The organism is Butyrivibrio sp. INlla18, assembly GCF_900103635.1.
Taxonomy (GTDB): domain Bacteria; phylum Bacillota; class Clostridia; order Lachnospirales; family Lachnospiraceae; genus Butyrivibrio.
This window is the reverse complement of the sequence record NZ_FMXK01000014.1, coordinates 57,672-113,188: the sequence shown is the minus strand read 5'-3', so window position 1 is coordinate 113,188 and position 55,517 is coordinate 57,672. Positions and strand designations below refer to the sequence as shown.

Below are 55,517 nucleotides of genomic sequence, written 5' to 3'. Positions count from 1 at the left end.
AACCTGGATTCTCGGAAACGTGACGATGAAAACCTCGTCACAGATTTCTGAAATCCGCTAAAATACTGAATTTATTGCTATTTCTCTCTTGATTTTTGCATCGTCATGTTTTATAATATTTATAGAAAACATGACGAGGTGGGGCGATGGCAATCATTACACAAACTGACAAAAGATCCGGTATTACCTACGCTTACGAGACAACCTATTACTGGGACAAGGAGAAACAGCAGTCGAGGTCCAAGCGTGTCTGCATTGGAAAGGTTGACCCAGTCTCTGGGGAGATAATCCCTACCAGAGGACGCGCAAAGAAAGGCGAGTCCAAGACTCCTAAAGCTTTGCCTGCCAGAACAGGCCCGGTCACATATACTGAGACAAAGCACCTTTATTTTGGCGCCACATATCTTCTGGAGCAGTTTGCTGATCAGATAGGACTTACAGCTGATCTTAAGCAGTGCTTTCCGGATATGTACAAAAAGCTTTTGTCAGTAGCTTTTTACCTTGTACTTGAGGATAACAATCCTCTATACAGGTTTGAAAAATGGAATCTTACCCATAAGCATCCTTATGGACAAGATATAGCTTCACCCAGAAGCAGTGAGATGTTCGCATCCATCACTGATGATCAGATAGCCAAGTTCTTGCGGTTACAGGCCAAGAGACGTGTCGAGGATGAGTACTGGGCTTATGACAGCTCCAGCTTCTCAAGCTACTCAGAAACTCTTAAGCAGGCTCAGTGGGGCAAGAACAAGGAAAACGACAGGCTTCCTCAGATAAATCTCCTTCTTGTGTTCGGAGAGAAATCCGGTCTTCCGTTCTATTACCGCAAGCTTGCCGGCAACATCCCTGATTCAAAGACGGTCAAGCACCTTCTTGAGGATCTGGATATCCTGGGCTTTGGCAAGACCAAGTTTGTCATGGACAGAGGCTTTTACTCTGAGGACAACATCAATGGTCTGTACAGGGAGCACGTTAAATTCCTTGTAGGAGTAAAGCTCTCCCTTAAGTTCATCAAGAAGAATCTTGATGATGTATATGATGATATCCGTATGTTCAACAACTTCGACGAAGGCCTTAATACTTATGGACTTACAGTCAGCGCTGAGTGGAATTATACTCAGGACAGGCCATACAAGGGCGACACCCTCGAAGAGAAACGCCGGATCTACATCCACTATTTCTACAGCATCGAAAGAGGTGCTGATGAAGAGCAGGCTTTTGACAAGCGTATCATGGACTACTGCAATGAGCTTCTTTCTGGCAAACCGGTTGAGGATCACAAGAAAGCTTACGCCCGTTTCTTTGAAGTAAAGGATACCCCTGTCCGAGGAAGGCAGGTCTACTACAAAGAAGATGAGATCAAAGCTGCTCGCAAGCACATAGGATACTTTGCCATCATCACCAACGAGAAGATGGACGCATTCACCGCCCTTCATCTATACAGAATGAAGGATGTCGTAGAGAAAGCGTTTGGCAATCTCAAGGAAAGACTCAATATGAGAAGGCTTCTCGCCAAGTCCGAGAAGAATCTCGATGGCAAAATATTCAACGAGTTTATAGCACTAATTCTGATTTCCCACCTTGATCACAAGATGAAGGAAACAGATTTATATAAAACTTACACAATGCAACAGCTGCTTGATAAGCTTGATGTCCTTGAGTGTTATGAGGACGAAAAGCGTGCGCTCAGGATTGGTGAGCTTCTGGACAAGCAGGCAGATATTTACAGGACTCTCGGAGTGGCATTGCCAACCTCGTCATGTTAATCCGAGAATCCAGGTTCATAATGCTCATTTGTATTTTCTTTGTTTTATCGCAGAAACTTGTTGTAAGATCTTGGGACGATATGACAGAATGGGCTACTGTTGTTCAGGGAATGTGGCAGTTTGGTAAAATGCCACAACATGAATTTTACTCTGGATATAATTATAGATATCCACCTGTATATTCACTTTATCAACTCTTTGTGATTTATATTAATTCAGCATATGATGAGCATTTACTGTTTCTAGCTAAATATATCTTGGAGACGATATTTGCTTTGGCATGTTTTTCGAATATTAAGTCAAAACGAACAGGAATATATTATTTAATGGCAATGACAGTAATATGTTTTTTGCCTGTTCTTACTCTAGGAAAGAGTGATTTGCCATACGCTCTGTACGCTGATGTGTTATTTGGAGTGCTTGCTGGGTATTTTTTTGTTTCGTTTTCTAGGTGGGCAAGTAAGAAGGGAAAAGTTGAATTAGTAGAATTAGCGCTTGCTACATTTATGATCACTTTGGTGAAGGAAGCGGGAATGATTGTTGTTGCTGCTCTTTGGGCATCAGTTATTACAATTGATGTCGTGATGATGATTTGTAAATCACAAAAAAGAAAAGGCATTAACGACTTTATTCCATTTTTTATATCTATAGGAACTTTTATTGTTTCTAAACTTAGTTGGAGCTTTTTTTTAAAATCAAGAATTGATGATATTGGCGATGTTGCTGTTGATACACAGACTGGAGTTTCGTATGTGGGAATCGTAGCTCAAATATATAATTTTTTTATTGGAAAGGGTGAAAGTTATCAGTATGAAACAGTAAAACTATACCTAAAATCATTGTTTACTAGAAATGATTTTAGATTTATTGTATGGGAGCAGCCATGGGCAACGTTGTTTTTAGTTGGTGTAGTTATATTTATCATTTATTTTAGAGTATTAAATTTAAGGATAGTTAATAATATAAAAGCCATTATACGTGGCATTCTAACAGCTATTTACATTTTGATTGGATATTGGATGACTTATGCGTTTTTTCTCCCATCGAATGAAGCTGTGAAATTGAAAAGCATGGATAGATACCTAGGTAGCTTTGTACTTGGATGCTATTTATGGATGTTTTATGAAACATTAAATCAGTTGGAACTGTTCGAAGATATAAAATTATCAATATCTATGGTAATAATTTCTCTAATCATTGTAGTGACAGCTGGCGGTTTAGATGCGTTACAATATGCATTGTTTAGCCAAGATGTAATAGAATATCAAAAAGATGATAGATTAAACTTTAGAAAAGCGCTGAACGAGAAGGATAAAGTGTACTATATAAATGCTTATGATAATGGATATGATTACATTACGTATATGTATCTTGCGTCGCCGATAAGACTGAATTCATTATTTTCTATTGATCAATATGGGCAGACCATTGTTTCGTATGTGCCCAGAATACATAAACAAAAAGACTTTGAACGAGAAATGACATATGATGAGTTTCTGCTTGATATATCAAAGTATGATTATGTATATATATGCGTGGTAGACTCTGAATTTCGAGTAGATTATGGCGAGGCATTCAGTGACATGATCGAAAATAAAACACTATATAAAGTGAATAATGATGATGGAGTTTATTTAACTAAATTTAAAAACGTAAAAGAGAAATGAGGTAGGAATATGATTCTTACTATTGGGATTCCTGTGCATAATGCAGAAAAGTATATTTCAAGGTGTTTGGAATCCATTATTCAATCAGATGGATTTGAGGATTATGAGATTATTTGTATTGATGATGGATCAACCGATGGTAGCTTAGAAATATTGAGAGAATATGAAAGGCAATATGATAATATAAGGGTTATTTCTAGCCTAAATCAAGGTGCTTTTTTGGCAAGGGCTCTTATAATTGAAAATGCACATGGCGAATGGGTAGGATTTGTAGATGCCGATGATACAATAGAGAGAGCGATGTATTCTACTATGCTAGCTAAAGCAAATGGTAGTAGTGTGGTAGATATGGTTGTATGTGCATTTAATAAAGTTGATGACATGGGCAATGTAATAGGAGATGTCCAGATGAATTTCATGAAGCAGGATTATTTGGATTTTGTAAAAAATCCAAAGGAAAGAGGTCAACTTATTGCAGTTAATCCGGCATATTGGAATAAAATATTTAGATTAAAAAAAATAGAACAGAGGATAAAATTGCAGGAGTCACCAAGAGTTATGGAAGATGCTATTTTTTTTGCTAGTGTTATTCCTAACATTGATGGTGTGGCATTTGTTCAGACTGCAGAGTATAACTATCACGACGTGGCGGGGTCTGTTACCAAGAAGATTGGAAGTAAAGAACTAGAGGAAGCAAAATTAGCAGTTATTAAATTAAAAAAGTATTTTGAAGAACAAGATGTTATTACTAATAAGTATTGTTGGGATGTGATAGCGTTATTAGCTTATATTCATGTCGGCCTAGCATTTTCTATAAATTATAATGATTATAGGGCAGGTGAAAACGCAAAAACAGTTTATGAGAACACATTATTATTTTTGAAAGAGGAATTTTCGGCGCTTGGTGAAAACAGCTATTTATCACTGGATTATGTGGTTAAAAGAAAATGTTTAGTCAAGGCATATGTGGCATGTAAATTGTACCAAACACCTGTTTGGCCTTACGCGGTTTATGGATATAGATTACTTAGCAGATTGCTGAAAAAAGATTTAAAATGGTAAGTTTTTTTGATTTTGATTCGTGTTTGAAAATGTGATAATATATCTTGGTTGCTTAAATGTATTTTTGGGTGAAGTGGATGCCACTTTCATAAAAATGGACATAGAAGGTGCTGAGAAAAATGCGATTTTGGGAGCTGCACATATAATTAAGAAAAATAAGCCAAAGTTAGTGATTTGTATTTATCATAGTGATGGTGATATGATGAATATCCAATTAGTAATTCATGAAATGGTGCCAGAATATAAACTATATGTTAGACATCATAGTAATAGCTATCCGGAGACAGTGTTGTATGTAACAACTTGATCTAAATAAAGAATGGAGAATTAGTAAAATGAATCACGTACAGATAGAAATGAGTGATAGATGTAATTTTCAATGCAAATTTTGTGAGATTAAAAATCATAGAAATTATAATGATTTCCCTATTGATAAGTTTTATGACATTATTGACCAGTTAGAAAGGGATGAATTACCTGGTGGCAAGATTTTTATGGTGTCATTAAGTGGTGTTGGCGAGCCTTTGATGCATAAGGATATTGTAAAAGCAGTAGCCTATGCTAAGTCTAAATTTCCTTTTGTTGGTTTTATTACAAATGGATTTTTCTTAACTCCAGATAAAGTTGATCAGTTACTTGAATGTGATATTAGTTATATCACGATCAGCTTAAATGGCGTAGATGCAAAGGTATATGAAAAATTCCAAGGATATGGTTTAGCAGATCCCGAAGGAACTATGAACCGAGTTATAGAAAATATTAAATATCTTCTTAAGAGAAGAGATGAACTAGGAAAGAAAACAGAAGTACGCATACCATATATTGTTACAGAAGACTCTGAAGAGCATGTGAGTGAGTTTATTAAGTATTGGAAGGATAATGGTCATGAAGTACTTATTCATTTAAAGAGACTTTTGGAGTGGCACGATGTTACTAAAAACAAGCTTGGCAGATGTGAGAGACTGATGGAAGACTTTATGATTTATGCTAATGGTGATGTAACTATATGTGCAGTTGATCAGTCTAGAGGATGCATTCTTGGAAATGCCTTTGAGAAGAGTATTAAAGAGATTCTTGAGGGTGAAAAGTACCAGAGTATTATTAAAGCCAATAGAGAACGTAGATTTCAGGATTTACCAGAAATCTGTAAAAGATGCGAATATATCATTGATGATGGCTTCCTGAAGAACAATTGCGATGCAATAAAAGTGTTGTATCTAAATAATCCATTAAAGAATTTCAAATGGAAATTTTATACAACAGGACAGAATATTTTTTCTGAATTTAAAAAGCATGACTTAACATGGGAATTTTATAAGAGAGTTAAGAATCGTGTGATGAGAAGAGAATATACCAAGAAGTAAGGTGGGAATATGTTGAAATTTCGAGATATTGTCTTTTTGGCAGTATATTTAGCGTTTACTTTGGTTGGCATGACATTGATTAAAATGGGAGCAAATGGTAAAGGCAGAGTATTGTTAGAACTTGGTTTTATGAAAGTAACTCCTACTCTCATATTGGGTATACTATGCTATGGAATATCTTTTTTAATGTATACAGTGGTTATTTCCCAAATGCAAATTAGTCTCGCAATGCCAATTGTAGCAGCTGCTAACAGTATTGCGATAGTTTTGATTGGCCTAGTTATTTTTAAGGAAGTGTTAAATTTCGGTCAATTGTTTGGTATTGGAGTTGTTACTATTGGTGTATTTATTATAGGAGTTTTTAGCAAGTGATGTATAGGATAATTCCGTGTAGCTATGGTATTATTTATGTAAGTAGTATATTACTTGGTTAGTTTCAGAGGTAAAAATGACAAAATATAAGCTACTGGATCATTAGATGAATGGTTTAGTAGCTTGTTTTACTGTAGATGGTCTAGATTAATAGTACTATTATGGGGAACAAACAATGCAAAAGGTAGAAAAAAGATTTTGGATGTTTGCAGCTATTTTATCACTTTTTGTTGCAATCATATATATATTTAATTTCTTTCAGCAGGCAAGATATGGATCAACCATGCAGGCTGATACGTATTGGCACATTGAATATGTAAAGTCTTTATATTATGACGGTCATTTACCTAAAGGACAGCAGGGGTATCCTTTGTTCTTTTATATTATTTTAGGCTTGTTTTTGATTTTTAGACATCATACTGTTGCTGTTTTGATTTTCTGTGCGGTATGGGCTTCTGTTACTAATTTGCTACAGATATACTTTATTAAGTCTTTGGTCAAAGATGTCTCAAACAGATATGCATTATTGGCAGGGACAGCTTTAAGTTTTATTTGGCCAATGACAAGTAATGTGCTGAGTATTTTTAAACTTCGTATATTAAGTGGCGAAAATGTTTTTTGGAAATCTATGATAGGAGTGTACTTATCGTCTGGTGCAACTGCTCCTTATCAAAGTATGACCTACTTGTGTTCTAAGCCTTTTGCACTTTTGTCGGTTTTATTCTTTTATAGAGTATTTACTTCAAAGTTTGATAAAGAATGTATTAAAAATATAGTATGGTTTTCAATATGTTTATTCTTATCGGTCATTTCAAAACCAAACTTTTATCAAGCTTTTGCACCAGCGGGAGTTATAGCTGCTATTTACTTTTTCTTCAAGAAGAATTGCAAGGAACTTAAAAGATGCATCTTGGTAGCTGTGGCGTATCTGCCCGCTACGTTATGGGTACTATATTCCATGACTACAAAGATTCAGCCAATTGCACTTTCTCCATTTGAGGGAATACAGTATTTTGATAAGGAAACGAATATTCTTGTTATCTTAGGAAGAGCAATTATTTTTATACTTTTTGTTGGAGCTTATATGATAATCAAAAAGTATAGGAGTGCAATATTTGAGTTAGCAGCATTAACTTATGTTTTTGGCACTCTAGAATGGATCTTACTAATTTTTCCACTAGAAAAGGGCGCATTGGATATGATGTGGGGATACAATGTGGCCATGTACATATTTTTTGCTGCAGCTATAGTTGCTCTTTATGAGATGTACCTACTTTATAAAAATAAGATTATTTATGTTGTAGCTAATGTTTTATTGGGAATACATGCTATTACGGGTGTGTTGATGTTTTTGTTCACTTGTATCATTGACTGGGCATATTATTTAGGAATACTTTGAGAAATATTGAGGTGTTGTTTTGAAAGAAAAATATAAGATATATGGAATAAATTTGTTTTGGTTTATACTGATTGCATTTCTTTCTTACAAAATGCCATATTATGTTGATGATTATCAGCATAGATTATCCTTTTTGAGTGGAGAAAAAATAGAACATATCTCACAGATATTTCCTTCGATATTTGCTTATTATATGACTTGGGGCGGCAGAATAGTTTCAATGTTTTTTATTCAACTTATGCTTATGCTACCAAGAATGGTTTACGCTATATGTAATGGTATAGTTTATGTGATAGTAGCCAATATTCTCTTATCTTATTCAAAAATAGACAAGAAAGATTATGAGCAATATGGAATGGCATTGGCTTTACTTTATTTGTTTTTATGGTTTTTTATGCCAGATTTCGCAGAGGTAATAACATGGCCAACTGGTACGATAACCTATTTGTGGACTAATTGTGTGATTTTGTTTTTTGGTCTTCAATATTACAAAGAATGTTTCTTTGAAGGAGAAGCACAAAAATGTAATAACTTATTTGTATCTAGCTTGTTTTATGTGTTTATGGGTTCATTAGCTGGTCAATCTAATGAGGCTGGAGCTAGTACATTACTTTTTTCATTGTTTCTATATTGTATATGGAAAATTAGGAATAAGTCCAAATTTAGTATAGATAAGATTCTTGGAATATTGTTTACATTTATTGGATTTACTACTCTGATCTTGGCACCAGGTAATAGAGTGAGAACTAATGCAGTTGCTGATGCTTCACAGAATACTAATGTGGTTTTTAATTATCTGTATAGGATTGGTAGAGAAACTTTTTACGGTGGAATGTATCTTCTCGTGCCATTGGGAATAGTACTAGCGGTATATGTATTTGCATACTATAAGAAAAATAGTAGTGTTGATAAGTACAAGCTACTACAAGAAATTAGTCTTGGTAGAGAGGCGCTATTTATGCTATTTGCATTTGCTAGTGTTTATGTCATGACTTTTTCGGCAGGATTTGCAAACAGAATATTCCAATTACCTCTTTTACTTATAGCGATATCTTTAAGTATATCTTTGAAATCTGTCTTGCCTGAAAAAACAAGTTTAGCTTTGAGAAGAACTTTAGTAGTATTTTGCTTGGTAATGATGATGATGTCAGTATACGAAGTTATTACTGGATCATTACTATATTCTGGACGTGATTCATTCTATGATAGGCAAGTGATTTATTACCATATTTATGATACAGAGGGGGCTATTCCTGGAAATGGAATCTAAAAATATTATCGAGAAGAATAGAGAATCATTACTATGCGTTATAGTGACGTTTATAATAGGACTGCTTGCGTATGGCTATGTTTTTGTTAATTTCGTTCCTGCACATGATGGAATGAGAGTCTTTACCAATGAACAATATTGGCAGTTGTCAATTGGCAGATATATGATGCTTTATTATTTAAAGTTACGTGGTCCATTAAATGCACCATGGTTGATTGGCATGATTGCGCTAGCTTTTATTTCACTATCTGTCTATTTATGTTTGAAGATATTAGATATTAAATTTGATTTATGGAAGGTTTTGGCAATATCTTCCATTTTTCTTTTAAATATATCGTTTATTGCTTCTGCTGCTACATATATTTATGTATTTGATTTGTACTCTTTGGCGCTGTTATTAGCGCTTTCTTCAGTATTTGTTAATATCAAATATGATAATGTTTTTGGATTTTTTATTTCCGCTTTTATTTTGTCATTATCTGTAGGTGCATATCAGAGTTTTTTTACTGTAGCTGTTGGACTGTACATGATTTTAGCATTGAAGAAACTATCTGAGGGTGCCAGTTGCAAAGAAGTAGTAACAAAAGGCTTGATTTGGATTTCAAATATCCTTGTTTCAGGTGTTTTTTACTATATATGTTTGAAAATAGCATTGTTCATAAATCATGTTAAAGCTTATCACGGAGCATATAATAGCGTATTTGATGTAGCAAATATGTCAGCTGGTAGTGTAATTAGAATGATTCCTGATGCTTATTTTAACTTACTTAAGACTTTGTATGGACAGTATACTTATTCAACTAAATTAGTCGACTTACTGAATTTAGCAATAACAGCATTGGGGTTATTCTTATTGATAAGATTATGTAGACATAACTGTAAGCGATTGGCTGAAAAAGTTTTATTTTTAATAATTGTATTTTTGTTCCCGCTTGGAGTAGGATGCACATATATTTTAGCTAATGGAAATATTCATAATTTGATGATGTTTTCATATCAGTTGATTTTTGTGCTTGTATTGTACCCATTGCTAAGTGACAAGATTAAATTTGATAAAGACAAAATATTAGCGAATATAAGAAGAGGGGGCATATTGCTGGTTTTGCTTGACTCCTTTTTTATAATTAGATTTTCAAATGATCTTTTTTATTACAAGACATTAGTTGGAGAAGGAACAGAAACAGCTGTAACCAATATTGTTTATGATATCGAAAAGAACAGTGAATTCGACCCACAAAACACGCAAATTGTGATATTGGGCAATATAACGAATGCATTAAAGTCGGATTATGATATGAAATACATATTGGGAAATGTTACTGGCGTTACGACATATGGAACAACGATAACTTATAATGATGTCTTTACTTGGTATTTAGATGGAATACTTGGAAAAAAATATAATTATGTAAGGGATGGACAAGTTATAAGCAATGTCGAGCAATTAGCTGAGGTTAAGGAAATGCCGGAATATCCACATGAGGGGTATTGTGCAATGGTTGACGGATATATGGTATTAAAATTTGGCGAATGACAAATGAAATGATAAGAGATGATTTGAATCGAAAAAAAATAGCTTTGGTCTGCGCTACTAATTTAATTATGTTTTTCTTTTTAGTGTTATTTTTTACAAAAATAGCACCATTGATAGTTTATAACTGCGACGACTGGATTTACCTTGGAGAAATCCGTCTCCCTATACCGCTTTGGGGGAGTTGGAATCCGACCAGAGTGTTTTTTGAAACTATAATGCCTATATGTGGCAGGATAGCAGGATATGTTGTTTATCCTATAACAAGAGATTTTGTTAAGTCTGTTACTATAGTTTCTGCGTTTCTTCTGTCTGCGCTGATTACTATTATGTGCATATGCTTTTACAAGCTGATGAGAGAAAGATTTGGTAAAACAGAGTTACAGGCACTATTCTTGGAACTGTTTTTTATAGCTATGTTTTTTATGATCTTTAGGACTAGATCAGAGAGTAGCTATATGTTCTGCGCAGAGGATCTGTGCTGCGTGTTTAACTATATAATGCCTGGAGTGTTGAATGCGATAGTAGTTCTTGTGATGGCTAGATATCAGAATTTCTCAGATTCCTTCAAGAGCTTTTCAGTAGCAAAGAAATGCGCATTTATAATACTGTTATACTTTGCTTTATTATCTAATATCTTTCATTCAGTTATTACTATATCGTATTGCGTTGCAAAGATACTTAGAAGGCTAATTGTTAATTGTACGAGTAAAGAAAAAACATTAGGCAAGCTAATATATGAAGCTAGAATAGAACTGATTATAGTATGTGCTTGGCTTGTTGTTTTGGTGTTTGAAAAGTCTGGAGGACGAGCTGGAGACTTTGAGACAGGATTAGATATTGTGCGTACTCTTTTGCAGTTTAAGGCAATTATGTTTGCGGTATCTATTCCATTTATCATTATAGTTGTGGAATCTATAGTGTATACTGTCATATCTATTTTGGAAAAAAGTGAAATACGTCCTCTTGTATTGGAATTACTTGTTGGATTAGCTATCACTTTTGTATTTCTATTTCTTTTAAATTCCAAAGTGGGCTATATGAGTAGAGTGGATGCTACATGGGGAATATGGTTTTATTTGATCTTGCTTTGTAGCATAGTTTTTAGTGAGTTGCAGAGCAGAATGAATTTAAGGTCTGGAGTATCTGTTGGACTACTGTTATTGATATTCTTTCTCTGCTACTATCCAGATGGAAAGTACATGATCAGTAGTAGTAGGAACAGAAATTACGAGTTATGTTACAAGACCAGTTCCTACTATGAACAGAGCATTATTGCGGCGGATAAAGAAGGAAAGGATACTCTGTATATTAAAATCCCTGAAGTGGAAGTGTACAACGGAACTAACCTTACTTTCTATCCTGGATTCGGAGATGCTGTTAGCAAAACGCTTTATCTAAACGGTATAATTGATAATGTAATTGTTGTTGTGGAGCAGGCAGATCCTTCGCTTAATGAGGAGTTTTTGGGAGTTGACTGATGTTATTTAATTCTGGGGAGTTTTTACTCTTTTTTCCTATAGTGGTGTTAATATACTTTGTGATTCCGGCAAAAGTCAGATATATCTGGCTTTTGCTTTCTTCGTATTATTTTTATATGGGGTGGAATGCCAAATATGCACTGCTTTTACTGTTTTCTACTGCAGTAACATTTCTAAGTGGTTTGTTAATTGAAAAGGCAAATACAGTAAGAGCAAAGAAAACTGTTGTTGCGGCAAGTTTTATTCTGAATCTTAGCGTACTGTTTTTTTATAAATACATTAATTTCTCATTGTCATTACTTGGCGGAGTTATCTGTGTCTTAGGTGGTTCTTTCTCTATTCCAACGTTTGATATTATTCTTCCTGTTGGAATATCCTTTTTTACCTTTCAGGCTCTGAGCTACACAATGGATATATATAGGGGCGAGATATATGCTGAGCATAATTTCTTGAGATATGCTTTGTATGTTTCATTCTTTCCACAGCTGGTAGCAGGACCTATCGAGAGATCCAAAAATCTTTTAAAACAGTTAGCGGTTCCTACTAAGTTTGATTATGAAAAAGCAAAAAATGGGCTTTTCCTGATGCTTTGGGGATATTTTCTAAAACTCGTACTTGCTGATAGAATAGCCATAGTAGTTGATACAGTGTATAATTCGCCAAGTGATTATGAAGGCTGGTACTGTATTATTGCTACAGTTTTATTTGCTTTGCAGATCTATTGCGACTTTGCAGGATATTCTACGATAGCTGTAGGAGCAGCCAAGATATTAGGCATAAACCTTATGGAAAACTTTGATGCGCCTTATCTTTCGCTTAGTGTCGCCGAGTTCTGGAGAAAGTGGCATATATCACTTACATCGTGGTTTAGGGATTATCTTTATATTCCTCTTGGGGGTAACAGAAAAGGAAAGATCAGAAAAGATATCAATATAATGATCGTATTTCTTTTAAGCGGATTATGGCATGGTGCAGGTCTTCACTATGTTGTATGGGGCGGATTAAACGGCCTATATCAGGTAATAGGTGGATGGCTAAAACCTATTAGAGAAAGAGCATGCTCTGTAACTAGGATTGAAACTGACTCTTTTGGACACAAGATATTTAAAGCATTGGTGACATTTATTCTGGTTGATCTTGCATGGGTGTTCTTTAGGGCTAATACCCTAAAGGATGCAGCTACGATAATAAGTGCTATGCTTCACACACAGAATCATTGGGTATTGTTTGATGGCTCTTTATATGGACTAGGTCTTGATCAAAAAGAGTTTACGCTGATGATAGTAAGTATTGCCATACTGGGACTTGTTGATATTGCTAAGCACTACGGAGTATGCATCAGAGAAGCAATCCTGAAACAGGATTATCTTGTGAGATTAGTGTGCTTTGTGATATGTGTTTCCTTTATTTTGATGTTTGGAATCTGGGGACCGGGATATAGTGCTGCGAACTTTATTTATTTCCAATTCTAGGATAGAGAAGAGTTTTTATGAAAAGAAGAATAAAAAGAATACTGGAATGCGTGCTTACTGTAGTTGTACTAGTAGCAGTACTTGCTGCAACAACTAGGGCGTTTGAGCGCAAGAGCAGTATATATAAACTTAATCAGTTCTTTGAAAACAAAAAGGATTTTGATGTTTTGTTTTTGGGAACTAGTCACATGATGAATGATGTCATGCCTATGGAGTTATGGGATGAGTATGGGATTACATCATTTAATCTTGCTGGACAAGATAGTCAGATTTCAACTGATTATTGGATCTTAATGAACGCTTTGGATTATGCAAGCCCAAAGGTTGTGGTAATTGATTGCGATGGCATTAGTAGTAACCTGAAGGCATCTGATAACTACGAGTATATCCATTTTTCTTTTGATGGATTCCCATTATCAATGAACAAGATAAAGGCAGCAATTGATCTTACTAATGATGAAGAGCATGACAGAAGAGTTGAAAGCGGACTTACTGCTGATACTAATGAAAAGAGAGATCCTATAGGCATTATCTGGAACTATTCTGTTTATCATTCAAGGTGGAAAGAACTTACTGAAGGAGATTTTAATAATACTTACAGCTCTGAAATGGGAGCTGAGTCTCGAATTCAGATAGCTATTCCAAATGAGGTAATATCTGTGGATGCAAACGAGAAGCTAGATGAAGAAACTACGAGCATGGTCTATCTTCAAAAGATAATTGATGAGTGTAATAAGAGAGGCATAAAGGTAGTTCTCACATATCTTCCGTATCCGGCAAGCCATGATGACTGGGTAGAAGCTAATTCAGTTAATGATGTTGCTGATAGAAATTGGGTGCAGTATATAAACTTCCTCCGTGAGGATATAGTTGATTATGAGATTGACTGCTATGATGAGAACTCTCATCTTAATCCTGCTGGAGCCAAGAAGGTAACAGCTTATCTTGGATATGTGCTAAGAAGTGACTATCAGTTAGAAGATCACAGAGAAGATAGTGCATTTGCTAAGTGGAAAGATTTGTATCAAGAGTATTTTGAATATAAGATTAAGAGGTTGAAAGAGCAAGAAGGCCTTGACCAGTACCTTATGCTACTTGCAGATAATGATTATGAAGTAAGTATCAGCGTTGGGGATGATAAGGTATATACAGATGCAATTTATAATAAAGTGGTCGCAAATTGTAATATAATTGATGATAGTAGCATACAAGTGACAGAAGGACAGATAAAGGTCAAAGTCATTGATGCCAAGAATAAAGAAGTAATAGATGAGGCTTGCTTTGCTATTCCTGAAGACGGCTCGGAGTCACAGGATAGCACGGCTAATGGCATATGGATCAGTAGCCTTGCAGTTAAGGTTGAGGAACAATGATGAAGAAATGGATGAAATTAGTAATTGTTATGGTGGCGGCTGTTTTTACGGTCTTTTGTTGCGCATACCAGTTCTTTTATTACAGTGGATTCAAGAGGATTGATCTAAATAGATTTCAGATTAGTGAGACCGTGGAATACAGCATTGACGAGATAAATTACAAAGATCCTGATAACGATTATATTATTGGTACTTTGTCAATGGACGGGAAGGCAGTAACTTCATATCCCACAAAGCTTGTTTTGTATCTGGATGATAGTGATGTGGCATATGCTATTCCTGTAAAGCTTAGTAATATAAGTGCTGATGGAGAAGTGATTGATGGAGCCAACAATGAAGGCTTGTATGCAGATAAGACTCATTTTGAAGTTCTTCTTGATAGATTTTCAGGACTTAGAAATAGCTACAAAATTGGCTTTTTGATCGATCGTGATGGTGAAAAGCTATTGGTTAAGAGTGGTGTGATGTACAAGTATAGTGATATTTGATAATGGAGCATAACGTGATAAAGACAATCCGTAAGAAAGAAAATTTTAAATATATTGTGATCTATGCCCTTGTCATAGCTTTTTATCAGCTTGTAATGAAGGAGTACTATGGGGATACTCTTGCTTATTTTGCTAGAGCGATTCCAGATATGAGTGTTTCTTCATTGATGGCGGAACTTCATAGCAGATACATGGGATGGACTTCAAGAATTCTTATCGAAGTGCCACTTTTTATTTTGGCTCACGGCATGCACATGGTTCTTTTTGGGATAGCAAACTGGATCATGCACATGATGCTTTTGCTGTCACTTATGTATCTGACAGATTACAAGCATAATAGAGTGCTTGTATGTCTGATGCTCATTTACCCAGTTGCCCTTATGGCAGGTTCTGGTTGGATGACTGCGTACATCACATATTTTTGGCCTTTAGCATGTGGCGTTACAGCTTTTGTTTCCTTAAAGAAAATGTATTCAGGCGAGAAGCTATCAGTTTTACAGGTGTTTTTCTTTACTCTGTGCCTTGTTTTTGCTGCTGACCTTGAAGTTTCTGCTATTTTTTATACATGTATATTATGTACATTTATTGTGATGATGATCTTGGCAAAGCGCTTTGATTCTCTAAAGATTGTTTATACTGTATGTCAGTTGCTGATCTGTGCGTGTGGAATAGTATTTGCGCTTACATGTCCTGGAAATGAAGCTAGAAAGCTTTCAAATATTGCATATTGGTTTCCTAGTTATACTTCATTTACGGTAGTAGATAAGGCAGTTCTAGGAGTGAATTCTGCGTTTCTAAATCTGTATAGCAATGATATTTTCTGGCTAATACTTTGTGTTAGTGTATGTTTGTTAACAGTAATATTTGGTAAGAGAGAAGTAAAGAGGGTGGTTATATCTGCAATTCCTCTTACTGTAACCTTGATTATGACAGTATTAAAGCCAGTGCTTGGACTTTACTATCCAGAGATGGTTTCTTTGTTTGACTTATTTGCTGATAAGAAATATGTGGATGCTACGAATTATAATAGTTTGGCTGCATATATTCCGTTTATCATATTTGTGATTTCAGCAGTAGCATTATTGCTAGCTATTATTGAACTGTTTGAAGATGAGAAGAGGTCGTTCTTTGCCTGCGCTGTTATCGTATCAGGTATAATGTCCAGGCTTACTCTTGGCTTTTCACCTACTGTATTTGCTTCTGGTAAAAGAACATTTATATTTCTTGATTTTGCAATTATCTACATTCTCGTATATTTGAGTGAGGAATATGGAGCAAGAATAAAGGCTAGATCAGGAGCTGTTGCTATTTTAAGGGCGCTGATGATCTTGATGGCAATTGTTGCTGTTGTTGCAAATGTGATAGCTGTTTGTAATGTATATCTGTATTAGAGGCATAATTATGATTTTGATCAGTGCTTTAGTCCCATTACTATATGTTTGTTTTATTAACGGTGCTTATGCAATCTTTTTTAGGAAAAGATATGCAGAGAGCTTGGCACCGGCATTTTTTGTGTCTATTATTTTGATGCTATTTAGCGGAATGCTGCTTGGCAGTATCACTTTAGGAATCCTGATAAGTGTGGTATTGGCAATAGTAGTGTATGTAACTGAAATAATCAATGCAAAGGCTATTGGACCTTTGTTTGAAAAAGCGAAGAGTTTTTTCTCGGAAGGATTGCTGGTTATTGCAGTTTATTTGCTTGTAAACGTGATCAACTATGGTAAGCATTATCATTCTCCAGATGAATTTACTCATTGGGGAGTATTTTTAAGAGAGACTTTTAGGCTAGATGCACTATATGTCACATCGCCTATTGGCATAGTGCACAAGGATTATGTTCCAGCAATTACTTTGTTTGAGGCTTTATGGTGTAAGTTGTCTTTTCGATTGACAGAGGCTAACGCCTATAGAGGAATACAGATGCTTCAGGTGAGCATGCTGTTACCGTTGATTAGTAATCGCTGCAGCAAAGATGATAGCAACAAGAAGTTAATTGTATGTATCAAAGCTTTTGTGACATTTTCGATTCCACTTTTTGTAACAGGCCTTATGTTTTATCACACAATATATCAGGATTATATATATGGCGTGTTAGTTTTCTTTTGCATGTGGATCATTGTTACAGGTGACAATAGTAGATATGAACTATTTGAGCTGACACTTGCTATTACGATACTTCTGATGGCAAAGATGACTGCATTGGCGTTCTTGCCTATGATTGTTATATTCTATGTGGTATATTCATTATTCTACATGGATAAAGTGGCTGGTAGAAATAACGTATTGCAAACATTGTTACGAAGTGTGATAGTAACTGCAATTCCACTGATTGTTTGGAAAATATACAATGTCTTTTCTAGTAAGTATATTGGCGGAAATACAGCAAATGGATCTGGTGGTCAGAGCTATGGTGGGCATAACTTAGGAACACTCATTAAAGTGTTCTCACATAATGGCTCTATAGCTTATCAAAATGATGTAGAGAAGAGTTACTTAGAAGCAATTATTTCAAGGGGATTAGTTGGAAATGTTCCTTATGTTCAGATTGTTGTTATCATTGTTGCGCTGCTACTAGCTTTTTCATTTTGGGGCGTTGAAAAATGTTATGCTAGAAAAGTGAGAATAACATCCTTGTGGATCTTGCTTGCAGGACTATCATATGGACTACTTATGTACTATCTCTATATGACTGGCTTTAGCGAATTTGAGGCTAGGCAGTTGGCTAGCTATGACAGATATATGGGTACTTTCGTAGTGACAGCCATTTTCTTGGCATTAGGAGTAGTTTTTTACTTTACAAAGACTAATAGCCTTGTTATCAAGATGTTGGGAGTGGTCTTGCTGTCAAATATTATTTTCTTTGGTAATTGCGAGCAGATATTACCAGGGAACTTAACTGATAGTGAAGTGTTATATAATCAGGAGGCGGAGCATCTTAAAAATTCAGTACCAGAGAATGCAAAGGTTGCAGTTATCATTAAAAATGAAATGGCGATTGCGGAAGATGCGCTGACATTCTATAGCTTTCCTATAACTATTGGAGTAGCTTATCCTAATGATGTCAAAGATGATTTAAACCGCTTTAGTTATGATTATTCAGATGAGGAATTGGCTGAGTTTATTTCTGAATATGATTACGTATATTTCATGAATATTGATGAGAAATTTATTGACCGCTATTCGGATATCTTTGAGAAGCCAGAAGATGTTAAGCGAGGAGAAATATACCAAGTAACAAATGAAGGCGGAAAAATTGTTACATACTAATATGGGGAGACCAGTAATGAAGGGTAAAGCAAGGAATATTAGTTGCGATTTTATCAGAGTGTTAGCTTTGATATTGGTAATAATTAACCATACTAGAAACAAGCCTTGGGCGGAAAACATATACATCGATAGTGCTGTTCAGACTGTTATCGCTTTATGTAATGGATTGTTCTTTTTACTTAGTGGTAAATTTAATCTTAGCAAGGAGTTTAACACAAAGAAGGACTATGCATCTTTTTACAAAAAGAGAGTAATTGATATTCTGATGCCTTATGTTTTGATTTCGATGGTGTTGTCATATTGGAACTTGAAAGATGAGGGGATTTGGATAACGCCTAAGGGATACATTATGACGGCTGTTCAGGATCTTTTTAGTGGTAATATGAACTATCATCTGTGGTTCATGTTTTTCTTGATAGGATATATTGTTTCTACGCCATTTTTATCCAAGATGCTTCATGCTATGGATAATTGGGAGTTACATATAGCGTTTGGAATAAGTGTACTTTGGCAAATTGCAAGTGTCTACGTGGCGCCTATCAGAAATATCGGTTTTGGATATACAGGGTGGATACTTTATGGATGGGCTTTATACTATTTTGCCGGATACTATCTTGATAGAGTAATGGATGAAAAAAAGGAGAGATACTTATATATAGCAGGGGCTCTGTCATATTTAGCAACGGTGATTGGAATGATTGTGCTTGGAGGAGAATTCCCAGGAAAACATGACTATTCCATATTATTTGTAATCTTTTGTATGTCTGTATTCTGGTTCCTTCAGAAGAATATTAAGATTAACAATAATGTTGCTAGAGCGATTATTCTTTTTGTGGCTAAGCATTCATTTGTAATGTATCTTATTCACTACAATGTGAGATGGCTTGCAAATCCTTTTGTAGAAGGAATGGGAACTGTTTTAGAGTTTATAGTACGTATTGTATTAACTTTTGTATTCTCACTCGCACTTGCTTTTGTGATAGACCTTTTATTTGATCAATTAAAGAAACTTCTTGGAAAAGTATTAGGAGTTTAATTATTTCATGAGTTCCAGTAGAGTTAATAATTCCCTTCGCAACGCCTTCTATGGTGTGCTTAGCAGAATTATTCTTATCATCCTTAATTTCATAAACAGAACAGTATTCATCATGTTCCTGTCAGATGAGCTCCTTGGTGTAAGTGGGCTCTTTTCTGATATTTTGATGATGCTGTCTTTGGCGGACCTTGGACTTGGTGTGTCTATGGCTTATAGCTTCTATAAGCCCCTGGCTGAGGATGACAAGGACAAGATTTCCAGTCTTATTGGCTTTTACAGGAAGATGTACACCTATATTGCGGGAGTTGTATTTGTTGTAGGTGTGGCCCTGACGCCTTTCCTTGACTTTTTTGTTAACACTGAGACTGAGATTGAGCATCTGCAGATTTACTACCTGATCTACGTGCTGAACACGGTGGCGTCATATCTTTTTGTATACAAGTCATCACTTATTACAGCGGATCAGAAGAACTTTGTGGTCTACAGGTTCAACATAATATTCAATATCATCAAGCACGTGCTTCAGATCACGCTACTAGTGATTACCAAGAACTACTTTGTTTACCTTGCGGTTATTGTGTTCTGCACATTTTTCCAGAATATCTTTATCTCAAGGGAAGCGGACAAGCTCTATCCATATCTAAAAGAAAAGCCAAAGGCCCTTGAAAAGTCTGAACAGGAGGAAGTCTTCTCCAACGTTAAGGCTATGTTCCTGTATAAGTCATCTGGAGTGCTCCTTAGCGGAACAGATAACATCATTATTTCCAAGATCATTGGCACGGTGTTTGTTGGCTTTTATTCTAACTACCTTTTGATTGCCAACTCTATCATGGTCTTTGTGGACATCCTCTATTCCTCGGTTACCGCAAGCGTTGGTAATGTCATAGCCAAAGAGTCCAAGAAAAAAGCCTTCGAAGTATTCCAGATGATGCAGAGCGTCAGCCTTATCATTACCTTTATTTCGACAGTATGCTTTGGTGTGCTGATCCAGGATTTTATTCATCTGTGGCTTGGACCAAGGTATATGCTGGATACTCTGACGGTATGGGCAATCATCCTTAACTTCTACCTTGGAGGTGTGGTCCATCCTATCTGGTCCTTTAGAGAGGCCACAGGAATGTACCTTAAGACCAAGTACATTATGGCTATATGTGCTGTGCTGAATATTATTCTTTCGATTATTCTTGGGATTTATTTTGGAATTGGTGGAGTTGTGGCTGCTTCTGCTATTTCAAGAGTATCTACTTACTTTTGGTATGAACCTAAGATCTTGTTTGAAGACTTTTTTGACCAGGGATTATCTAAGTTCATGGTGCCGGTAGCACTTAATTTGGCACTTACAATAATGTATATTATACTGTTTAAGTGGATATTATCTAATATTGCCATGACCAGCTACTTTGTCTTTTTTGCAGAGGCAATTGTAATCGGACTCATTACTCTTGTGTCGGTTGCAATTTTCTACAGGAAGACAGAAGGCTACAGGATGCTGAAGGCTGTGGCATTTAGATTTTTGAAAAAGAAAAAAGAGGCATGATTTCAGATGAAGATTAGTATTTTGATGCTTACACATAATGCTCCAAAGTATGTAAAAGAGAGCATAGAAACTGTAAAGAGAACAACAGGCGTGGACTATGAGCTTATCGTTGTGGATAACGCTTCTAAGTTCTGGACAAAGAGACTTTTAAAGAAGCTTGATTCAAAGGGATATATTGATAAGCTGTTCTTAAATCCTGAGAATTCTCTTTTTGCAAAGGGAAATAATATCGCAAGTACCATGTGCTCAGAGGATGCAGATATGATACTGCTCCTTAACAGTGATGTCAGGATCAATTCTGATGACTGGCTTTCTAAGCTTGTTTCTATCCATCCTGCTGAAGGGGGAATATCATCCTACGGCGTTGTAGAGACAGAGCCTATAAGGGCAGATGGCTATTGCATGCTGATAAATAGAGAGCTTTACGACAAGTACAAGCTGGACGAGGAGTTTGCCTGGTTCTGGGGCGTTACTAAGCTTGAGAGCCTGGTGCTCAAAGAGGGCAAGTCTATCGTTTCAGTTAGAGAGCATGAGAACAAGATCCATCACTACGGCGGTAAGTCCGGTAAGGGCTTCAAGCATGCCGCAGGAATGGGTATCGATATTGAGGAAGTGAAGAAGTGGTTTACAACTGGCAAGGTTGAAATCATCGATCACTTGGACTGATATGGGAATTAGGAAGTGCATTAATACAATTTCAAATGTGGTAGCGTATAACTTCCCAGTGGCGGAGCCTATGGAGGCCAGCTCGGCGGCAGGCAAGGAGCTGATTGATCCTAAGGAGAGAGACTTTCTTGTTAGAGTCTTCGACACCAGTGTGGGTAGTGATAATGCTGGTGACTACATCATCATGCATTACTGCAACCTGATTCTTGATGAAGTATTTGGTACAGATGTTAAGAGGCAGTATGTTCCAACTCACGTGCGCCCTGGTGCAGCTTTATTTAAAAAGAAGGCTCCTATATCCATCTTTTGTGGAACTAATATCCTCTACTCCAACATGCAGGAGCACAGCATGTGGAAGATGCCATTTGGCGCAGGTAGGACTATTGATAGTGTTGTAGGACTTGGCCTTGGCTGGGAGTATTACGAGGATAGAAAGCTTTCTGGATATACCAAGAAAATCTTTGATGAAGTTTTTTCAAATGATTTGGTGCACTCTGTTAGAGATAAATATACTTACGAGAAGTTAAAAGCCTTTGGCTATAACAATGTTCTTTTCACAGCTTGCCCAACTATGTGGAGGCTTGATGAGAAGCACTGTGGGTCAATTCCTACTGGTAAGGGCAAGTCAGTTGTGACAACTATCACGGATTACAACAAAGATCCTGATAGTGACAGAGCAATGCTTGATATTCTTAAGAGAAATTATGAGAAGGTATATGTTTGGATCCAGGGTGAGAAGGACAGAGGATATTTAGAATCTATCTGTGATGTAAGTTCTTTGGAACTAATTGATTCAACATATGAGGAATATACTAAGGTGCTGGAATCTGAGAGCAATTTAGATTTTGTGGGCACAAGACTTCATGCAGGAATCCATGCTTTAAATCTGGGACATAGGACTATTATCGTTGCTATCGACAATAGAGCCAAGGAAATGGGAAAGGATACTAATCTTCCTATCATTGCTCGTGAAGATGTGTCAGATAAGCTGGAAGGCATGATAAATAGTGAAGTGAAGACGGAGATTCTTTTACCAACTGAGAATATCAAGAGGTGGAAGGATCAGTTTAAAGGAGATGAGCGAAAGTGAAGAGTCTCTTGATAATCACCACCAAGCTTGATGCAGGTGGCGCAGAGCGAAGCTTAATAAACTTTTTGAACTCATATGATAGGAGCAGGTACACGGTGGACCTGCTTCTTTTAAAGAGGGAAGGGGCTTTCCTTAAGTATGTGCCTGAGGATGTGAGGATTCTGGAGCAGGATAAGGCTCTGTTCTACATGTACAATATGGCGAAGTTCTCGCTTGGTACGGCATCTGATGGATTGCATCGAGATTTCCTGCATGGAATTCCTTACGTGCTTAGGAGAGTTTGGTCGACGCTTTATTACAAGAGGATTAAGAAGTTCGACCGCCCTACTGCTGAGCAGTATAGATGGGAGAATTCCTACAGTAAGGTCATCGAGGAACTGACGGGGCACTACGACTGTGCAATGGCCTATCTCGAAGGCGAACCTATTTATTATCTTGTAGATAAGGTCAGCGCTGACAGGAAGATTGGCTGGATCCACAATGACTATGAGAAGATTGCTGGTGACAGGGACTTTGATGAGAAGTACTTTGAGAAGCTTGATAGCATAGTTACTATCTCTGATAAATGTGTGGATGTGTTAAAGAAGAACTTCCCGAAGTTTGCTGGAAAGGTCGTTGAGCTTCCAAATATCAATTCGGCGGAAGTTATTGAGAAGTTTGCAGAGGAGTTTGTGCCGGAAGAGTATGGAGAGGGCGTTAAGCTGTTATCCATCGGTAGACTTACTCAGCAGAAAGCATTTGATAGGATTATTCCTATTGCTAAGGCACTTAAGGTTAAAGGAGTCTCTTTTAACTGGTTTGTACTGGGAGATGGGGAACTTAGACAGGAACTCGTTTCTAAAGTGTCCGAAGCTGGACTTCAGGATACTGTTAAGCTTCTTGGCATCAGATCTAATCCATATCCATATATCAAGGGGGCGGATGTTATAGTTCAGACGTCTCTTTTTGAAGGTAAGTCTGTAGTAATAGACGAAGCCAAGATTCTTCACAAGAAGATTGTGGCTACTAAGTACGACACTATCATGGATCAGGTTGGAGATTATCCAATTAAGGTTCTGGAGTATGAGCCAGAGGCTGTGGCTGAGGAAATAAAGACAACACTTGCTAGTAGTATGGGCATAGATGCTAGTAAAAACTATGGGAATGTGGAACGTCTGGAAGAGTACTACAAGGTTATAGGGTGAACTAGCATAAAAGTGTAAACTAAACGGATTGATCAGAGTCTGATATACTATATATGTGTTAGTCAAGTATAATTGTTGATAGTGATAATGAATGAAATATGCGGAGGAGCAGGATGTTCGATTTATACATCAAGGATATACATATTGATAAAGTTAGAAATTTAGAGAACATCGATATTAAAGTATCTGATAAAGAGAAAAAGCATATATTGATCACTGGTAAGAATGGAAGTGGTAAAACCAGTCTTCTGGACGCAATGGCAGGGCATATAGAATACCTTGCTATGCATGATGGATACGCTGAAATTAAGACTAGTATTAGTATTGCGCAGTCTGTATATGAGAACGCTCAGATTAATAATGAATCTTTGAGTACAGTGGAAAAATCTAGAGAGCGATTGGAAAAATTAGACGAAGAGTTAGAACAAGCAAAACAAGGCTTACTAATCAATTTTTCAAAGCCTTTTGATGATATAAATGTGTATTTTAAGGATAATGAATTTATTATCGCATATTATAGGGCAAACAGAGTCTTTTCCTCAATTGTTCCAAAAAACGTTGAGAAGGTGAAACTTAAAAACTACTATTCTGTTGATGATAAGCCAAGAAAAGACTTCATCAAGTATCTTCTTGATATGAAAATGACAGAGGCTCTTGCCCGAAACTCGGGAAAACAAGAACGTGCCGAAAGTATCCATAGATGGTTTGAAAAATTTGATGATTTCCTGAAAGAAGTATTCGAAGATAAGTCGACAAAACTTCTTTTTGATGAAGAAACATTTTTATTTTCTATTCATCAAGATGGAAAAGAGGATTTTAGTTTTAATACATTGTCAGACGGATTTGCAGCAGTGCTTGATATAGCTGTAGATATGATGATTAGGATGGAAAAATATACTGGCGGAACATTTAAATATGATATGCCTGGTATAGTGTTGATTGATGAGATAGAAACTCATCTTCATTTAGAACTTCAGAAAACAGTTATGAAACTACTTACGACAATGTTCCCTAATGTACAATTTGTTGTATCCACTCATTCTCCATTTATTCTTAGTAGCGTAGAAAATGCGGTAATTTACGATCTTGAAAATAAAACATTGGTGGAAAATGGATTGTCAAATGCTACATACAGTGGGATTGTTGAGGGATATTTCAAAGCTGATGAATTATCAAAAAATCTTAGGGACAAGTATGAAGAGTATAAGAATTTGGTGACTAAAGAACATTTATCAGATGCTGATTTTGAACGTATTTCTAAATTAGAATTTTATCTAGATGAAATTCCTGATTATTTAGCACTATCTTTTACTACGGAGTATCAGAAATTGAAAAATGAATTTGAAGCGAGGAATGATTTGTAATGGTTAAGGTGGAGAGAAGTATGCCTGCACCTGAATCTTTGGCTATAGAAGAAAAGAAGAAAAATGGAAAATATAATTTGCCAGATGTAGTGGATAGGCTAAGATCAGACTTTAATAATAAATGCTACTTGTGTGAGACAAAGGGATTGCAAGACCCTGAAGTGGAGCATCTTTTACCACATTGTAATAGAAAGTATCTTGAAAGAGTATTTGATTGGGACAATCTTTTTTGGTCCTGTAAGCATTGCAATGATGTAAAGAACCAGGAAGAATATAGCAATGGGATAATAGATTGTTGCAAAAATGATCCGGAAGAGCTTTTGTTGTTCTTATACAAAGACAATGACATAGCAATTATCCCTAAGGATGAAGAAAACAGATTGGCTGTTATTACTTCTAAACTGTTGAATGAGATTTATAATTTGAAAAACACAGGTATCCGAATTGCGGCGTGTGAAGTACGTAAAGATGGCGTGGCAATGCAAATGAACCAACTATATAAGGCAATTACGAAATATCGAAAAAATCCGAATAGCAAACTTAATAGTAGAATGCTCAAAGTTTTGTTAAATACAGAGTCAGAGTACGCCGCTTTCAAGAGAAGCTACATCCGTGAGAATAAGGATTTGTATCCTGATGTTTATGGCTTAATAGATGAAGAATGAAAAAGAATGTATTTAAGATTATAACAATTATATATTGGCTCATGGTACTGGTTAATACCGATTCTTATTATTGGGTATACCTGCTTCTGGGTGGTGCTGCGCTTTTTAGTTTTAGTAAGAAACTTGCTGATAAAACTGCAAAAAGCACTGTGTTTTTTGGAAGTCTGTTTTCACTTATGGTGATACTAGCAAATTACGAGACAGCGCTAAGCTTCTATGAGGGAACGGGTAAGGCTTTTTATATTCTCTATACTGGAGTGTCAGCTGTATTCATGATACTTGGCGGTGTCTATGTTTACACAAGTGTATTTGAACTTGTGCATCAAATAGTGGATAAGGGATTGGTAGTAATCTCAGAAGGTAATGAGAAGAAAGTATCTCCATTCAAATTCTTCTGGCTCTCATTTGCAGGTATATCTTTATTTTACCTGCTTATCTTATTTCTCTTTAATTATCCTGGAATAGTATCTCCAGATGCAATTCATCAGTTGAGAATGATCAGAGATAATGCATATTCAGATCACCATCCGCTTGCACATACGTTAATGATTAAGCTGTTCTTTGGATTTGGAGCTGAAATCTTTGGTTCAGCCAATGCTGGAGTTGCGGTTTATTCTGTGTTCCAGATTTTGTGTGTTGCAGCTACCTTTGCATTTCTTTTTATGACTATTTATGAGATGGGTGGCAATTACAAGAAGATCGCAGTTATTACAGAAGTGGTATACGCTATACTACCTTACAACATTGAGTTTTCTGTATCTATGAGAAAAGATACATTGTTTAGTCTGTGTATCTTACTTTTTATAGTGGCATTATATAGATTATCAAGATCAGAAAAAACACTTTGTGATTCTATAGTTTTTTCTGTAAGCTCTTTTGGAATATGCCTTTTGAGAAATAACGGAATGATGATTTTTCTGGCATGTGCTGTAATATTTGCAATCATGTTTAAGAATAAAAAGAAGGCTGAACTGATGATCATGTCGATTATAGCAGTTTTTTCTTTAGCAATAACACCGATGATGAAAAATGAATTGAATGCAGTTTCTCCTGACTATCTGGAGAAAGTGGGAGTACCTATGCAACAGGTTGTTAGAGTTGTAGTGGATGGATATGAATTAACGGACAATCAAAATAAAATAGCCGAAAAACTGTTCGGGGGGGTATAGAGATGGCTTAAGACAAGTATACCTGCCTTACTTTGCGGACCCGACCAAAGAGTATATCAGAAAAAATGGCAATGTTGAGGCGCTGCAAGACAATTTAAATGAATATTTTGGTTTATACATTGAATTGGGTGTGGAACATCCTTTGGAATACATAAAAGCTTGGATAGATGAGACCAGAGGTTATTGGAATGGTGGATACAACTACTGGCGTTGGGAACAAGGTGTCGTCTTAAACGATCTTGGCATATACAGAGAGTATCCATCTGAGATGATCCACAGACTTATGTGTGAATATCTGTGGCTATGGCAACGCATTCCTTTATTGATTCCTTTTCTATGTATAGGCCTACAAACATGGCTTATCATGTTAGTGATGAATGAGGGAATTGTAAGAGGAGATAAAGTTATTGTGGCAATGACGTTACCTCTTGCAATAAATATATTGACGCTTATGCTTGCTACTCCGGTATTTGCGGAGTTTAGATATGCTTATTCAAGTTTCTTGTGTGTCCCCTTTTTATTTCTGACCTGTGTACGCCGTGAATAGAAAAGGATAAGGAAGAATGAATAGTAGAAAAAGAGTAAATTGCATTAGTATTTTAGCGATTGTATCAGTGGTGGTACTTGCCGCCTTGTTGATACCCGTCATCTGGGTATCAAAATTTGCCTACCCATGGGCGGATGATTTCTCTTACGCATCAGAGGCAAGAGCTGTATTTGTCAGCACCCACAATGTGTTTAAGACAATTGCAATGGCTTTTTCTACTATGAAGGACTCGTACATGACGTGGCAGGGAACATATACTTCATGTTTCCTCATGGCCCTGCAGCCTGCGGTCTTTAGCATTAAGCTTTATCACTTAACTGGAGTATTTATGCTAGGATCGATCCTTATATCATATTACGTGCTAGTAACAGTTCTTTTTAACAAGGTATTCAAGGCATCTAAGTCAGCAAAGTGGCTGATCTACGCATTTACAGTGATGCTGAGTATAGAGGGCGTGGATGGCAAGGCAGAAGCCTTCACCTGGTACAACAGCGCTGTGCACTACACCTTTGGGCATGCGCTCTTCGTGCTGTTCATAGCTCTTGTAATTTATTACATACATGACCTTAGAAATTCATCCAAGAAGATATTGCACTGCGTGCTTATTAGTCTCATTGGCTTCCTGGCAGCAGGCACCAACAACGTAACTGTATTTGGCGGTCTCTTAACTATTGTGATCCTTGCAGCCATGGGCTTTTTATATGAACTTGTCTTTGGGGAAAAGAAATATGACGGCCTATTAAGTGCTCTTCCAATGGGAATCGTTTATATCATTGGAACTGCTGTGAATCTTGGCGCTGTAGGTAATTCCAAGAGAATGGTTACAGCTGGATCTCATAATAACAGCGTGTTTATTACTGTTAGGAACTCTTTTGTCCTAGGAACAGAGTTCATCAAGAGACACTTCTGGGGCATGACAGTTGCATATATCCTCATAATGGTGGCTGTTATCTGGTATGCCTTTGCAAAAGAAAATGCTCTTGAAGGCGTAAACTTTAAGTTTAAGCTTCCAGGTCTTGTGACACTTGCTAGTTACTGCCTCTTATGTGCTCTGTATGCACCATTTGCATATCTTGGTGAGGCGCAAGTTTCACTTCCTTATATCGATGAGAATTTAAATGTTCTTAGAGTAGCCAATGACGTATATTTTGAGTTTATCTTACTTTTGTTTGTGAATGTACTCTATTACTGCGGATGGCTTTATCAGAAGGGCGTTAGAGTTTACACTCCTATATTCAATATCTGCGTAGCAGTTGTTTCAGTGATCTTAGTGGTTACTTCCTACAAGGCTCTTACTGTAGACAATCAGTCAAAGTTCCTTACTGGAAGCGCAATTCACAGCATTCAGAATGGAACAGCGGAATATTATGGTTATCAGATGGCGCTTAATATCCAAAAATTAGAAGCTGAGGATGAGGTTGTTTATGTTTCTCCTATAGCTGTTGATCCTGACTGTCTGTTCCCTCACGGGGCTGCAGACTGGAAAGAGGGTACGAGAGTATTCTAAGGTAAAGAGGCTGTAGAATACGATTCAGAGCCATATACTTTCTAGGAATTGCAAAACTGATATGACCGTGTTATCATGAAGATGATAAAATTATGATAAAATAATGGAGGCGATGTATATGATGCAGATCAGACCGGTTTCCGATTTAAGAAATAAATTTGCAGATATTGAAAAGGTCGTCCAAAGTGGTGATCCGGTGTATTTAACAAAAAATGGTTACGGGGCTATGGTTGTTCTTAGCTTGGATGCATATTCAAGAATGACTGATCCCGAAGAGTATATTATGGATGTTGCTGATGCGGCAGCGGCTTCAACGGATGCGAGGCTGACACATGATGAAGTGTTTGGGACTATTAGGGGAAAAATAAATGCTTAATCAGAAATATACGTTAAGATATCTTCCCCTATTTTATGAAGAACTTGAAGCTGCTGTTCTTTATATCGCATCACGTTTAGGAAACCCTTCTGCAGCTGAGAATCTACTCAATAATGTAGAAAATGCTATACTCGAACGAGTAAACAATAATCCTGAAGGATATGAGCCGGTACCATCAAGAAAGAAAAGGGACTATCCATATTATCGAATCTATGTCGGAAACTATATTGTCTATTATGTAGTTATTCCGGAAGGCAACGAGCGTATTATGGAAGTAAGACGTTTTGTACATACACTTCAAAATCGAGACAATATTTAGACATAAAGGCATGATATAGAATCAATATTAAGTACCACAAAGAAGCACGCTCCGTCGTGCTTTTTTGTGGCTTTGAGGACATTCTACCCTCCCATGATGATTACAATTAACGCTTTATTATCTATTTCTAAAAATATTTGGCCATTTTATAAACAGAAAATTATATATATGGTAAACTATACGATGGGAGTGGGTTTCATAAATTGTGAAATTTGCTACGAATTAGTTTTTGTTAAAAGAGGATATGAAAAGTGCCAAAGAAATTAAACGGAACAGTAATCGTAACATATAGATGTAATGCTCGTTGCAACATGTGCAACAGATACAAAGCTCCATCTAATCCGGAGGACGAGATCTCAATCGAGACTATTAAGAAGCTCCCTCCAATGTATTTCACTAATATCACAGGCGGTGAGCCATTTATCCGCGAAGATATCAAGGATATCGTCAGAGAGCTTCGCAAAAAGAGCGATAGGATCGTAATCTCAACAAACGGCTTTTTTACCGACAAGATTATTGACCTGTGCAAGGAGTTCCCTGACGTGGGAATCCGCATCTCTATTGAAGGCCTTGAGCAGACCAACAACGAGATCAGGGGATTACCTGATGGATTCAATAAGGGCTATACAACGCTCAAGAAGCTTCGCGAGATGGGACTTAAGGATGTTGGCTTTGGTATGACAGTTCAGGATAGAAACGCTCCTGACCTCTGCGAGCTCTACAAGTTATCAGATGAACTTGATATGGAGTTTGCTACAGCCTCTCTCCACAACAGCTTTTACTTTGTTGAGGCCAAGAACATAATTCATGACAGGCCTATGGTTGCTGAGAACTTCGAGAAGCTCATAAATATGCTCCTAAAGTCCAAGAGCCCTAAGAAGTGGTTTAGAGCATACTTTAACCACGGCCTTATCAACTATATTTATGGTCAAAAGAGACTTCTTCCCTGCGACATGAGTTTTGATACCTTCTTTATCGATCCTTACGGCGATGTTATGCCATGTAACGGAACCAAGGATAAAGAAGTTATGGGAAATCTGAACAACCAGAGCTGGGACGAACTTTGGAATTCACCAGAGGCTGAACGTGTTAGAAAGGTTGTGCGCCACTGTGACAGACAGTGCTGGATGATCGGCTCAGTTTCACCTGCTATGCACAAGTATATCTGGACACCTGCTCTTTGGGTTATCTGGCACAAGTTCAAGGCTCTTTTCATGAAAAAGCCTTATTCAATGTATGAGCTTAAGTGCGTCCGTGACCTTAGAGACGGCAAGGTTACCAAGGAGCAGCTTGATAGATGCAGTACCTGCGACTTTAATGCAGTTGCAAATGATGGACTTAAAAAATAAATACTTCGGAGGGTGCAGACTTGAGTTTGATGGTCAATATGCCGGTTGGCGTAGATGATTACAAAAAGTTAATAGAAGAAAACTATTACTTTGTTGATAAGACAAGGTTTATTATGTCGCTTATTGATGGCCATTCTGACGTGACACTCATTACTCGTCCTCGAAGATTCGGTAAGACACTTACCATGAGCATGCTTTATTATTTTTTTTCAAACGAAGATAAAGCTAGTAATAGAGCTCTTTTTAAGGATAGTTATATTGGAAATGCCGACGATAAAAGGTATATGCAGGAGCAGGGTAAGTATCCTGTGATATTCCTTAGTTTAAAGGATATAGAAGCCGGCAACTTTGATGATATGACACAGCAGTTTTCTATAGTGCTGAGTGAACTATATGGCAGATTCCGTTTTTTGAGAGATAATCTGGCTGAGGATGAGATAGCTTTTTTTGATAAAGCGCTTAATAAGAGCCTTAGCAACGCGGAACTCCAGTTTTCACTAAAGACGCTTTCAAAATATTTGTCTAACTATTATCAGGAGAAGGTTGTAATCCTCATTGACGAGTACGATGCCCCTATTCAGCATGCATATGATGCCCAGGAAACATATTACAAAGAGGCAATCAGGTTTTTTAAGTCCCTACTTGGAACCACTTTGAAGACTAATGAATACATGAAGTTTTCAGTCATGACAGGGGTTCTTAGGATTGCTAAAGAGAGTATTTTTAGTGACCTCAATAATCTTGACGTTTGTTCCGTAATGGAAAAGAAATACAGCGATGTTATGGGATTTACTGACGAAGAGGTAAAAAAACTTCTTTCTGATGTTGGTGCTTCTGATAAATATGACGAGATCAAAGAGTGGTATGATGGTTACATATTTGGAAATACCGCTATTTACAATCCTTGGTCAGTTATCAGGTATGTTAGTAATGGTTGCGAGACCAAACCATATTGGATCAATACATCAGCCAATTCTATCATCAAGAATATGATGCAGAATCTTTCTTTAAGGAGGCAGGACGATCTGCAGACTCTTTTGATGGGAAAAGAAGTATCATCACTAATTCATGATGGCGTAATTTATGAAGATATTGAAAAGTCAGATGATGAGTTTTTTTCTATGCTTCTGACTACGGGGTACCTTACTCAGGATAATTATGAACCTGGCTACAGAGATTTTTACAATTTAAAGATTCCAAATAAAGAAGTTGGCTCTGTTTACAGAAATGAGATTTTGGACAGAATGCGTAACCAGAGGGAAGTAAGGACTGAAGCCAATCTGGTAAGATATATGATAGAAGGCGATGTATTGAAGTTTGAAGAAGCTCTTAGCGACTTTGTATTAAACTATGTCAGCTTCTTTGACGCTGGAACAGAGGGCTTTTATCATGGCATGATGCTAGGACTTTTGGCTGTTTTAAATGCTGATTATGTTACTGAGTCAAATAAAGAGAGCGGATATGGTAGATTTGATTTGGCGTTATTCCCAAATAACTGCAATAATTCAGGAGTTGTGCTTGAGTTTAAAAATGCTGAAGATGAATCTGAACTTGAGAAGATGGCCAAAGAGGCTTTGACACAGATAGATACCAAGGCATATATTACTGAGTTTAAGAAACGCACGGTAAAAGAGATTAAGAAATATGGAATAGCTTTTTGTGGTAAAAAAGTTAGAGTGATTGGAGAATGACGTGAATAGACGAGGCATTCGTTATCCTGCAAAGAGAATATTGGTACTAGATGAGCTGACGCTGGTTGCGGCTTTCTTTGTGACGCTTTTTGTAAGATACAGGGAGATGTTTAAGATATGGACAAGCTTTTTTAATGGGCTGTATGTGAGCTTTCTTATTGTGCTGTGCTTATTACAGGCGCTTATCTTTATTGGATATGACAAGAAAAAGAAATCTATCTTCGAAATGGACCCAGTAGAAAACCTTATGTCTGTAGTAAAGAGTAAGGTCATTCTCATAGTTCTTGGACTTTTGTACCTTTATGCAACTCAGCGAGGGGAACAGTCATCAAGATTTGTGGTGGCTGGAGTTTTAGTTCTTAGCATAATCTTTGGATTTGTGGCAAGGATAATCTGCAGAAAGAACTACCTTAAGAGTCATGACATAGGCTCAGACTGGAAGGTTCTGGAAGTAACAGCTGGAGCGGACAAAGTCGATGCAGACGAAGTAATAAAGATGTTTAGAGATGAAAAATATGATGAGGTCCTGGTTCATGTAAAAGGGACTGATTTAGGAGCAGGTAATGAGCAAGGTGCACAGACATCAAGAGATGATTGCAGCACCCTTCTTCGTAAGCTTGAACACGCTGGAATCCGCACCTACATCACTACCACAGCTCTTGATTATCAGGTTCGCTCAGGCATAATCTCAGACATTAACGGCTATGCTTCAATTCCTGCTTCTGTAAGATTAGAGCGTTTTAATTTATTTGGTATCAACTATGCAGTTTCTCGTACCGAGGAGGCAGTCCTTCATGTGATGCGTCATATCAAGGAGCTTTCCGGCGAATATATCTGTTTTTCAAACGTACACACATCAGTTATGGCTAGAGAGGACGCCAGCTACAGAGATGTCCTTAATGGCGCGGCCTTTGTTTTTCCTGATGGAACACCTATTGCAACCCTTGAGCAAAAGAAGGGCTATGTAGGGGCAGAGCGTGTGGCAGGGCCTGACTTTATGGAGCATATGTTCAGAGATACTCAGGATGGCAGACTTTCACATTTCTTTTACGGAGCCTCCCAGGAGACCCTCGATGTCTTAAAAGAGAATCTCTTAAAGAAGTACCCTGGCATAGACATCAGAGGCATGTACTCTCCACCATTTAGAGCACTTTCCGAGGAAGAGGACAGAGCGGATGTTAACCTCATCAATGGCTCTGGTGCAGATATTATCTGGATCGGTCTTGGGGCGCCAAAGCAAGAAAAGTGGATGAATGCTCATAAGGGCGAGATAAGCGGCGTTATGATGGGTGTTGGCGCAGGCTTTGACTTCCACGCTGGCACTATTAGGAGGGCTCCAAAGTGGATCCAGAAGATTGGCCTTGAGTGGCTCTTTAGACTATTCCAAGACCCAGGAAGGCTCTTTAAGAGATACTTTGTAACAAATGGCAAGTTTATTTGGTATCTACTGACAAATAGAAAATAATTAAATTAGCACTGTGGGGGAATTTCATGGCAGATGCAATTAAAAAACTAATTTCAGATAGAAGGCAATTGGGAGAAGGTATATACCTTCTCTATTTTGCGCTTATGGTGGGAGCAAGGGCAGCAGGCCTTTACGAAGGAATGACCATTTATAACATCTCCCTGGTACTGGGCCTTGGACTCTTTGTTCTCAAGATGATAGTAACTCAGCATACGGTAAAAGAATATGTGGTAGCGGCTCTTTTCCTGGCTCTTGGCGGAATTGTCTATATTCATACCGGCGAAAAGGGACTATTTGTCTGTTTTACCATGATGCTTGGAATGAAGGGCGTTTCAACAGTCAAAGCAATCAGGACTGGCGGAATAGTTGCCGGAGTTTTTATTATCTTTAAAGTATTTCATGGAGTTTTCGGGCTTTTGCCTGAAATATATTATCCTCAGGAGCGAGACGGCGTGGGCCTTATGTTTAGGCACGCTCTTGGTTATGCACATCCTAACACTCTGCACATGAATGTCCTGATGCTGACCATGATGCTGATGTTCCTTTTAACTGTGGCACTTATGAGAAATCATGACGTTAACACCCAGAGGATGTCTAGGTTTGTGCTTATCTTAGCTTCAGTTATGGCCTTTATGTTCAATGTATATATTTTCCTGTATTCAGGCAGCAGAACAGGGCTACTAGCTAGCTTCATATATCTTTTCATAAATGCGTATCTGTACCTTAGGGGCAAGATCGGTATATTTGAAAAGATCTGCCTATATATTTCATTCCCATTTGTATGCTTTATTTCCATCGTTTTACCATTTTTGCTTGATGGTAAAATGTTTGAATTTGTTGATAGAACGGTGTTTACAACTAGATTTTCTCTTGCAAGATACTTTTGGAGTAACAATCGCATTTCTCTCTTTGGAATAAGACTCCTTAATCCAGAGGAGCACTTAAGGACCTATGGAATCGATATGGCGCAGCTCTATCTCTTTTTGCAGCTAGGTCTCGTAGCCTTTGTGGTGATCACGGCCCTCACTATCTGGTTCATAAATAGGGCTATCCAAAAAGACATGAGAGCAGAGCTGGCAGTTCTCATGGGAATGCTGTTTCTTGGCATGTGGGAGCCACTTTTATATAACCTTGGATTCAAGAACTTCATCTATGTATTTATGGGGCAGCTCCTTTATGAAGCCCTTAGCGGTGCTGTAGTTACTGAGGATGAGCGCACAGAAAAGAGCCTTAGTTATTTCCAGAATATCAATCCTGAGCTTATGAAGACTACACTTTCTATAATCTCTATTGGTCTTGTAGTGGGAATTGTGGCGTCAACTCTTTACCTGACATCCACCAAGACACCTGACTATCTCTATGGGGACAGGGAGCAGAGCGAAGCTGGTGAGAGCTTTGGCATGGATCCTATGTACATTTCTGAGGCTGAGATCGCTCATATCGAGGATGGTGGCAACATTGTCATTGGCTATGTTGATGAGACTGTGCCTATGTATCAGTTTGGCTCTGAGATCGCGGAGATGGAATACCAAAAGCGCGCCATTAGCTTTGGCGTGTGGAGCGGCGCTTTTGCCACGGTTTGTTTGCTTCTTTTAAATAAACGAAGAAAAAGGTATAATGCTAACGTATGAGTAACAAATATAAAACACTTCAAACATACCTGCTGTGGATGATCGACATGGCATGTATCATAGTAAGTTACGTATTTGCCACATGGCTCAGATTTAATAGTAAAAGAGACTACGGAGACAAGACACTGCACTACATGGTGTGCGTTGTTTTTCTCCTGTTTTGTACTGTCTATGTTTTCCTTGCTGACTGGAACAGGGATTTTATCATCCGCGGATATTTCAAGGAACTTATGGCAGTTATCAAATTCGTAGGACTGATGCTGGTTGCAAGCCTTGTTATCGTTTACTTTCTGCAGTGGTCGAACATTCTCTCCAGATTCGTTATTGGTAACTTTATCTGGATGGACATTGTCCTTACTTATGTAGCAAGGATCCTTTTTAAGAATTTCTTTAGAAGGCACATTTCAAGTGCATCTAATGCTGTGCGTGTTGTGGTTGTGGCTGAAAGAGAGCTTATGGAGGCTACTATAGGCAAGCTCCTTGCTGAGTCTGATGGTGTTGGATACAAGATTGTAAGGGCCTACAGTGCAGATGCAGACAAGGTTCTTGAGAGTTATGCGGCCAAGAAGTCCGGGACAAAAGAGCCTTTAGAAGACTCTGCTTCCAAGAAATCAGATGGTGAGTGGTACATCGGAGATATCCACATCCACGAAGGCATTCAGAATCTTACATCAAGACTTATCACAGATCCTTTTGACGAGGTATTTATCAATACACCTAATATTCCTCAGAGAGCTATGCAGGATATCATCCTTGGCTTTGAGGAGATGGGCGTTACAACCCACTACAATCTTGAGCTTCCTAGCATTGGTAAGGCCAACACTCAGTTTGATGACTTCCTTGATTACTCAGTCATCACCTACACAATGCACAAGACCAGCTACAAGAGGCTTTTTATCAAAAGAATCATCGACGTAATTGGCGCTATTGTAGGACTTATCATTACTGGAATCATTACTCTTTTCCTTGCGCCTGCTATTAAGCTTGATTCTCCTGGTCCAGTTTTCTTTTCCCAGACCAGAATTGGTAAAAATGGCAGGAGATTTAAGATCTACAAGTTTAGATCTATGTACATAGACGCTGAGGAGCGCAAGAAGGAGCTTGAGTCCCAGAACGAGATGAAGGGACTGATGTTCAAGATGGAGAACGACCCCAGAGTTACTAAGGTTGGAGCTTTTATCCGTAAGACCAGCCTTGACGAGTTCCCACAGTTCCTGAACGTTCTTAAGGGAGATATGTCCCTTGTAGGCACAAGACCACCAACAGAGGCTGAGTTCCAGCACTACAACGAACATTACAGACGTAGGCTCTCCATGACTCCAGGCCTTACAGGACTTTGGCAGATCAGTGGCAGAAGCGACATCGAAGATTTCGACGAAGTTGTTAAGCTTGACCTTAAGTACATCGACAACTGGAGTCTTACAGAGGATTTCAGCATCCTGCTTCAGACGGTTTATGTAGTTCTTTTCGGTAAGGGAGCTAAGTGATATGAAATACGAAGATATTGTTAGTGCTTGGCATGAAAAAAACATAGAGACTGTTGCTGATCTGGACACGGTACTGTCTGATTATCGAATTATGTTTGCCTATCATTCTAATCAGATTGAGGGCGCTGGAGTTTCCCTTCACCAAACCAGAGAGATTTTTGAAAATGGTAAGGTTGTAGGCTTTACAGGAGACTTAAGGGCAATCTTTGAAACAGAGAATCAGAAAGTTTGCTACGAATTCTTAAAAGAAAAGATTGTAGCTAAAGAGAAGCTTACTCCCGAGCTTATCAAGGAAATCCATGGAAATTTGTGCCATGGATGTTATGATGAGACTCGCTGGCAAAAGGGTGAGCGCCCAGGTGAGTACAAGAAAAACTACTATGGCGTGGGACTCAATGTAGGTCTTCCACCTGAAGATGTTGCCGAAGAGGTTGAATATATCTGCAATGAGATAGCTGATCTTGAGCTTTCTTCAGATGATGCAGTTTTGAAGGCAGCAATCTGGTTTCATTGCAATTTTGAGAGAATCCATGCTTTTGCAGATGGAAATGGCAGGGTCGGTAGAACGCTTCTTAACTATGTGCTCATGGTTAACGGGCTTCCGCCAGTAATCATATTTGACGAAGATAAAGAGACTTATTTTATGGCTCTTGAAGTGTTTGACCATTCTGATAAGATTGACGGCTTTGTTCAGTTCATCAAGGAACAGATGGTTAAGACATGGGCTAGAAAGACCCCTAAGGGAAAAGAATTTATTGCATTTTAAAGAGTGCAAGAAAGTGTAGATATGTTAGATAAGAATATTGATTTAAATGGAAAAAGAGTATTAGTAACAGGTGCGGCGGGATTTATTGGTTCTAACCTGTGTAAAGAGCTGTTGAAAGAGTTTAAGAACATTCATATTTATGGAATTGATAATATGAATGATTACTATGATCCAAAGATTAAGAATGACAGATTAAAAGAGGTCGAAGCTTTAGCAGATTCATCTGAAAGTGGTGAATTTGACTTTGTTAGAGGTAGCATTGCTGATAGAGATTTGATTGATAATCTGTTTAGCGACTTTAAACCAGAAGTAGTAGTTAACCTTGCTGCACAGGCAGGTGTGCGCTACTCAATAGAGAACCCTGACGCATATATTGAGGCTAATCTTATTGGATTCTACAACATCCTTGAGGCGTGTCGTCACTCATACGACGCAGTTAAGTCTGATGCAAATTCAGACTACAAGGGAGTTGAACACCTTGTTTATGCTTCAAGCTCCAGCGTTTACGGCAGCAATAAGAAGATTCCTTACAGCGTAGAGGACAAGGTTGATAATCCAGTATCTCTTTATGCTGCAACCAAGAAGTCCAACGAGCTCCTTGCTCACGCATATTCTAAGCTCTACGGAATTCCTTCAACAGGTCTTCGCTTCTTTACAGTTTATGGACCTGCTGGAAGACCAGATATGGCCTACTTTGGATTTACCAATAAGCTTGTAAATGGCGACAAGATCAAGATCTTTAACTATGGTAATTGCAAAAGAGACTTCACCTACGTTGATGATATCGTAAAGGGCGTTGTAAACGTAATGCAGGTAGCACCAGCAGAAAACGAGAATGGTGTTAAATACAAGGTTTACAACATCGGAAATAATGATCCTGTTAATCTCCTTGATTTCGTGGATATCTTACAGCAGGAGCTTATAAGTGCAGGAGTTCTGCCACAGGATTATGACTTTGAAGCTCACAAGGAGCTTGTACCTATGCAGCCTGGCGACGTTGAGGTTACCTATGCTGACGTCACAGCTTTACAGGAAGATTTTGGATTTAAGCCAGCAACACCACTTCGCGACGGCCTTAGAGCTTTTGCTAAATGGTACAAAGAGGTTTACTGTTAATGTTTAGTTATGAAACTCCCAAGTGGAATATTAAGTTTGATGCCAAAAAGCTCAGTATCTTTTTTACATGCATATATGTACTGAGCCTTATTCCTATGCTTGTTTTGGGATTCTATGATTTCCCGTCAGCTGATGATTTCTCAATGGCTATGCAGCCTCATCACTATTTTGTGGAAACAGGTAATTTACTTGGAACCTTAGGAGTATGGCTTCAGAAGTCATATTACGTGTATTCAAATTATGAAGGATACTTCTTTTCTATAATGCTCACATGCATTTGTCCTGGAATATTTGGTGAAGGCTTTTATGTTTTGACTCCCTTTATTATTCTAGGAATGCTTACTTTCGGCGTGTGCTACTTTTTTGACGCCCTGTTTGTACGAGTATGGAAGCTGGATAAAGACCTTACGAATATAGTAAGGATGATCGTTTTAACAGTTATGGTTCAGTGCATTCACGGAGAAGGCATCCGCGTAGAAGCCTTCTATTGGTACGCTGGAGCCATTAACTATACCTTTACTTTTGGAATGGCATTTTTCTGGTTGGGACTTCTTCTTAGATCTATTTACGATGAAGACGAGAGATCTAGAAAGAGAAAGCTCATCTGGGCTAGTATCTGGGGCTTTTTCATGGGCGGAGCCAATTACCTTACAGCTCTTGAACTTGCAATCTGCTCAGTGATAGCTCTTTTCCTACTGATCATGATAAGGTTTGTGAAAAAGAGCTCCTTCAAGTTGGAAGGCGTGACTGAAGCACAGCAAAAGAGCTTTGGATTTATCTGGATTCCAACGCTGCTTAATCTTATTGGTTTTGGATTTGCCTGCTTTGCTCCGGGAATTGCTACAAGAGCCCAGGAGACTAATCAGACAGGACCTATAAAAGCAGTTTTTTTATCACTGTATTCAACCTTTGATGTAATGATAAATCAGATGATGAGATGGGAGATCCTGGTAGCCTTTGTACTCCTTATTCCTATTTGCTGGAAGCTTGCTGAGGGGCTTAAACAGAGATTAGAGCATCCGATCATGTTTGGACTTTTTGCTTTCCTTATGGTTTCATCAAATGTTACGCCGCCAATCTATGCGGTTTCTAACTTTGATGCAGGAAGGCTACGGGCTCTGGCATTTTTTGAGTTTGTGTTTATGATGAGCCTTGTGATGTTTTATTTTACGGCGTGGATGAGGCAGCACATCCTGGGAGCTGGCGGTAGCAGTGTTGCAGGAGCTGATAACCATGAAGATAAGGGCGGTAGCAAGCTCTTTTCACATACATCATCCATGATGATAGCTATATGCATAGTTTTCATTGCTCTTGGTTCTGGACTCTGCATGATTCCTGAGAGAGTCTATTACTGTGCCACATCGGCACTTAATGATATAATGAGTGGAGATGCGTCCAAATATCGTGCAGAAAATATGGAAAGGCTTGCAATTCTTAAGGATGATTCAGTAAAAGAAGCCATACTTGAGCCACATACTGTCCGTCCAGAAATGCTCTTTTACCAGGATATAACCTATGATGCAGGTGAGTGGACAAACTACGCAACGGCAGATTATTACTACAAAGATAAGCTTTATATATTTAATGAGAATGAAGAGGAATGAGGAATTAGGTAATGCAGGAAATTAAAGAACCATACAAGCTATTGGAGTTCAAGGAATACGGCGATGAGAGAGGAAACCTTGTTGTTGCAGAAGGTTCAGGCTTTGATATTCCTTTCGACATCAGAAGAGTCTTTTACATGTCAGGTTCTGACCCGGATATCAGACGAGGCATGCACGCAAACCGCTACACTAAGTTCGTTTTGATCAATGTCAGCGGTAGCAGTAAGGTTCTTGTGGATGATGGCCACAAAAAAGAGATCGTGGTACTGGACAAGCCTAGAATGGGCCTGTATCTTGGACCAATGGTGTGGAAGGAAATGTACGACTTTTCTCCTGATTCAGTTCTTTTGGTTCTGGCTAGTGAGCACTACATCGATAGCGAGTATCTTCGTGATTACGATGAATTTATAGAAGAGATCAAAAAGGGAGAAAATTAAGGGATTATTATGAGTAAGATATCTATTGTTATTCCGGTTTATTGGAATTCTGATACTCTGGAGATGTTATATGATGACATGAAGGAAAAGATCCTGGGACAGATCGGGGATTACGAGATCGTTTTTGTAGATGACGGCTCCGGCGACAATTCCTGGGAGATCATTCAAAAGATCGCAGCAAAGGATCCTAACGTAGTTGCAACCAAGCTTTCAAGGAACTTTGGAGAGCACGCAGCAATCCTTGCAGGTCTTTCAGTTTGTACCGGTGATTGCGCAGTTACCAAGCAGGCTGACCTTCAGGAAGATTCAACACTTATTCTGGACCTCTATGAGAGCTGGAAGAGAGGCAACAAGGTTGTTCTGGCTATCCGCGGTGAGCGTGATGAGAACCCTGTTAAGAAGTTCTTTGCAGGCTGCTACTACTGGCTGGTCAGAAAGACAATAAATAAAGATATGCCTCAGGGGGGCTGCGATTGCTACCTTGTAGACAGAAAAGCTATCGAAGTACTTAAGCTAATGGATGAAAAGAACTCATCCCTTACCCTTCAGGTTATGTGGCTTGGCTTTAAGACTGAGAAGATCTACTTCCACAGAAAGGACCGTGAAGTAGGTGAGTCCCGCTGGACTCTTGGCAAGAAGATCAAGCTTGTTGTTGACTCAATGATGAGCTTTTCATACTTCCCAATTAGATGCATGGCTACACTTGGTTTCTTCTTTGCACTGTGCTCACTTATTGGAATCATCATGGTCATCAGGGAGAAGATTGTCACAGGAACTCCTATCCTTGGATATGCGTCCCTTATGGCGGTTGTGCTCTTTGGATTTGGTGCTATGTTTATCATGCTCTCTATTCTGGGAGAATATATCTGGAGAACTCTTGAGGAGTCAAGAAAGCGTCCTCCATTTATCATTGATGTTGTGAAAAGACATGATGATGAGAATTGATAATTAGTTTTAGAAAGGCGAAAAGTTATGGATAAGATTATGCAGAGCCGTATGGATAGAGGCTTTGAAAGATATCAGGATGAATATGAAAAGAAGGCTCTTGAAGTCCTTCGCTCAGGATGGTACATCCTTGGCAAAGAGGATGAGGCTTTTGAGGAAGAGTTTGCAAAATACATTGGAACCAAGTACTCAGTTGGACTTGCCAGCGGACTTGATGCGCTTTGGCTTGCATTCAAGGTTCTCGGAATCGGTGAGGGCGACGAAGTTATCGTTCAGGGTAACACATACATTGCCAGCGTTATGGGTATTACGATCAACGGCGCAACACCAGCAATCGTTGAGCCTGATGAATACTATCAGATTGACGCTGACAAGATTGAAGAAAAGATCACAGATAAAACTAAGGCAGTTCTTGTTGTTCACCTTTATGGCCAGGCTGCTAACATGACCAAGATCGTAGACATCTGTAAGAGACATAATCTCAGACTTGTTGAGGACTGTGCTCAGTCCCATGGCGCATGCCACAAAGGCCAGATTACAGGAAGCTTTGGCGATTTTGGATGCTTTTCTTTCTATCCATCCAAGAACATGGGTGCTTTCGGCGATGCAGGTGCTGTTACAACCAATGATCCAGAGCTTGCTCGTCTCATGAAAATTTACAGAAATTACGGTAGTGAGAAGCGTTACTACAACATGGTTGTAGGTGCTAACTCAAGACTTGATGAGCTCCAGGCTGGACTTCTTAGAGTAAAGCTTACTCACATGGATGAGATCACCAAAGAAAGAGAAGAGCTAGCAAAGGTTTACACTGATGGCATCAACAACGACCTTGTTATCAAGCCAGTTGTCCGCGATGGCTCAACAAACGTATGGCACCAGTATGTTCTTAGAGTTCCTAGTAAGTTTGATGAAAACGGTAAGCTCGTAGGTGAGAACATGCGTGACAAGTTCAAGACTTATCTTGAGGAGAAAGGCATCACAACAATCTGCCACTATCCAATCCCTCCTCACAGATCAGAAGCTTATGCTTACCTCAATCTTCCAGAAGGAAGCTTACCTATTACTGAACGCTATGCGGGCGAAGTTATCTCTCTTCCAATGTACACAGGCATGTACAAAGAAGAGCAGGAGCGCGTAATCGAGGCTGTTAATAGCTTCAAGGGTTGACGTTCTGTTTCGCAGAGAACGTGTATGGCAACAAGTTAAGGAATGCGTTTCGGCAGAGAAGAGCTTGGCATTGCGTTGCAGAATGTATAGCGGCGATGCTTGGCATGCGGATTGCTTTAAAAATTGAAAAAGGCATGCCCAAATCAGCAAGATTAAGGTTTGCCGGCATGCAAAATGCAAGAATAGTTCTTAAAGGCATGCCAATACCTTATAAAACAAGCTCAAAATAGCATGTAAAAAGCTGTAAAATAGCAAAAAGGCATGCTGGCTATGAAAGAAAGCAAGTATAAAAGGTGAAAACTAGTATGTAAAATGTTAGAAAAAGCCAAAACGCGTGCCAAAACTTGATTCTAAAAGCTTATGAAAAAGTATATTTATGGGTTTTCTATTTGGAATATGATCATTTAAGGGCTTTGAAAAACGTCAGTACTTAGGTGCTGTTTTTTAGCACCATAGTACTGCTACGTTTTTCACAGAGCGAGAGCGTCCCGCAAATGACCATATTCAAATGAAAACCCAAAGAAAGGTTTTACATGAATATAGTTTTATTGTCTGGTGGAAGTGGTAAGAGACTTTGGCCACTTTCAAATGATGTTAGATCCAAGCAGTTTATAAAGATGTTCCACCCTATTGAAGGTGGCGATGAACTTGAGTCTATGGTTCAGCGTGTGTATGGTCAGATCAAAAGAGCTGACGCAAACGCAACTGTAACTATTGCAACCAGTAAGTCACAGGTTTCTGCAATTCACAATCAGCTAGGAGATAAGGTTTCAGTTTGTGTAGAACCAACCAGAAGAGATACATTTCCAGCTATTGCTCTTGCAGCAGCTTTTTTACAGGACAAGCTCCATGTATCAAGAGATGAAGCAGTTATCATCTGCCCAGTAGATCCATATGTTGATGATAGCTACTTTGATTGCTTCAATGAACTTGAAAAGATGGTAAAGTCTGGCGACTACAACTTAAACCTCATGGGTGTTGAGCCAACCTACCCATCAGAAAAGTATGGCTATATTCAGCCTGAGAAGCCAGAGCACATCAGCAAGGTTTCAGCCTTCAAGGAAAAGCCTGATGTAGAGACAGCTCAGAAATATATTGATGAAGGCGCTCTTTGGAACTGCGGCGTTTTCGCATTTAAGCTTGGATATATCATCGATAGAGCTCACGAGCTCATTGATTTCAAGGACTATCAGGATCTTTTTGATCACTATGAAGATTGCAAAAAGATAAGCTTCGATTACGCAGTAGGCGAGCACGAGACTTCAATCGGAGTAGTTCGCTATTCAGGCTCCTGGAAGGATATCGGATCATGGAACACCTTTGCAGAAGAGATGCATGAGAACATGATCGGCAAGGGCGAGATGGACGAAGAGTGCGTCAACAGTAACGTTGTAAACGAACTCAACATTCCTATCATTGCAATGGGTCTCAAGGATATGGTAGTTGCTGCATCGAACGATGGTATCCTCGTTGCAGATAAGGGTAGATCAAGCTTTATCAAGCCTTATGTTGAGAGACTTACCCAGCACATCAGATACGCCGAGAAATCCTGGGGATCATTTACAGTTGTTGATGTTCAGCCAGAAGCTTTGGTCATCAGAGTAGTTCTACTGCCAGACCACAGACTTCACTATCACAGCCACGAGCACAGAGACGAAGTGTGGACCGTTATGAGCGGCGAGGGAACAGTGATCCTTGATGATGTCAAAAAAGACGTGAAGGCCGGAGATGTAATCTCTATCAAAGCTGGCCAGAAACATACAGTTATTGCTAAAACTGAACTTGTACTCAACGAAGTACAGGTAGGAAAAGAGATAAGTGTAGAGGATAAGATCAAGTACGATTTCCCAGTGTAAAGGTGCCCCTATGAAGAAAGAATTAGGAATTGATAAGTTTATCAAAAATCTAATAAGTAAATATCTCTTTGAGATCTGCATGCTCGCTATGATCTTTGCTGCAACAGCCATCAGATGTGAGTTTGCATCAGAGACAACTCTTTCTCCTGATTATGAGAGCTATTACAAGCCCTGGGTGGATTTTTATAGGCAAAATGGCATCATCAAAGGCCTTGGTAACGCCATTGGTGACTATTATGTTCCACTTAATGTGCTGTATGCTCTTTGTAGTCTCCTTCCTGTGGAACCATGGATTCCACTTTCAGTAGTGACCTATGTTTGCGAGATGCTATCTGCATGTTCTATTTTTGGAATCTTCTATGTCCTTACAGGACGCAAGCACCACTCTATGTTTGCAGGAGTTGCTACACTTTTCCTTCCATTTGTTGCCTTTAACGGCTCTCTTTGGAAGCAGGTGGATTCCATCTATACTTGTTTTATATTGATATCCATTTACCATATGTTAAAGCAGCACTACAGAGCATCCTTCATCTGGTATGGAGTTGCTTTTGCAGTAAAGCTTCAGTCTGTGATCTTTTTGCCGGTGTTGATCATCCTCTACATTACTGAGGGATTCCATAGCTATGACAAAGTGGTCAAGGACTCACAGGCTAGGAACAGCTTTAGCATTTTGGAGTTTTTGTGGATCCCTACAATTTATCTGATAGCGGGACTTCCAGAAGTTCTCTGCGGTAATGGCCTTAGGAGAACCTACCTTTCATACCTTTATCAGACAAAGGAACTTGATTCTGAGGGGTACGGAATGGTCTCATTTTTCCCAAATCTATATAATTTAGGTCTTGATGATTATGACAGCCTTCTTTCAACAGCTGCTATCATGCTGACTTTTGCAGTGTTTATCATCATTACCTTTACCTGCTACAGGAAAAAGGACAATCTTGATAAGAGAACAGTTCTTTATCTTGCAATCTGGACAGCCTGGACCTGCGTTGTGCTCCTTCCTGGAATGCACGAAAGATACGACTATTCAGTGCTGCTCCTGTTAACTCCTTTTGCAATCCTTTTAAGGAAAAAGATCCTGTGGCCAATGTTCATTGCAAATATCTGCTCCCTTGCAGTTTATGCTAGGACCTTGTTTAGAGCAGGTGACCTTATAAATATGCCGGTAGTGTCACTTTTCTACGTGGCAGCGTATCTTTATGTGACAATAGATATCCTAAAGCTTATAAATGGCGATACTGGAGAAAAGTACGGTGAAGCTTAAGAAAGTATTTTTTAACATAATAATATTCTGTCTGATGGTGGCGGCGTTAACTGTACTTGGAGCCAGCATATTCACTACTATCACCTATGAGATGCACGTGGATGTGGACTTTCCTCATTACGTTAGAGAGAACATCCCACTGCTTCTGGTTTCGCTTATATTTGTATTTGCAGTATTTCTATTTCTTAAGTCAAAAGACGTATTCACCAGCAAAAAGATGATCGGTTTTGCTCTTATCTTTTGCATGGCCTACTGCCTGATGCTGATCCTGGTGATAAAGCCTCAGCCTGTCAACGATTCCAAGACTTTGGATGATATCATAAATGCCTTTATGGCAGGGGATTATTCGTCCTTGACTGAAAAGGGCGGATATTTGTTTATCTGGCCATTTCAGCTGGGATATGTCTACTTTGGCCAGCTTGTATGTAGCATCTTTGGGACCTGCAATTATCTGGCATGGGACATTCTGCAGCTTGTTTCCATCCTGATCACCGTGAATCTTATCTACAAGATGACCTGGGAGATGTTTGAAGATAGAGAGATCTGCGGTATCATGGCTCTTATGTCCGCAGGGTGCCTCTTTTTCTATAATTATGTGACCTATATCTATGGCGACATCCTTAGTATGGCGCCTCAGACCTTGGCTCTATATTTCATGATCATTTATATGAAAAGAGATAAGGTTAGATACGGGCTTTTATCTGGCATTTTTATTGCTATAGCCGTTATGTTAAAGACTAACTGCGAAATTGCGGTTATCGCACTGGTTTTAATGATTCTTTTGCACACAGTTAGAGAGCACAAGCTTGCAAACACTGTAGGAAGAGATGTCAAGAGAACAATAGTTATCATTGCGGCAATGCTGGTGATGGTATTTGGCATCAAGACTGCCGTTAATACACACTACTGCGCTCTTACTGGTCTTGAGGAGATTCCAGCTGGTAGCCCTTCAGTATCCCACATAGCTATGGGGCTTCAGGAGTCAGAGCTTGAGGATGGCTGGTACAACGGCTACAACTACCGCGTATTTGATGAAAATGATTATGATACTGAAAAGACCAAGGCAGCTGCTACAGAAGAGATAAAAAGGCGCATAGCTCTTTTCACTGGGCACCCATTATATGGTGCAAGGTTCCTTGTTAGGAAATTCCTGACTCAGTGGGCAGATCCTGTTTGCATCTCAACTCATAACCTTGACCTTGTATCAAGGCATGTTGAGAATCAGCCAGCCTTTTGTGAGTCTTTAGTTTTTGGGATGACCAATTCAATTTTACGATGGATCATGAATGTATTTATGACCTTTTGTTATTTTGGAATTGTGGTATACTTATTCAATGTTTTGAAAAAGGGTGATGTTTCAGATTCAGAAATGCTAATGCTGATACTTATATTTGGCGGCATTGTGTTTCATGAATTCTGGGAAGGATCATCGAGGTATGCCATGAGATATTATATTTACTGGCTTCCATTTGCTGCATTCGGCATCAGGGGAGCACTGAACGTAATATCAGGCAAGCTTAAGCGATAAAAGAGATTTAGAATAGAAGTAGGATTTAATTATGCCAATTAGAGTTAATAGTTTCATGGGTGAGTTTGGATGGTTTGCAAGAAAGCATTTTCCAATGCTTGCAAGTAACGCTTACCTTAAATTACAGTTTGTGACTAGAAGTAAGTCTCAGAAAAAATACTGCGATTATTTCCTTAATGCTGAGGAAATTCCAATGCCAAATGTAGTAAATATCGAGACTATCAATAGATGTAATTCAACATGCTCATTTTGTACAGCAAACGTAAATGCAGAGTGCAGACCACTTGCCAAGATCGACGACGACCTTTACAAGAGTATCATTGATCAGCTTGCTGATTGGGGCTACAAGGGACATCTTACACTTTATGGTAATAACGAGCCATGGCTTGATACCAAGATCGTTGAGAGACACAAGTACGCTAGGGAGAAGCTCCCTGACAGCTTTATATTCATGTCAACAAACGGACTTATTCTTTCAGTTGAGAAGCTCAAGGCAATCAAACCATACATCAATCAGCTCATCATCAACAACTACTCAATGGAGATGAAGCTCCACAAGAGTATTCAGGAAGTATACGATTATGTTAAAGCCAATCCTGAGGAGTTCAAGGATCTCGATATTCAGATCCAGATGAGATACCTTCAGGAGGTTCTTACAAACAGAGCAGGAAGTGCTCCAAACAAGAAAGAGACCAAAAAGATCGTTAAAGAGACATGTCTTTTACCATTTACAGACATGTGGATCATGCCAAATGGCAAGATGGGGCTTTGTTGCTGTGATAACTTTGAAAAGACTGACTTTGGCGACCTTACCAAGATGACTCTCAAAGAGGCTTGGGGAAGTGAAGCTTTCCAGAAGGTTCGTAGAGCAATCGCTGAGGGCAGACAGAACTATCCATTCTGTAAGCACTGCGACTTCATAGATGCGGGTTTTCGTATGCAGCTTGTAAACGCTATCCTGAGTGGGGACCAGGAGGCTGCCAATAAGCTTGGCGGTCACGAGCGTATGAAGATCGGTAAAAAGAACAACGAAGACGACAAGATTAAGTAAAGAGTATTTGGGGCTAAGATTATGAGGAGAGTATCGTTTGGTAAGTGCATAGTATTTCTGTTTCTTTTATTTGTGGTTCTTTTTTACGCCGCAATCGGAGAGAATAGTTATATTGCCATCCAGGATGATCTCGACCTCTTTCAGGCCCAGTTTGCAATGCTTCAAAATACAGGGAGCTTTTTTGCACAGTACGTGCATGCTCCATTTTTAGGCGGTGTATCAAGAGACGTGCTCCCAAGCGAGCTTTCTTTGTACACTGTCCTTTTTATGTTCTTACCACCTTTTGTAGCCTATGTTACAGGATATGTCCTTAAGGTCATCATTGCTGTATTTTCCATGAGGATTCTTTTATTAGATGTTATCTATGAAAAGACTGAATCTGGCAAAAAGTATGGAAGTTTCAGCATCAATCCTGTTTTCTACGATGATCATGTTGATAACTTTGCAACTTTAACAGGTCTTTTATATGGCGTACTTAACCTTTTCCCAGCCTTTGGGATTCCATTTGCGTCAATTCCTTTGATCGTATTCCTTCTTAGAAAGGCTTACAGGGCAGGTACCGGAGCTAAGACTGCAGGTGCTGCTTTTGGAAAGAGCTTTAAATGGCTTTTACTGATCTTTTTATTCCCATTTATTTCATATTTTTCATATCTTGGATTTTTTATCCTGGGATATTTGTTTGTAGCCATCATCTGGCTTTGGATCAAGGACAAAAGGTTTTCATTTAGCCTTTTATACGCGCTGATCTTTTTGACTATTGGAAATGTGGTATTTGAGTACAGACTCTTTTACCTGATGCTATTTACTGATACGCCAACTATCAGAGAGACTATGGTTCAGACCTATCTCTCTGCTCCTGATATACTTGGGGAGATGGGGAATATCTTCGTTAACGGCATGATGCATGTTGAGGACCTTCATAAGTTCTTTATCATGCCTATCTGCGGAGTTTACTTTATCTACCTTAATGTGAAGTACATTATTGACAGGAATTTTGAGGGTATCTTTACTGATTACTTTAATCTTGGAGTTTTGATCCTTGTGTTTAACTGCGTGGTTTACGGCCTTTACTATTCAGAGCCTGTGGAGTTTGTGATAGAAACGCTCCTTCCACCACTTACGGGCTTCCAGTACAACAGGACCATCTTCTTCAACCCATTTATCTGGTGCGTTCTTTTGTTCATCATTGTTTACAGATGCTATAAAAAGAACTCTGACAGTAAGTTTAGGAGACATAAGTCTAGGGGCGCTCTGAACTTCATGCTCTTTATGCAATATGTTGTTATCCTTGTGGCTATAGGCATAGTTCTTTTAACTCCTACTAGGTACAATGACCTTTATAGAACAGCTTTTTTGACTGCAAGACAGGAACTATTCCATCACGAAAACGACGACCTTAATTACAGAGAGTTCTATTCAACAGAGCTTTTTGACAAGATAAAAAAAGATCTTGATTATAACGGTGAGGATTACTGCGTAGCCTATGGCATGCATCCTGCGATTCTTGAATACAACGGCTTTTACACACTTGATGGATACCTTGGTTTTTACCCACAAAGCTACAAGGAGAGATTTAGGGAAGTTATTGCGCCGGCACTTGAAAGAATGGAGCCTACAAGGCTTTACTATGATGAGTGGGGAGCAAGATGCTATCTATATTCTGGCTCTGACCTTTCGATAGTCATGGCAACTAAGAGCATGACTGGTGTTACAGATACAGACATTTATATTAACGCTGAGTCCTTAAAGGACCTTGGATGTAAGTACATTCTATCTAGAATTGAGATCTCAAATGCTAAGGAGACAGGCATTGAGCTCATTGGAACCTATGAAGATGAGAGTTCACCATATACCATCTATGTATATGGATTCCCAGAAGCTTAAGCTGGTTGTCATTTAATTCATTAGAGGTTACAATAATTAAGCTACAGACTTAGAAAAAGAAATTAGTTTTGCAACTGGCAAAATACATGATAAAAGAGGTAAAGATGGATAAGATTGCAGTTTTAATTCCATGCTACAACGAAGAAAAGACAATTGGTAAGGTTATCAGAGATGCCAAGAAGGCACTTCCTGAGGCTACTATATATGTTTACAACAATAACTCCAAGGACCGCACAGCTGAGATCGCAGAGGCTGAGGGGGCTGTTGTTCGCAATGAATACATGCAGGGTAAGGGTAATGTAATAAGGAGAATGTTCCGCGAGATCGATGCCCTTGTATATGTAATGGTTGATGGTGACGACACCTATCCTATGGAGTCAGCACCTGAGATGGTAGACCTTGTTCTTAACCACAATTCAGACATGGTTGTTGGTGACAGGTTATCAAGCACCTACTATCAGGAAAACAAGAGACCATTCCATAACTTTGGAAACAACCTTGTTAGAGGCAGCATCAACAAGCTCTTTGGCTGCAACATCAGAGACATCATGACTGGCTTTAGAGCATTTAGCTATGAATTTGTTAAGACATTCCCAGTTCTTTCAAAGGGATTTGAGATCGAGACAGAGATGACTATCCACGCTGTCTACAACAATATGCAGATCGACAATGTAGTTATTGACTATAGAGATCGTCCAGAAGGATCAGAATCTAAGCTCAACACTTACGCTGATGGATTTAAGGTACTTAAGACTATCGCAAGACTTTACAGAAGCTACAAGCCATTTGGATTTTTCTCTATCCTTGCTGGTCTTCTTGCTATCCTTTCAGTTATCTTCTTTGTTCCAATCCTTCAGGAATACTGGGCAACACACCTTGTTCCAAGGATTCCAACACTTATCGTTTGCTGCTTTGTTATGATGGCTGCGGTACAGAGCTTCTTTGTAGGAGTGCTTCTTTCTACAATGGCTATCAACAACAGGAGAGAATTTGAGATGCAGCTGAACATGCTTCAGAGGCACAAAGAGACGGATTATTCAGATAATGAAAAGTAATAATAAGAAATTAGTTTTAAATGCATCAAAAGACTTTATATTCAGCGTTCTTGCGCTGGTAATTTATAACGGTGTCCTTCAGCTTCTGATCTACCCAAGACTTGAGACTTATGTTGGGGCGGATGCTTTTGGCACCGTTCTTTATTTGATTTCAGCAGTGTCCATCATGGGTGCAGGCTTTGGTACCGCCGGTAGCTACTCACGTATGGTAGCCAAAAAAGACAGAACAGAAGCAAACGGTGATTACAACCTTTTTCTTCTGATCATCACCCTGATATCGATACCTGTAACTATAGGTTCACTTATTGCGATCCATAGCCTTGATCTTATCCAGTTTATCTGGGTATTTGTGCTGATGGCTATAACCGTTGCCAGATACTATTCTGATGTTGAATACAGGATGAACATTAAGTTCCTTGATTACTTCCTGTTTTTTACATCAGTTTCTATCGGTTATATCTTAGGGCTTTTCCTATATAGATACACAGGCAACTGGGTTATCACGATCCTTACTGGTGAAGTCTTTGGTATCGTCTACACTGTGGTAAGGGGCAAGATCTTTAGGGCGCCATATACAGAAGTTTCCAGCAGCTTCAAAGAGAACATGAAATCTCTTTTCTTCATATCTGCTAGTAACTTATTGGGGGCGCTGATCCTTCATTCAGACAGGATCTTACTTAGACTTGCGGTTGGTTCAAGGGAAGTTACCATTTACTACACAGCAAGTCTTGTTGGTAAGATAGTTGCAATGCTCACAACACCTCTTAACGGCGTGATCATCAGCTACCTTACTAATTACAAGATTGAGCTTAATAAAAAGAGATTTGGAATCATCGCAGCAGCATTCCTTGTGCTAACAGTTATTGGAGCAATCTGCTGTACTGGAGTGTCATATCTTTTTGTTAAGATAATGTATCCTGATGTATTTGAGGAAACGGTTGCCTACTTCTTTGTGGCTAATTTAGGACAGATCCTTTACTTTATATCAGGATCACTTATGGTCATCATCATGAGCTTTTCTGCAGAAAAGCTTCAGCTCCTTATAAATGCAGTTTATGCGATAGCTTTCTGCGTGATAGTCATTCCTATGACTTATATACTGGGACTTCCTGGAATAGCTTATGGACTCGTTATTGTTAACCTTGTGAGATTTGGATTTACTATGATCCTTGGCATGAAAAAGCTTAATAAGATCAAGAAAGACTTTGAAAACGATAATTAATTATCTAAATAACGTTAACTTCTTAAGACTTTCTTAAGATTAACGGCAGATTTCCTTAATTTTTTGACTTTTCTATTTCCAAATCCGAAACAAGTGGTAGAATGAGTTTTGTTAGGAGGAATTACGAGAATGAAAAGAAAACTAATGGCTGCAATGGCAGTTATTTCAACAATTACAATAATGATATCAGGTTGCGGCCTTAAGAATAATGATGTTCAGACAGCAAACGAGTACGTTGGGGATGAGGCTTCTAATGAAAATTCTGCAGAGGATGATGCAACTTCAGATAGCTCGATCGTAGTTATGGAAGGACTTTCAGAGCCTACATTTGAAGAGTCCAGTGCTTCTGCTTCCACATCAACAGTTGATAAGCCGGCAGAATCTAATGAAGATCAGGTAGTAATGGTGTTCTTTGGCGATAGCCAGATTGCAAGTGGTAGATCTGATGGAACAGATATTCCTACACTTGTTTCACAAAGAGTCCCTCATTCAGTAGTTTATAACCTTGCTATTGGTGGTACTACTGCAGCTCTTGAGGCTTCATCATCATCAGTTGATCCTGCTACTATGAACTCGGATAGCTTCATCGGTATGGCTTATGCATATTCAGGACAGGCTGACAGAAATGCAGTTCTTGCTAGTCACCCAGAAGTTCTTGAGACTATGAACAAGATAGATCCAGCTAAGGTTGATTACTACGTTATCGAGTATGGTGCCAATGATTTCTTTAGTGGCAACCCGATCGATTACACTCAGTATGATGGAGATAACAAGATCCATGCATATTACGACGCTATGTGTTCAGGAATCAGTATCTTAAAGAATATGAGCCCTAATGCCAAGATCATTGTCATGACTCCATTCTATGGAATCTACAAAGATACAAACGATACATTTATCGGTGATACATATGTTGTAAGTAACGGATATGGCACACTTGCTGATTATGCCAAGAAGGCCAAGAACGTTTCTGAGGATGAAGGATGCATCGACTTTGACGGAATGTTCAGAGAGCACTCAGATCTTTATCTTGATACAGCTGAGCAGTACCTTATAGATGGTGTTCACCTTACTCTTACAGGTAGACAGATATTTGCAAGGCTTCTTGCTCATATCCCTAATTTTTACGAAGGCTTTGAGCCATACGCTTACCTTGAACGTGATACCATTGAGATTGGTAAGTTCAATCCTGATGAGTACTTTAGATTCAGACATGATCTTATGCAGCAGTATTATCCAGAAGCTTGGGCCAAGATGCAGAATGGTGAGTATCTTCTTGCACCTCCTGTAACTCAGGAAGAGATAGAGGCATCATCTGTACAGGCGGCAAATGAGTCAGCCCAGGAACAGCAGCAACAGTAAGTCCTCAATTGAAAATTTTGGTATCAAACCTGCTTCCATCAGATAACGTGGGAGCAGGTTTTTATTTTGCTTTGGTAGAGTACTAAAATTTGAACAATGTCTTTATATAAGGTATACTACTTATGTTTGAATAGATTAATTTACGATTGAGGATAAAGAGATGAAAAAAGTTGTAATAATTGGGGCGGGCCCTGCAGGTTTAACTGCAGCTTATGAGCTTTTGTCAAAATCTAAGGACTATCAGGTAGTAGTTTTTGAGGAGACAGCAACTTTTGGTGGTATTTCAAGGACTGTAAATTACAAGGGCAATCGTATGGACATGGGTGGCCACAGGTTCTTTTCCAAGGTTCCTGAGGTTAACGAATGGTGGGAAAAGATGCTTCCACTTCAGGGCAAGCCTGCATACGATGATAAGGTATTAGACAGACAGATGGAGCTGGCTGATGGCGGACCAGATCCTGAGAAGACTGACAAGGTTATGCTGAAGCGTAATCGTGTATCCAGGATCTTTTTTGACCGTAAGTTTTATGATTATCCTATATCTCTTAAGCTTGAGACCTTCAAGAATATGGGACTTCTTAAGACTATTGCCTGCGGCTTCTCATACCTTGCAGTTATGATCCACAAGAGAGAAGAGAAATCTCTTGAAGATTTCTATGTTA

47 protein-coding genes (1 of these 47 only partly in view) are annotated in these 55,517 nt (G+C 38.6%); all 47 read left to right on the top strand.

Annotation, left to right across the window (positions count from 1 at the left end; genetic code table 11):
- Window positions 1–146 precede the first annotated feature (146 nt).
- Window positions 147–1,766, top strand: coding sequence for an IS1634 family transposase (locus BLS24_RS11225; protein WP_091755420.1), 1,620 nt, complete (start codon window positions 147–149; stop codon window positions 1,764–1,766).
- Between the two features lie 80 nt (window positions 1,767–1,846).
- Window positions 1,847–3,433 carry a hypothetical protein gene (locus BLS24_RS11220; protein WP_143015178.1) on the top strand — a complete coding sequence of 529 codons (1,587 nt, stop codon included), beginning with the start codon at window positions 1,847–1,849 and terminating at the stop codon, window positions 3,431–3,433.
- A 9-nt stretch (window positions 3,434–3,442) separates the two neighbouring features.
- Complete coding sequence (locus BLS24_RS11215; protein ID WP_091759083.1) at window positions 3,443–4,495, top strand: glycosyltransferase family 2 protein; 1,053 nt, start codon at window positions 3,443–3,445, stop codon at window positions 4,493–4,495.
- Window positions 4,496–4,514: 19 nt separating this feature from the next.
- Complete coding sequence (locus BLS24_RS15620) at window positions 4,515–4,802, top strand: FkbM family methyltransferase (RefSeq protein ID WP_442857226.1); 288 nt, start codon at window positions 4,515–4,517, stop codon at window positions 4,800–4,802.
- A gap of 28 nt (window positions 4,803–4,830) precedes the next feature.
- Entirely contained in the window at window positions 4,831–5,859 is a 1,029-nt protein-coding gene (locus BLS24_RS11205; protein ID WP_091759081.1) for a radical SAM/SPASM domain-containing protein, read from the top strand.
- 9 nt (window positions 5,860–5,868) lie between these two features.
- A complete protein-coding gene (locus tag BLS24_RS11200; RefSeq protein WP_091759079.1) occupies window positions 5,869–6,231 on the top strand; it encodes a DMT family transporter in 363 nt (120 codons plus the stop codon).
- A 175-nt stretch (window positions 6,232–6,406) separates the two neighbouring features.
- A complete protein-coding gene (locus BLS24_RS11195) occupies window positions 6,407–7,630 on the top strand; it encodes a hypothetical protein (RefSeq protein ID WP_091759077.1) in 1,224 nt (407 codons plus the stop codon).
- Between the two features lie 19 nt (window positions 7,631–7,649).
- A complete protein-coding gene (locus tag BLS24_RS11190) occupies window positions 7,650–8,900 on the top strand; it encodes a DUF6056 family protein (protein WP_091759075.1) in 1,251 nt (416 codons plus the stop codon).
- Window positions 8,890–10,434 (top strand): glucosyltransferase domain-containing protein, encoded by a 1,545-nt coding sequence (locus BLS24_RS11185; protein ID WP_176764424.1) that lies wholly within the window; start codon window positions 8,890–8,892, stop codon window positions 10,432–10,434. Before BLS24_RS11190 ends, BLS24_RS11185 begins: the two co-directional genes overlap by 11 nt.
- An 8-nt stretch (window positions 10,435–10,442) precedes the next feature.
- The gene (locus BLS24_RS11180) at window positions 10,443–11,912 is read left to right on the top strand and encodes a hypothetical protein (RefSeq protein ID WP_143015177.1); all 1,470 of its coding nucleotides are present in this window, start codon (window positions 10,443–10,445) and stop codon (window positions 11,910–11,912) included.
- A complete protein-coding gene (locus BLS24_RS11175) occupies window positions 11,912–13,384 on the top strand; it encodes an MBOAT family O-acyltransferase (protein ID WP_091759069.1) in 1,473 nt (490 codons plus the stop codon). Before BLS24_RS11180 ends, BLS24_RS11175 begins: the two co-directional genes overlap by 1 nt.
- Window positions 13,385–13,401: 17 nt before the next feature.
- On the top strand, window positions 13,402–14,757 hold the full coding sequence (locus BLS24_RS11170; RefSeq protein ID WP_091759067.1) for a hypothetical protein: 1,356 nt from the start codon (window positions 13,402–13,404) through the stop codon (window positions 14,755–14,757).
- Entirely contained in the window at window positions 14,754–15,245 is a 492-nt protein-coding gene (locus BLS24_RS11165) for a hypothetical protein (RefSeq protein WP_176764423.1), read from the top strand. Before BLS24_RS11170 ends, BLS24_RS11165 begins: the two co-directional genes overlap by 4 nt.
- A 14-nt stretch (window positions 15,246–15,259) precedes the next feature.
- Window positions 15,260–16,636 (top strand): hypothetical protein, encoded by a 1,377-nt coding sequence (locus BLS24_RS11160; protein ID WP_143015175.1) that lies wholly within the window; start codon window positions 15,260–15,262, stop codon window positions 16,634–16,636.
- Between the two features lie 10 nt (window positions 16,637–16,646).
- A complete protein-coding gene (locus tag BLS24_RS11155; RefSeq protein ID WP_091759061.1) occupies window positions 16,647–18,515 on the top strand; it encodes a hypothetical protein in 1,869 nt (622 codons plus the stop codon).
- 16 nt (window positions 18,516–18,531) lie between these two features.
- Complete coding sequence (locus BLS24_RS11150; protein ID WP_176764422.1) at window positions 18,532–19,551, top strand: acyltransferase; 1,020 nt, start codon at window positions 18,532–18,534, stop codon at window positions 19,549–19,551.
- Between the two features lie 7 nt (window positions 19,552–19,558).
- Window positions 19,559–21,088, top strand: a complete 1,530-nt coding sequence (locus BLS24_RS11145) for a lipopolysaccharide biosynthesis protein (RefSeq protein WP_091759057.1) — start codon at window positions 19,559–19,561, stop codon at window positions 21,086–21,088.
- Between the two features lie 6 nt (window positions 21,089–21,094).
- Window positions 21,095–21,754: a glycosyltransferase family 2 protein gene (locus tag BLS24_RS11140; RefSeq protein ID WP_091759055.1), complete on the top strand. Its 660-nt coding sequence runs from the start codon at window positions 21,095–21,097 to the stop codon at window positions 21,752–21,754.
- Between the two features lies 1 nt (window position 21,755).
- On the top strand, window positions 21,756–22,844 hold the full coding sequence (locus BLS24_RS11135) for a polysaccharide pyruvyl transferase family protein (protein WP_091759053.1): 1,089 nt from the start codon (window positions 21,756–21,758) through the stop codon (window positions 22,842–22,844).
- Window positions 22,841–24,028, top strand: coding sequence for a glycosyltransferase (locus BLS24_RS11130; protein WP_091759051.1), 1,188 nt, complete (start codon window positions 22,841–22,843; stop codon window positions 24,026–24,028). The genes BLS24_RS11135 and BLS24_RS11130 overlap by 4 nt, the downstream gene beginning before the upstream one ends.
- Window positions 24,029–24,141: 113 nt before the next feature.
- Window positions 24,142–25,392, top strand: coding sequence for an AAA family ATPase (locus BLS24_RS11125; RefSeq protein WP_091759049.1), 1,251 nt, complete (start codon window positions 24,142–24,144; stop codon window positions 25,390–25,392).
- Window positions 25,393–25,412: 20 nt separating this feature from the next.
- A complete protein-coding gene (locus BLS24_RS15300; RefSeq protein ID WP_176764421.1) occupies window positions 25,413–26,057 on the top strand; it encodes an HNH endonuclease family protein in 645 nt (214 codons plus the stop codon).
- Window positions 26,054–27,226 (top strand): DUF6020 family protein, encoded by a 1,173-nt coding sequence (locus BLS24_RS11115; RefSeq protein ID WP_091759047.1) that lies wholly within the window; start codon window positions 26,054–26,056, stop codon window positions 27,224–27,226. Before BLS24_RS15300 ends, BLS24_RS11115 begins: the two co-directional genes overlap by 4 nt.
- A 22-nt stretch (window positions 27,227–27,248) precedes the next feature.
- Entirely contained in the window at window positions 27,249–27,773 is a 525-nt protein-coding gene (locus tag BLS24_RS11110; RefSeq protein ID WP_330388259.1) for a DUF6020 family protein, read from the top strand.
- A 16-nt stretch (window positions 27,774–27,789) separates the two neighbouring features.
- Window positions 27,790–29,280 (top strand): hypothetical protein, encoded by a 1,491-nt coding sequence (locus tag BLS24_RS11105; protein WP_143015174.1) that lies wholly within the window; start codon window positions 27,790–27,792, stop codon window positions 29,278–29,280.
- A 118-nt stretch (window positions 29,281–29,398) separates the two neighbouring features.
- Window positions 29,399–29,656 carry a type II toxin-antitoxin system Phd/YefM family antitoxin gene (locus BLS24_RS11100; protein WP_072705309.1) on the top strand — a complete coding sequence of 86 codons (258 nt, stop codon included), beginning with the start codon at window positions 29,399–29,401 and terminating at the stop codon, window positions 29,654–29,656.
- Entirely contained in the window at window positions 29,649–29,975 is a 327-nt protein-coding gene (locus BLS24_RS11095) for a type II toxin-antitoxin system RelE/ParE family toxin (protein WP_072705306.1), read from the top strand. Before BLS24_RS11100 ends, BLS24_RS11095 begins: the two co-directional genes overlap by 8 nt.
- A gap of 251 nt (window positions 29,976–30,226) precedes the next feature.
- The gene (locus tag BLS24_RS11090; RefSeq protein ID WP_091759041.1) at window positions 30,227–31,324 is read left to right on the top strand and encodes a radical SAM protein; all 1,098 of its coding nucleotides are present in this window, start codon (window positions 30,227–30,229) and stop codon (window positions 31,322–31,324) included.
- Between the two features lie 29 nt (window positions 31,325–31,353).
- A complete protein-coding gene (locus BLS24_RS11085) occupies window positions 31,354–33,015 on the top strand; it encodes an AAA family ATPase (protein WP_091759038.1) in 1,662 nt (553 codons plus the stop codon).
- A 1-nt stretch (window position 33,016) separates the two neighbouring features.
- Window positions 33,017–34,480: a WecB/TagA/CpsF family glycosyltransferase gene (locus BLS24_RS15435; RefSeq protein ID WP_242872281.1), complete on the top strand. Its 1,464-nt coding sequence runs from the start codon at window positions 33,017–33,019 to the stop codon at window positions 34,478–34,480.
- A 26-nt stretch (window positions 34,481–34,506) separates the two neighbouring features.
- Window positions 34,507–36,111: a hypothetical protein gene (locus BLS24_RS11075; RefSeq protein ID WP_091759036.1), complete on the top strand. Its 1,605-nt coding sequence runs from the start codon at window positions 34,507–34,509 to the stop codon at window positions 36,109–36,111.
- Window positions 36,108–37,598, top strand: a complete 1,491-nt coding sequence (locus BLS24_RS11070) for a sugar transferase (RefSeq protein WP_091759034.1) — start codon at window positions 36,108–36,110, stop codon at window positions 37,596–37,598. The genes BLS24_RS11075 and BLS24_RS11070 overlap by 4 nt, the downstream gene beginning before the upstream one ends.
- A gap of 1 nt (window position 37,599) precedes the next feature.
- Window positions 37,600–38,364 (top strand): Fic family protein, encoded by a 765-nt coding sequence (locus BLS24_RS11065; protein WP_091759032.1) that lies wholly within the window; start codon window positions 37,600–37,602, stop codon window positions 38,362–38,364.
- A gap of 21 nt (window positions 38,365–38,385) precedes the next feature.
- On the top strand, window positions 38,386–39,480 hold the full coding sequence (locus tag BLS24_RS11060; protein WP_091759030.1) for an NAD-dependent epimerase/dehydratase family protein: 1,095 nt from the start codon (window positions 38,386–38,388) through the stop codon (window positions 39,478–39,480).
- Window positions 39,480–41,084, top strand: a complete 1,605-nt coding sequence (locus tag BLS24_RS11055; RefSeq protein WP_091759028.1) for a DUF6056 family protein — start codon at window positions 39,480–39,482, stop codon at window positions 41,082–41,084. Before BLS24_RS11060 ends, BLS24_RS11055 begins: the two co-directional genes overlap by 1 nt.
- Before the next feature lie 11 nt (window positions 41,085–41,095).
- Window positions 41,096–41,521 (top strand): sugar 3,4-ketoisomerase, encoded by a 426-nt coding sequence (locus BLS24_RS11050; protein WP_091759026.1) that lies wholly within the window; start codon window positions 41,096–41,098, stop codon window positions 41,519–41,521.
- 9 nt (window positions 41,522–41,530) lie between these two features.
- Complete coding sequence (locus tag BLS24_RS11045) at window positions 41,531–42,466, top strand: glycosyltransferase family 2 protein (RefSeq protein ID WP_091759024.1); 936 nt, start codon at window positions 41,531–41,533, stop codon at window positions 42,464–42,466.
- 27 nt (window positions 42,467–42,493) lie between these two features.
- Window positions 42,494–43,633: a DegT/DnrJ/EryC1/StrS family aminotransferase gene (locus BLS24_RS11040; RefSeq protein ID WP_091759022.1), complete on the top strand. Its 1,140-nt coding sequence runs from the start codon at window positions 42,494–42,496 to the stop codon at window positions 43,631–43,633.
- Window positions 43,634–44,166: 533 nt separating this feature from the next.
- Window positions 44,167–45,489, top strand: coding sequence for a sugar phosphate nucleotidyltransferase (locus BLS24_RS11030; protein WP_091759018.1), 1,323 nt, complete (start codon window positions 44,167–44,169; stop codon window positions 45,487–45,489).
- Between the two features lie 10 nt (window positions 45,490–45,499).
- A complete protein-coding gene (locus tag BLS24_RS11025) occupies window positions 45,500–46,753 on the top strand; it encodes a hypothetical protein (RefSeq protein WP_091759016.1) in 1,254 nt (417 codons plus the stop codon).
- Complete coding sequence (locus BLS24_RS11020) at window positions 46,743–48,281, top strand: glycosyltransferase family 39 protein (RefSeq protein ID WP_176764420.1); 1,539 nt, start codon at window positions 46,743–46,745, stop codon at window positions 48,279–48,281. The genes BLS24_RS11025 and BLS24_RS11020 overlap by 11 nt, the downstream gene beginning before the upstream one ends.
- 31 nt (window positions 48,282–48,312) lie before the next feature.
- On the top strand, window positions 48,313–49,332 hold the full coding sequence (locus BLS24_RS11015; RefSeq protein WP_091759012.1) for a radical SAM/SPASM domain-containing protein: 1,020 nt from the start codon (window positions 48,313–48,315) through the stop codon (window positions 49,330–49,332).
- A 21-nt stretch (window positions 49,333–49,353) separates the two neighbouring features.
- Window positions 49,354–51,216, top strand: coding sequence for a DUF6044 family protein (locus BLS24_RS11010; protein ID WP_091759010.1), 1,863 nt, complete (start codon window positions 49,354–49,356; stop codon window positions 51,214–51,216).
- A 104-nt stretch (window positions 51,217–51,320) separates the two neighbouring features.
- Entirely contained in the window at window positions 51,321–52,271 is a 951-nt protein-coding gene (locus BLS24_RS11005) for a glycosyltransferase family 2 protein (protein WP_072705268.1), read from the top strand.
- On the top strand, window positions 52,261–53,493 hold the full coding sequence (locus BLS24_RS11000) for a lipopolysaccharide biosynthesis protein (RefSeq protein WP_091759008.1): 1,233 nt from the start codon (window positions 52,261–52,263) through the stop codon (window positions 53,491–53,493). Before BLS24_RS11005 ends, BLS24_RS11000 begins: the two co-directional genes overlap by 11 nt.
- A 129-nt stretch (window positions 53,494–53,622) precedes the next feature.
- On the top strand, window positions 53,623–54,855 hold the full coding sequence (locus BLS24_RS10995) for an SGNH/GDSL hydrolase family protein (protein ID WP_091759006.1): 1,233 nt from the start codon (window positions 53,623–53,625) through the stop codon (window positions 54,853–54,855).
- Between the two features lie 160 nt (window positions 54,856–55,015).
- A protein-coding gene (locus tag BLS24_RS10990; RefSeq protein ID WP_091759004.1) for an NAD(P)/FAD-dependent oxidoreductase crosses the window boundary here: on the top strand, window positions 55,016–55,517 show its 5' end (the start). The gene runs 1,076 nt beyond the window's last position; the window shows 502 of its 1,578 coding nt (coding positions 1–502); the start codon lies at window positions 55,016–55,018; the stop codon falls past the right edge of the window.

Excerpts from the sequence above, each read along its gene's own strand:
- BLS24_RS11225 (WP_091755420.1), top strand. The coding sequence starts at position 147 with ATGGCAATCATTACACAAACTGACAAAAGATCCGGTATTACCTACGCT.
- BLS24_RS11220 (WP_143015178.1), top strand. The coding sequence starts at position 1,847 with ATGACAGAATGGGCTACTGTTGTTCAGGGAATGTGGCAGTTTGGTAAA.
- BLS24_RS11215 (WP_091759083.1), top strand. The coding sequence starts at position 3,443 with ATGATTCTTACTATTGGGATTCCTGTGCATAATGCAGAAAAGTATATT.
- BLS24_RS11205 (WP_091759081.1), top strand. The coding sequence starts at position 4,831 with ATGAATCACGTACAGATAGAAATGAGTGATAGATGTAATTTTCAATGC.
- BLS24_RS11200 (WP_091759079.1), top strand. The coding sequence starts at position 5,869 with ATGTTGAAATTTCGAGATATTGTCTTTTTGGCAGTATATTTAGCGTTT.
- BLS24_RS11195 (WP_091759077.1), top strand. The coding sequence starts at position 6,407 with ATGCAAAAGGTAGAAAAAAGATTTTGGATGTTTGCAGCTATTTTATCA.
- BLS24_RS11185 (WP_176764424.1), top strand. The coding sequence starts at position 8,890 with ATGGAATCTAAAAATATTATCGAGAAGAATAGAGAATCATTACTATGC.
- BLS24_RS11180 (WP_143015177.1), top strand. The coding sequence starts at position 10,443 with ATGATAAGAGATGATTTGAATCGAAAAAAAATAGCTTTGGTCTGCGCT.
- BLS24_RS11175 (WP_091759069.1), top strand. The coding sequence starts at position 11,912 with ATGTTATTTAATTCTGGGGAGTTTTTACTCTTTTTTCCTATAGTGGTG.
- BLS24_RS11170 (WP_091759067.1), top strand. The coding sequence starts at position 13,402 with ATGAAAAGAAGAATAAAAAGAATACTGGAATGCGTGCTTACTGTAGTT.
- BLS24_RS11165 (WP_176764423.1), top strand. The coding sequence starts at position 14,754 with ATGATGAAGAAATGGATGAAATTAGTAATTGTTATGGTGGCGGCTGTT.
- BLS24_RS11155 (WP_091759061.1), top strand. The coding sequence starts at position 16,647 with ATGATTTTGATCAGTGCTTTAGTCCCATTACTATATGTTTGTTTTATT.
- BLS24_RS11150 (WP_176764422.1), top strand. The coding sequence starts at position 18,532 with ATGAAGGGTAAAGCAAGGAATATTAGTTGCGATTTTATCAGAGTGTTA.
- BLS24_RS11145 (WP_091759057.1), top strand. The coding sequence starts at position 19,559 with ATGAGTTCCAGTAGAGTTAATAATTCCCTTCGCAACGCCTTCTATGGT.
- BLS24_RS11140 (WP_091759055.1), top strand. The coding sequence starts at position 21,095 with ATGAAGATTAGTATTTTGATGCTTACACATAATGCTCCAAAGTATGTA.
- BLS24_RS11135 (WP_091759053.1), top strand. The coding sequence starts at position 21,756 with ATGGGAATTAGGAAGTGCATTAATACAATTTCAAATGTGGTAGCGTAT.
- BLS24_RS11125 (WP_091759049.1), top strand. The coding sequence starts at position 24,142 with ATGTTCGATTTATACATCAAGGATATACATATTGATAAAGTTAGAAAT.
- BLS24_RS15300 (WP_176764421.1), top strand. The coding sequence starts at position 25,413 with ATGCCTGCACCTGAATCTTTGGCTATAGAAGAAAAGAAGAAAAATGGA.
- BLS24_RS11115 (WP_091759047.1), top strand. The coding sequence starts at position 26,054 with ATGAAAAAGAATGTATTTAAGATTATAACAATTATATATTGGCTCATG.
- BLS24_RS11105 (WP_143015174.1), top strand. The coding sequence starts at position 27,790 with ATGAATAGTAGAAAAAGAGTAAATTGCATTAGTATTTTAGCGATTGTA.
- BLS24_RS11100 (WP_072705309.1), top strand. The coding sequence starts at position 29,399 with ATGATGCAGATCAGACCGGTTTCCGATTTAAGAAATAAATTTGCAGAT.
- BLS24_RS11095 (WP_072705306.1), top strand. The coding sequence starts at position 29,649 with ATGCTTAATCAGAAATATACGTTAAGATATCTTCCCCTATTTTATGAA.
- BLS24_RS11085 (WP_091759038.1), top strand. The coding sequence starts at position 31,354 with ATGGTCAATATGCCGGTTGGCGTAGATGATTACAAAAAGTTAATAGAA.
- BLS24_RS11075 (WP_091759036.1), top strand. The coding sequence starts at position 34,507 with ATGGCAGATGCAATTAAAAAACTAATTTCAGATAGAAGGCAATTGGGA.
- BLS24_RS11070 (WP_091759034.1), top strand. The coding sequence starts at position 36,108 with ATGAGTAACAAATATAAAACACTTCAAACATACCTGCTGTGGATGATC.
- BLS24_RS11065 (WP_091759032.1), top strand. The coding sequence starts at position 37,600 with ATGAAATACGAAGATATTGTTAGTGCTTGGCATGAAAAAAACATAGAG.
- BLS24_RS11060 (WP_091759030.1), top strand. The coding sequence starts at position 38,386 with ATGTTAGATAAGAATATTGATTTAAATGGAAAAAGAGTATTAGTAACA.
- BLS24_RS11055 (WP_091759028.1), top strand. The coding sequence starts at position 39,480 with ATGTTTAGTTATGAAACTCCCAAGTGGAATATTAAGTTTGATGCCAAA.
- BLS24_RS11050 (WP_091759026.1), top strand. The coding sequence starts at position 41,096 with ATGCAGGAAATTAAAGAACCATACAAGCTATTGGAGTTCAAGGAATAC.
- BLS24_RS11045 (WP_091759024.1), top strand. The coding sequence starts at position 41,531 with ATGAGTAAGATATCTATTGTTATTCCGGTTTATTGGAATTCTGATACT.
- BLS24_RS11040 (WP_091759022.1), top strand. The coding sequence starts at position 42,494 with ATGGATAAGATTATGCAGAGCCGTATGGATAGAGGCTTTGAAAGATAT.
- BLS24_RS11030 (WP_091759018.1), top strand. The coding sequence starts at position 44,167 with ATGAATATAGTTTTATTGTCTGGTGGAAGTGGTAAGAGACTTTGGCCA.
- BLS24_RS11025 (WP_091759016.1), top strand. The coding sequence starts at position 45,500 with ATGAAGAAAGAATTAGGAATTGATAAGTTTATCAAAAATCTAATAAGT.
- BLS24_RS11015 (WP_091759012.1), top strand. The coding sequence starts at position 48,313 with ATGCCAATTAGAGTTAATAGTTTCATGGGTGAGTTTGGATGGTTTGCA.
- BLS24_RS11010 (WP_091759010.1), top strand. The coding sequence starts at position 49,354 with ATGAGGAGAGTATCGTTTGGTAAGTGCATAGTATTTCTGTTTCTTTTA.
- BLS24_RS11005 (WP_072705268.1), top strand. The coding sequence starts at position 51,321 with ATGGATAAGATTGCAGTTTTAATTCCATGCTACAACGAAGAAAAGACA.
- BLS24_RS11000 (WP_091759008.1), top strand. The coding sequence starts at position 52,261 with ATGAAAAGTAATAATAAGAAATTAGTTTTAAATGCATCAAAAGACTTT.
- BLS24_RS10995 (WP_091759006.1), top strand. The coding sequence starts at position 53,623 with ATGAAAAGAAAACTAATGGCTGCAATGGCAGTTATTTCAACAATTACA.